Below are 57,671 nucleotides of genomic sequence, written 5' to 3'. Positions count from 1 at the left end.
CCTTCATTTTTATATTGAGGCTCTTACGGAATTGGGCGGCTAAAGTAACATCCTCTTTATGGTCAAAACTCAGCGTGATTACATTGTAGTCCTGACCTAAACGAAGGTTTGCTTTTGATAAGGCAGCACTTAATCCCTCATTTAACACCGGGCATGTCTGGTAGCAATTGTAATATATGATAGAGAGTATCAGAGGTTTACCTGAAAAATCCGACAGCTTAAACCGGTTTGAATTTTCATCAGTAAATGTTATATCAGGGACTATTTTCCCCAGAAAATCGTCTTCATTTATGCTGAGCGATTTAGGGTCAAAGGTCGAATCACCCGTGCCCGGCACAAAGCCCTCCGCCTGAGAGGCCGCTAAAAGCAGCAGAATAAAAAACAATATGTGCATACCAGCCTATTGACCGGTTTTAACGTAAGGAATTATATATATCAACGAAACAACCAGCAGCCAGACTATGTCAACAAAGTGCCAGTACAGGCCGGTTACGGTTGCAAAAACGTGTCTGTCTTTTGAAATCCTGCCGCGTTTTACCATTGTAAGAACAAACAATTGCATAATCAGGCCAACAATGACATGAGAGCCATGAAAGCCGGTTATAAGATAAAAAAACATACCATATTCATTTGTAGAAACTGAAAATCCCGTGGAAATCAAGTGGTGCCACTCATAAGCCATACAAGCTACAAATGCGAAACCTAAAATGAAAGTGAATATAAGCCCTGAAGATGCGCCGCCGGAATCACCCTTTTCAAGTTTTGATTCAGCACTGTGGATGGTGGCCGATGAAGATATAAGAAATATGGTCATGACAACAGCCAGTCCCATAGGGGGCACACCGGCTGGAGTGCTGGCAGGGGGCCAGAGCTCAGACGGGAGCAAAGTGTATAGATATCCACCAAAGAGCCCACCAAAAAGCGCTACCTCAGAACAGATAAATATAATTATCGCCGTCATGCTTATTTTGTTTTCACCTTTTTTAGCATGCACCTCGGAAAGCCACCCGAAAAGACCTGTTATAAGAACAACAAGTGCAACACCTGCCATAAGAAGACCCAAATGTGACATACCCCACGAAAACGTAAGCATAAACGAAATTGGAATAAGAAAACTACCCAAAGCAGTAACAAGAGGCCAGGGACTTAACTCTACCTCGTGATGAATATCACCGGAATCATGGTATCCACCATGTGCGATATTTTCCATATCTAAACCCTCCACTCAGTTCCAAATATTTACTAAAACTCCACCCTGGAGCACTATTCGTATATTATTGGACTTACATTCCACTTCTCAGGTCTCTTTAATAGGACCTTTTTATTTTTTCATATACTACTTTAGTCACAGTAAATTTACATAAGTCTGCTATGCTTTGTCAAGATATAAAAGTGCCGCTGAAATATTTTTTTATAAAACTCTAAAACAGCTCTTTTTTACCGCCGCAAACTTCTATTAAACGAGCCGCCGCCTTTGCCACTTTTTGCGCCATGGTTTCATTCTTACAGTGGAAGGTAGCACTGACTTCCTTAATTTCCTCTTTTCTGTACTTACCGTCAGAATCATAACTCTCTCTGACTACAGATATCTTACGTTCCTCATTTCTTGAATTAACCTGAACTCCGGAGTTAATAAATCCGGTGTACATGACACGTGCAGGATCAAAACCAAGTCTGATGACACCGGGGTCCATATCAGCCAACGGTACAGTCTTTTTCACTCTGGCACTATCCTTTTCCCCAAACTTACCTGTTGTTCCTAAAAGGATGAGATTACAGCCCTCAAGATACACTCTGTCAATAATTTTATCGTCATAGAACTTCATGTTATCGCATTTTTCCTGTATATAGGCAATTGTCTCCTCTTTTGAGGGCTTTGGGCCATCGGTGTCCTTTAGGTCCTTTGTGACGGATTCAGACGGCTGTATTGGATCAGGCGCAACAGTGCCCTTTTCTGCAAACACCTGGTCCGTAAAAGATAGGGCTATCAAAACAGCCAACAACCAGAAGAAAACTCTCAGTTTTTTTACCCTGTACATATCGTGCTGCTTTCTCATTAACTCTCCTCTGAACATTAAATTTTTACCTCCATTTTATGGTTTAAGCCTGTACATATGCTCAGGCTCTCGATTCAAAAACCTGTCTGTACTTTAATCACAGTGTATGTAAATGGCTTTTGTGCACTAATAATCACCGTTTGATAGTAGCATAAATACAAGTTTCTTTTCAATTTGCACCTGCTCAGTACAGTCTGATGATCTCAGTATCCAGTGTATCAGTATCTAAAAGAGCCACAGTGGCTGCACCATGTAACCAGCCGCATAACTCCCCGGGATTAAGTGCAAGGGTAGAACCTGTTCTTTGCTGTACCGCCACATGTGTGTGTCCGTATATGACAATATCGTAAAGCCCTGAGTGTGTGAGTGCTTTAACTAAAAAATGCTCATGAATCATGACAGCCTTTTTGCCGTCAAGAACTAATTCACATGGCTGTTTATAGATTCTGCCGTTTGAATGTCTGTTCAGCAGGTATATATCGCCGTCATTATTCCCAAAGATACCGGTAAACTCAGCTTCTAAATCTTTAAGTATTCTGAATGTGAAGCCGGAGGTAAAATCACCGGCGTGGAGCACCTTTGAAACCCCTCTTTTATTAAATAAATCTACGGCACGTTTCAAATTATCCATATTATCGTGTGAGTCGCTCATTACCCCAACAAGCATATCACCTTCCGCACTATATAATAATTCTAAATTATAACCTTATTTTTTTCAGCATCCTTGTCATCAATCTTTGGAAGAATAACGCTCAGCACACCATCAATCAGTGTGGCGTTAATATTGTTAAAGTCAACCGTATCTGGAAGTAGAAAAGAACGCATAAACTTTCCAAAGTTCCGTTCCATGCAGTGGTAGAATTCTTTACCGGTATCAGTGCCGGGCTTTCTCTGTCCCGTTATTATGAGCAGGTTATTTTCTGTTCTGATGGACAGCTCATCCTCACTAACTGCAGGGATATCGGCTTTTACCATGAAATCTCTTTCTGTTTCGTATATATCAAAAGGCGGACTCCACGCACATGGCTGTTGAGTTACGGCCTCATCCCCTGTGCTGTGAAATAGTTTCTTCACTCTCTCATGTATAGACATGAACTCTTCCATATCATCCCAATACTTACCGGACATCCCGTGCCCTCCTTCTAAAAAAAACTAACTAAAAAAGCATATTTTTTCTGCTTCAGACCATATCCGTATGGTATCATGTATAACCTTTAAAATTCAATGTGCTATAATTAATCTGGAGTAGCTTTAAAAGTATAAGATATACAGTTACAAAAAAATTAAGTAAGGGAGGATATAAATGGCTGAGTTAATGGAGGAGGTTTTTCAGCGGGCAAATCTGGCCACATCAAACCAGATGGAGATGCTCACTTTTTTTTTAACAGATAATCAACTCTACGGGATAAATGTGTTTAAGATAATCGAGGTGATTGAGTGTCCACCTAAAATTATAAAGATGCCTAACTCTCACCACTCTGTAAACGGATCAATTAATTTCAGGGGAAAAGCCATTACAATAATAGACCTCTCGGAAGCGCTTGGGATGGATAGTGTTGATTATAAAAACACAATAAGCTATATAATAATATGCGAATACAATAAAAGTGTGCATGGTTTTTTGATTAAAGAGCCCAACGCCCTGATAAACAAAAACTGGGCGGATATCAAGCGTCCTTCCTCGGTGATAGGTAAATCGGCATATCTTACAGCCCTTACCTATATAGAAGATGACAAGGCTGTGCAGATTCTTGATATAGAGAAAATCCTTTATGAGATAATCGGAATAGAAGGTAATATTTCAGAAAAGCTGAGAGAAGAGATTAAGACAGACAGTATAGAATTTAAGGAATATCACGTACTTGTGGTTGATGACTCAAAATCGGCAAGAACTATGATTCAGAATGTGTTAGACCAGTTGGGATTAACATATACACTTTTAGACAGCGCCGTAACGGCGTATCAACTGCTGGAGGATTTTTCAAAAGACACTGTAGCTATAACCGACAGGTTCCATCTGATAATTTCAGATATAGAAATGCCCGGAATGGACGGTTTTACATTTGTGCGGAAAATAAAAGAAAATCCAAAACTTTCCGGGCTTTGTGTGTTCTTACACAGTTCCATGACAGGGCAGTCGAATGTGGGAAAAGCAATGCAGGCGGGAGCCGATGATTTTCTCGGAAAATTTGATCCAAACATTATTGCCGTCAAAGTTCGTGAAAGGATTTTCTCATTGGCAAACAACAGAGCAGGCTCTCTTAACTGAGGCAAAAGGAGTGATGCAATGAATAGTGACAGGAAGTATAAGTTTTCATGGGAGCTGCTGGGTGATATTGCCACAGGGCGTCCGAATCTGGGCAATAAGACCCGCCTTGAGGTATATCGTCTGCTGTTGTTTACCTTTCGGGATGTCTTAGAGCAGCACCTTGGAACGGAAAAGACAGATCAGATTTTTTATGAAGCGGGCAATCTCTCAGGCAGAGAGTTTTATGCCAACATGCTGAGGCCCACCTCAGACCTGGGTGAGTTTGTCCGTGAGCTTCAACAGGTTTTGAAAGATATGGGAATCGGCATATTACGGCTTGAACAGGCGGATGTGGAAACCGGTGAGTTTGTTCTTACCGTCTCAGAGGACCTTGACTGCTCAGGGCTTCCGGAGCTTGACCACGAGGTCTGTGTTTATGACGAGGGATTTATTGCAGCACTTCTGGAGAGTTTCACAGGAATGAAGTTCAAAGTTAAGGAAATAGACTGCTGGTGTACCGGAGATCGTACCTGCCGGTTCTCGGCAAAGGCGGAAAACTCAGGGAGCAGGAAATAGGTGTCTGTGGATTTGTCATATACGCTTGATAAGGCAATCAGGTCTTTGAAGAATCTGCTTGACGGGCGAGTGGTAGCACAGGAGCCTCCAAAGGAGCTGTCAGAAGTAGAGGGTTTTGAGCATATTTACGAGTCGCTGCTGGAGGTGCGTAATGCCATAATGGCTGCATCTGTGGGTGATCTTGCCTATCCGGTACATAAAAAAGGCTATATTGCAGGAACAATAAAGGGATTACAGGCCTCACTGCGCCACCTTACATGGCAGACCAAAGCAATTGCAAAGGGGGACTTTACGCAGCGGGTTGATTTTATGGGGGAGTTCTCGGCAGCATTTAATGTGATGGTGGAGCAGTTGGATGAATCCATGCGCAAGCTCAAACTCAGGGAGCGGGAGCTCAGAAAAATAGCACACACCGATCCCCTGACCGGTGTGAATAACCGCGGCTATTTTATGGAACTCTTAACAACCGAGTTAGAACGGGCTCGCCGCTATAACCATATGTTCAGCGTGCTGATGATAGACCTTGACCATTTTAAATTAGTCAACGATACGCGGGGGCACGGGGCGGGGGATGAGGCACTGCGGACTTTGGCGGCCGTTGTGCAGACCTCGGGACTCAGAGCTAATGATTTTATAGGGAGAATCGGGGGAGAGGAGTTTGCCATAGTATTGCCTGAGACAGGGGAGTCCGATGCTGCGGCTGTGGCTGAGCGGATACGAACCACTCTGGCTGAAACACCGGTTATCTATGAAAACGAGGAATTTTTTATAACGGCCAGCGTCGGAGTCAGCCAGAACAAGACAGGTGATGTACAGGCAACCCTGCTTAGCCGCGCTGACGGTGCAATGTATGATGCCAAGCACAAAGGCCGCAACAGGGTCTGTATTGCCGGTTAATTTTATCTCTTATTCCAATTTTAATTCATTTGTCTAACTTTGTTGACTTTGTCACAAGCTCCGGGGCATACGCTCCCCTAAAGCGGCTCTCAACGGGTTTTTCTGTATTTCTTATGGCGGATAGTTCCGACTCAGCGCTTTTGAGAGTGTTTAGTATCAGAGTGGAGCCGGGCTCAAGACTTAAAGCCATGCTGAATTCAGCCACAGCCTCGGAAAGTCTGTGGATAGTTTTTAAGGCCAGACCTTTGTTAAAATGAAAACCGGCATTGCCCTGTTTAATCTCCAACCCCCTGTTGAAAACAGTGATTGCATCCTCGTTACGGTTTAACTTCATAAGCGTAATGCCAAGAACATTAATTGCCTCTATATCTCCTGGATGTTTTGATATAACAAGCGCAAGGTTTGCCGCAGCATCAGCATACCTCTCCTGTTTAAAGGAAATCATACCCATCATTTTATGTAAAACAGCTTCCCCATCCCCTGCCATAAAAGGGGGACATTTCTTTAAATACGGAATTGACTCCTCATACTTACCCATATCCTTTAAAGTCAACCCCATAGTACATATAAGCTCCATTGAGTCCGGTTTGACGGCAAAGCCCAACCTAAGCAGTTCAACCGCCCTCTGAGAATCCCCTGCCTCTTTGTATGCCGCAGCATAGTTGTTATAGCCGATATAGCTGTCTTTGACCACTTTAACAGTATGGCCGAAAAGGGTGATTGAATCTTTCCAAAGTGCCGTTTGATTCCATGTAATAGAAAGCAGATAAACTAACACGCTCAGGGATACGGCTAACACCACATTTCTGCCGGCTCTGTATCTGTCGGCTAAGTCTCTCACACCACAGACAATCACTACAAAGAGCCCAACAAGCGGCACGTAGAGGTATCTGTCCGCAATAGCCTCCCGGCCGCTTTGTATAAGACGCATCACGGGCAGAAGCGTTACAGTAAACCACAACCACCCTGCTGCAATATATGGCCGTGCTGTTCTGTATTTGTATGCTGTAGAGGTTATAACAAAAAGAACCGCCACAGAGACCGCAATCTTCCACAGTGGTACTACCTCAGGGTATGGATACGGCATGGCAAGGTTAAAAGGCCAAAATGTCATTATAAGATAATCGAGGTATGATGTGGCGGCAGTCACTAATCGCTTGGTGATAGGCAATGAACTCAGCGGACCTGGGGCATAATCGGTACGCTGAACATATACGGTAAAAACACTAAAGATAAGAGTTAACACAAATAGTGGAATTTTTTCTGCAAAAACCCTCTTACTAACCCTCTTCAAAGGATAGAAATCAAGAATTAACAGAGTAAGCGGAAAGGTTACAACCATAGGTTTAGACATGAGTCCCAAAACCATAAAACCAAAAACCGGTAAGTATCGTAACACTTGAGGTTGCTCCACATATTTTAAATAGGCCAAAATACCCATAAACCAGAAAAAAGTACTGAGGAGATTTTTTCTTTCAGAGACCCATGCCACGGACTCGACATTTACCGGGTGAAGTGCAAAAAGAGCCGCAGCAAAGGCGCTTTCATAAACACCCAGCTGCAAGCGGGTCAACAGATAAAACAGCACAACGGTGTTAATGGTGTGCCATATCAGGGATGTCAAATGGTGCCCTGCCGGGTTTAAACCGAAGAGCTCAACGTCAAGCATATGGGAAAGCCACGTAAGCGGATGCCAGTAGCCTGTAAAGGTGGTAAATAAGGCATACCGTATCTCATCCAGCCTGAGGCCCTTGTTTACATGTGAGTTATTGAGTACATACAGCGGATCGTCACAATTAATAAATCCATTACTTCTCAGCTGCCAGTGTGCCGCCACGGCAACAGCTGACAAAGACAGAGCTATGACAATCCTAGTGTCTAATTGCAGAAGTTTGCGATAGTTTTTCAGAGTTATATCCTTTTTATATTGGCTTGCAAAATTTCGTTGTCAATGAGTTTTACCTTTAAGGGCTGAGATTGCCACACCCCTTTGGGGTTCGCAATGACGGCGCTGGGCTGTGCGTTGACGTTTCTATCCGTCATTACGAGGAGCACAGCGACGTGGTAATCTCCTCTTTTAAAAAATTAATCAGAATTATTTGAAATATCTATTACTTTTGCAATTAGACACTAGCTGTACGCTTAGTCACAACGGTTTGATTGTCTTGCCCATTGCCATGTTATCAGAACCCTGACCTGTTATTGTCCTGGTTAATATTAAAAATAATGTTTCCACCGTTTGAGCTGGTTCTGACGGCACTTGCCACAAACCTGGTGGCCGTGGTGTTGGTGGTAATATTATAGCTGAAATATAACGCACTGGCATTGCCAGGCCTAAATCCCGGCAAACTGGTCTGAATAGTGTTTGAAGTCTGATTGAAGTACAAAGTTGCATCACTACAGGCACCGCCTGTTTTGTAGTAACAACCGTTTTCGTTATAATACTGTTCCAGAAGCTGTCTGAGTGCAAGGAGATTTTCCTGAGCCTCCACATTTATAGATTTTTCCCTCTGCCCTAAATATATGGGTACGGCAATCCCCGCAAGTATTCCCATTATTAACAAAGTTATCAGTAACTCCACCAGTGTAAAACCACCCTTATTCCCCTTTAGCGCCGGTTTGTTATCCGCTTTTTCCATTTATTTCACCCTCCTTCATATTCGTTGCCTCTGTGGAATAATAACATAACAATGGTGAGATTTACAAAAGGGGTGAAAAGTGGTATCTTATACCAAGCTGTAGTCAGAAGTACGCAACTTGGTTTTAGGTGGAAACGCAAGCGGCGAGACAATCTCAACATAAATAGCCAGTATAATAACCAACATAAATACATCCTTATAAAACAAGGAGTTGGATAGATTTTTCTGCAAAATTGATATGATTTCAAACAAGATAAAATTGAAAAGAATTTTTAAAAGTAAAGCCGCCTTATTATACGGGGTTTACTTGTTAGTTAATTTTTCGGGAATGTTTCTCTTTGTGCCGCATAATGATGAGATTAACTATGCCCAGTATGCGCAGCTGATGCACCGAGATTGGGAAAACTACAAGTATGTCTCCATGGATGGTTCATTTTTCGGCGACTACAAGGATCCCCTTCAGTACTGGATTACATCATTAACCGTGAGTGTTACTGATAACCCGGTCTGGGGTGTAAGATTATGTTCTGTAATTGTCGGTTTTTGTGGTTTTTATTTTGCTAAGAAGCTTATTGCAGAGATTTGGACAGAGGAGGCGGCTGTGTTTTTTGCATATCTCATGTTATTTTCAGCTTATTTTTTTTATTTTAATGCTATTGCTATTGCCGAGGTTTATATGTATGGATTCGGTATTGCTTTTCTGTATTTCCTTTGGCGCTATATGGTTGACGGCAGGTTTTATCATGGCATCCTGTCATTACTGTTTTGCCTTGCCATGACGGCAACAAAAGAGTCCGCCAAGGCATGGTTTGCTTTTGCTGTGTTTATCCCTCTGCTTATATGCGCTAAAGGTAAAACCTTCAGAGAGTTTTTGGACACACTAAAAAGTAAATTCATGATTTATTTTGGAAAGTTTTTTCTTATTACCACTTTATCGGTTTTATTGACTCCTTTGTGGATTCCCTCTAAATATGCTGCGGTTAAAGCCGCATCTAATTACCAGTCCCAGATAAGGACAAACACGGAAATCTTTGCATTTCCCTTCCATGATTGGTTTGGAAATCTGAAATTCTACTTTTCTGAAACCCTGTTTATTGATTACCCGTGGGCTGTGCTTTTTTACTTTCTTCTTGTAACTGCAGGATTTTGGTTTTTACGCAAAAAGCCGCTGTCTTTCTTACTTTTGGTTTCACTGTGGATATGTTCTTTTATGGCAGCCGTTATATACCTCAAGCCTAACTTCATGCGCCACTTTGGGATGTGTTTATATTTTTGGTACTTTCCGGTTGCCATATCCATGGCTTTGGTCAGTGAGAAATTGAAATTCACTAAGTATGCCGTTGTTTTTTGGGCGATTTTAATTTTAACAGGTCTCTGTCAGACATGGAATAATTATTCCAGCCTGTTAAAATACGGACAGAGCGATATATCTATGACCGAGACAAAGGCTCATTGGGCAAACGGGCTCGGAGTCTATCAAATGCTGGATAAATTAAAAAGTCTGGAAGCAGGGGTTTTAATTTATGATCCCAGATGGGGCCTTCCCGGGACGGTTGTCGAAATATACTCAAAAACCTTTCCACAACTCTCCATTGCTCCGCTTACCGTGGACATGCTTGGGTCACTACATGAGATTAAACATAAAATCAATAAAGAAAATAAAAATATGTACATACTTGTTGACAGAGGAAAACACGGAGAGAGACCATGGATTGATGCTATAGTCACAGATACCACGCTGTGTTCAAACAGTGATATGGTACAAAAAATTTATAGAGGAAAAGTGCTTGACGGGTCATCTTATGTTATTTGCAAAAACAAACATTTGTAATTATATATGCCATATTTTTGCTTTTTCTATCATATCAAGCATATAATCCACCCGCAGCATGGCTTGCCTGAGTCTTTGTGAAACAGCAATGCTGACGCCCTTATACAATCGCCTTCCGAAATCAGGCTCCTCGCTTATCCTGTTATCCAGAGATTCCCTTGAAATATTTAAGAGCACGGTAGTCTCAAGAGAAATGACAGTGGCGGATGTTTGTGTATCCTCGATGTAGGACATCTCCCCAAGTATCTCTCCCGGGCCCACAGTGTTTATCTGTTTCTCCCCTTTTGCAAGAAACACTCCCAACGATCCCTCCAACACTATATAGATGTATTCAATATACTCCCCTGCTTTGATGACCACAGTATCAGGTCCGATTGTCTCCTCCACACCGGTTGAAAGAAGCCACTGTATGTCTTCATCTGAAAGTACCTCAAGCAACGTAACAAGTTTAGCCATTATATTAACCTCGTTTTTAACAGCATTTTAATCACCAATGGTGTTTCTAAAGACCTCTTCCACAGAGGTAAGCCCCTGTTTAACCTTTTTTAAACCACTTTGCCGCAGTGTCAACATGCCCATCTTTACAGCCTCCCGCTTGATGCTCTCAGCAGTTCCCCCACTGAGAATAACCTCTTTTAACTCACTACGCATCGGCATGACCTCATGCAGGGCCAACCTGCCCTTATAGCCGGTATCACCGCACTCAGGGCAGCCGCTGCCGACAAAGCATTTAAAGTCTGCTATCTCATCCGGAGATACACCGGCTTTCAGCAGCAATTTTTCAGATACGTTTGTATCCTCTATTTTACATTTCTTGCAAATTCTTCTTGCTAATCTCTGTGCAACGATAAGTACAACGGATGATGACACAAGAAAAGGCTCTATTCCAATGTTTAAGAGCCTTGTGACTGTGGACGGTGCATCGTTTGTGTGAAGGGTGCTTAGAACCAGATGCCCTGTTAGTGCAGCCTTAACACCTATCTCGGCAGTCTCCTGGTCTCTAATCTCACCAACCAGTATTATGTCAGGGTCCTGCCGCAAAAAGGCCCTCAGGGCGTTTGCAAACGTTAACCCCACCTCAGGCTTTACCTGCACCTGATTAATACCTGCAAGATTATACTCAACCGGGTCCTCCGCAGTCATTATGTTCACCCCCGGTTTGTTCAGATGTGAAAGCCCTGAGTACAGGGTGGTTGTCTTGCCACTTCCGGTAGGTCCGGTTACCAGAACCATTCCAAATGGTTTTTCTATTGACTCAACGAAATCATTCAATTGTGTTTCGTCAAAACCCAGAATGCTTAAATCAAGGTTCAGGTTGGACTTATCCAGAAGCCTCATAACAACCTTCTCGCCAAACTGTAACGGCAAAGTTGACACACGGAAGTCAACCTCACCACCCTCATATTTCAGCTTTATTCTTCCATCCTGAGGGATACGCCTCTCAGATATATCAAGACGGGACATTATTTTTATTCTTGAGATAAGGGGATTCTTAATGGTATCGGGAAACGGGGGGAAAGCCTGCTTCAGCACACCGTCCACCCTGTATCTGATGCGAAGCTCCTTCTCCCACGGCTCTATATGGATATCACTTGCCCTGTCACTTATAGCATTCATCAAAATACCGTTTACCAACTGTATAATAGGAGCAGTGCCTGCCTCAGACAGTGAAATCTTCTCTTCCTTTTGGTCAACAATGGTGACATTTTGAGTAACTTTGCCAAGGAGCTTATTAATTTCCGACATATCCAGGGTTGTTTTAGCGCCTCCTCTGGCTCCCTCAGGCACCAGCTTCTGCTGGTCAGCCTTAGGATAATTCTGTTCAATGGCTTGCATAATAGCCGACTCGGTTGCCACATGCACCGCCACCTTCATTCTTGTAATAAATTTTACGTCTTCAATTGCAGGATTATTTGAGGGGTCGGCAATGGCAAGCCTCAGAGCTTCGCCTTCCATGGTAATAGGTATCATTACGTGTTTTCTGGCTTTTTCAAAAGGCACTTTTTTCAGAAGTGCAAGGTCTATCTGATATTTACTCATATCGATGAAAGGTACCTTGTACTGTTTACTGTAAAACCCTGCAAGGTCCTCTTCTTTTATATGTCCAAGTTTTGTCAGCATAGAGCCGAGACGCTTACCCTCTGATTTTTGAAGTTCAAATGCTTCCATTACCTGTTTTTCCGTGACCAACCCTGCCTGTACTAAAAGCTGGCCTTGTATTGGTATTGTAGGTGCTGCCATTGTATTGCTGTCTCCTAAATTATGCTGATACGGTTTCCACCGGAGGTAAGGCTTTGATTCATAGCTCTGTCAGCCCTTTTTATGATTGTGGTCACTGTATCCCCAATATTTGCCACAGTTGCCCCAACAGAAACAGTCGGTGTAAATGAAACTGAATTTACCGACACCTCTTTTACACAAACAACTTTAAAGAGACGCTCACCAATCATTCTGATGTTACTGTCCTCCACATTATTGGTAATAACCATCAATATATATGTTCCCCATAAACCAATCTTGTCATTTCCCCGTATTGCCTTTACAATCCTCTGTCTCAGCATCTCCAAAATTTCATCATTTCCAGCCTCAGAGTTTGCACCCAAAGTGTCTGTGTTACCCTCTATCTGGTCAATTGCAACTAGAAAAAGCCCAAAAGCTATCCCTGTTTTATTCAGTGTGTCCAGTTTTGCCTGAAGAATACTCTCACAGCACTCCCTTGTGCAAATGGAGACCGGCTCTGTGCCTCTGTGAAGGGGCCGTCTGTCGGTAAATACCTCGCCTATCCCTACAATACCCAAACGGTCTTTACTCCAAAGTGGAAATATGCGGGAGTGCACGTATATATGCCGCCCGTCCTTGTGCCGGATGTAAGCCTCCGATTCCCGCTCTGCTCCGTCATTGTAAGTTTTTGTCAGCAAACAAGTCTCATTTGCCAACAATACTCCGTCTGAAGTCACATGAGTAATAATGCTCTGCGTATTATGATTACCTGTAACCTCGGAACTACTGAATCCTGATATTGTCTCTGCAGCTCTGTTCCAAAATATTATCTTTCTTTCTGAATCCAGCAGACACAGGCCGTCGTTAAGGTGGTCTAAAACAGAATGTATGTTTATATCCGTCATTATATTCACAATGCCTCTCCTCAGTTACAAAGCACTCATTGCAGTTTAACAAAATAAGATTAAATAGTCAATACGGCTGATTTAAATCACAATCATCGCAATTGCCTCAATAAAGAAGACTATGTTACCTTATCAGGTAAATACATTTAGAAAAGGAACTTGTTTCACATGATAGGAAAATTCATATTGGATGCAGTTAAAGGCATGGGAGTTACTTTAGACTTTGCCGAGGTGGAGATGCCAAGGCGGCAGGGGCAGGGGGATATTTCAACTCCTGTAGCCATGAACTTATCCGGTAAGTTAAACTCACCGCCCAGAAAAATTGCCGAGGCTATTATTTCAAACCTCAACGCTCACACTGAGATAAACAGTATGTTTGAAAAAATAGAGATTCTCGGTCCCGGATTTATAAACTTTCACCTTAAGAGTGCCTTTCTCTACAATCGTTTAAAGCTGCTCTATAACGACAGTGAGAGCTTTTTGCGACTGGAGCAGGGGGCTGGGAAGAAAGTACAAATAGAGTTTGTAAGCGCTAACCCCACAGGACCACTGCATTTGGGACATGGCAGGGGAGCCGCCATCGGTGCAGCACTTGCCAATCTTCTGTCAGCCTCCGGTTTTGAGGTAGTAAAAGAGTTTTATATAAACGATGCAGGCAGGCAGGTCTCCCTTCTCGGCCAATCGGTTTTTTCTATTTATCACTCACTGTTTAACTCACAATATCCCTTTCCTGAGGATGGTTACAGGGGTGATTATGTAGAGGTCATAGCAAAGGAGATAGCAGAAAGCCATGGTGATTCTCTGTTAAAAAATGACTTTACGGATGTTTCAACTGTTTTTATTGATTACTCGTATAAAAAAATGCTTAAGTGGATTGAGGAAGACTTAAGCAGCTTTAGCGTAACCTTTGACAGATGGCAAAGCGAGCGGGAACTCTTTAACAGCGGTACAGTTACCGGCTCTATTGAGATGCTAAGGCAACGTGGGTATATCTATGAACAAGACGGTGCTGTTTGGTTTAAGGCAACCGCCCTTGGCGATGAAAAAGACAGAGTTATAATAAAAAGCGACGGCAGCTACACGTACTTTGCCTCTGATATTTCATATCATATACAGAAATTCCAACGAGGGTTTGACGAGTGTTTAAACATCTGGGGAGCAGACCACCACGGTTACATACCGCGCGTAAAGGCGGCAATCAAGGCGGCTGGATTTGACGACTCAAAACTTACCGTGCTGCTGGTTCAGATGGTGTCGCTGCTTAGGGGTGGTGCGCCGGTTCAGATGTCCAAACGTGCCGGTGAGTTTATCACTCTTAAGGATTTAATGGATGAAATAGGAGCTGATACCGCACGGTTTATATTTCTTACACGGAGACCTGACAGCCAACTGGAGTTTGACCTTGACGCAGCAAAGGCACAATCAGCCGAAAACCCTGTCTTTTATGTTCAATATGCATATGCAAGGATAAACAGCATATTTAATAAAGCAACAGAGAGAAACGTTCAAACGTCTTTCAGAGATATGGATATTGATCTTTCAGCTCTGGATAAACCGGAGGAGCTCCAAATCATAAAAAAACTCATTCTCTACCCTCTGATATTTGAAAACGCAGTCCGTGCACGTGAGCCCCACAGGATAACCTTCTACCTTCAGGAACTCTCCGGCATGTTTCATCCCTACTACAATAAGTACCGGATACTTAGCCCTGAAAGCACCGACAATGGACCGGAAGCACTCAGACTGACCCATGCACGACTTATACTATGTGAGTCTGTTAAGATAATAATTGAGGCAGGGCTAAAGATTCTCGGGATAACAGCCCCGGAAAAAATGTAAGAACTCAGCAGTTTCAAACGGTTTAAAATGGCATAAGCGATAAAATATGAAAAAACAACACCCGCTGCGATGGATTTTTGAGCCGTTAGAGGCAGAGCCAAGCTATATAGAGAAGCATATGTTTGGCTGCCTTGCCTGCTATCTCTATGGGAAAATCGCCTTAGTAATATCATCCGGTGAGGAGCCGTGGAACGGATTGCTGATCCCAACCGAAAAACAATACCACCAATCCATCATAAAGGAATTTGACACGGTAGTACAACATCCTGTTTTAAAAAAATGGCTGTATCTGCCGGAAGAAACCGAGGATTTTGAATCAGCGGCGACACTTATCGCTGAAATTGTACTCAGAAACGACCCTCGTTTCGGCGTGTACCCCAAAGAGCGCAAAAGCAAAGACGCTCATCGATTACGAAAGTGACATCTGATGTTATCTAACGAAAAGATAAGCCGGTTAGCAGCTTTAATTATGGTGTTTTTTTTATTTGTCACTTTTGTTGAAGCTTTCAGCGTACCACCAAGCCAACTCCTTTCCACAACACCTAAAAAAACTGACCCACATATAAAAACTCTTAATTACGATATAAAAATTCTTAGCTCTGAACTGCTGACAGTGCCGATTCCAACCGATAAGATAGGTATGTTGAAGTCTAAATCATCTAACGGCACTAAGCTGTACCAGGTTTCGACACATGTTGATATCCCTGAGGCAGGGAAATCCATGTTTACACCATACCTCAGAGATTTACAAACAAAAGACGGTTTAAGTTCAAAACGTGCAGCCATATACGCTAAAGATGCAGTCTTTATCAGAGCACACTTTAAGAAAATTCCTGCAAATGCCAACCTCTTTGTCTATGGTCTGCAAGGGCAATCATCTGCTTATGGGCCGGTAGAGGGCGACTCCAGCGATGCTTTCTGGGGGCCTGTTGTTGAAGGGGAGATTCTTTTTCTGGAAATTATGGGGGGTGAGGGTACAGACGCCGCAGATCTTATAGTTGATAAAATAAGTTATGGTTTTGCTAATCCGTTAAGTTCCGCAACAAAATCATCGGCACTATCGTGCAATGTTGACGTGAATTGCTCATCAGCGGCCGCCGCTACGTATAAAAACGCCGTAGCCTTAATGTACTTTGAAAAAAGCAGTGGGGGGTATGTTTGCTCCGGGGCTATGATAGCCGACTCAGCCGCTTCTAATACAAACTGGTTTCTCACCGCCAACCACTGTATATCTTCCAACAGTGAGGCATCCTCTCTTATTGCGTATTTCGGCTACAGAACCAGTAGCTGTAACGGCTCAGCGCCGAGTGTCTCCAGTACCACACAGGTTAGCGGTGCTGAATATGTTACAGGAAAATCTGCAAGTGACGGCACTGATTTTACACTGCTTAAGCTAAATAGCAGCCCACCTTCAGGCACTTATTATCTTGGCTGGACCACAGACGACATCAGTGACACAGTGGTAGGGATTCATTATCCTGCCGGCAGTTATGAAAGAATATCCGAGGGCAGTGTTTCCACAGGTTATACGTGGAGTGGTATAAATAATAATGATTTTGTAACAGTAAGCTGGAACTCAGGAATAACCGAGGATGGCTCATCCGGTTCCCCTCTTATGCTAAAATCCACCGGTGAGGTTGTAGGTCAGTTGTATGGCGGACAGCAAAATCAAACATGTAGCAGCTCCGCAAGGCTCGGCGTCTATGGTAAATTTGCCAAATCATACAACTATGGACTTTCCACATATCTTAGCTCATCTTCCACCTACGCCGGTTCAACGGTTACGTACAATATGCCTTATCTACATACAAATTCCGCTGCAATTTCCTACTGTTGGCTCTCAAACACTACGACGGATACCGCCACGGCAACATTTACAGTTATGTCAAACAACTCATCCTCGTCTCCCTCCCAGTCGGCAAAAACTAAAACCATATCGATAGCCGGCAAAAAAACAGCATTGTTAACTTTCACAGGCAAAAGTATTAAATCCGGCTCAACCTCCGTCGATATATCCGGTGATATAAGCGGAACCGACGTAGCATACGGACTAAAAATAGTACTGACAATAAGCGGCTCTAATGCTACATGTGAAACTATAGGGATGTCATGTTTTCAGGGCACTACCAGTCCTAAGCGAAATCTTAAGGGTTACACCTGCCGTGACGCCAACAACCATTACGATTTTTAACGCTAAACTACGAGGATTGCTTTGTTAAGACTTCTTATAACTATTATACAAACCTTAATAATTTCTGCATTTTGCTGCATTAATGTTCATGCAACCGTTACGTACAATATGCCTTTTTTACATACAAATACCGGCGTAGTAACCTACTGCTGGATAGCAAATACTACATCAGACAGCGCAACAGTTACCTTTACTGTGATGTCAAGCAGCTCATCCACATCACCGTCTCAGAGTCCAAACTCAACAACCATTTCTATAGCCGGTAAAAAATCCGCATTATTAACTTTCAGCGGCAAAAGTATTAAATCCGGCTCAACCTCCGTTGATATATCCGGTGACACAAGCGGAACAGATATCGCATATGGATTGAAGATGGAAATATCAACCGGAACTTGTGAATCGGTAGGAATGTCATGTTTTCAGGGCACTACTAATCCTAAACGCAATCTGACAGGATATACATGTAACGACGGCAACCATTATGGGTTTTAAGATTTTCTTTTCATTTTTACTTGCCTGCTCCTTACCTTATACCAAGTTGCATTCAGAAGTAAACGCAGGCGGCTGGGAACAGGCGACTCCTCTCCTCATAGGGGATTGTCCTTAGGGGAGACGTCAAGGAGCCATCGACGATGCCGACAAAGTTAATCGAATGAATGCAACCCGATATAAAGCCCCTGCCTGACATGTTTAGGAAATTTACGCATTGCTATAACCATGGCCAATAATTTAAAAGTAACAAATTCTCCGGATATAAGACATTTTAAAAACAAAGCGCTTTCAGCACTTTTGTTCATTATAATAGTAACAACCGGCCTCTATATTCAGATTACAGGTTTTGATTTTGTAAGCTACGACGACCTCAGGTATGTAAAGGAAAATCCCAATATAGCTGATGGCTTAACCGGCAGCGGCATACAGTGGGCACTGAATGCCGATTATGATTCAAACTGGTTTCCGCTGACATGGGTTTCCCACATGGCTGATGTCTCTGTGTTTGGTATGAGTGCCGGGGGGCACCATTTTACAAACCTGATTATTCACCTTATAAATATTTGTTTGTTGTTTAGGCTGTTTTGGCTCATATCGGAGGGTAATGTATTTGTAGCTACCGGTGCCGCCACCGTCTTTGCTGTGCATCCTTTGGGTGTGGAATCCGTTGCATGGATTTCTGAAAGAAAAAACCTTCTTTCTACACTCTTTTGGCTTTTAAGCATAATATGTTACTTAAAATACGCAGCAGAGCACAAAAGAAATCTTTATCTTTTATCCATCCTTTTTTTTATCTTTGCCTTAATGTCCAAACCAATGGCTGTAACTTTACCGTTTGTTCTATTATTAATAGATTTCTGGCCGCTTAAGAGGCTAAATAATACACGGTGGCAAGTAATTTTTACTGAAAAGTTGCCTTTTCTTGTCTTTACGCTGCTGTCATCAATTATAACCTTCAAACTACAACACGATGCCGGTGTGATCTCTGATTTCACGGTTTTCCCTGCCGGACTCAGGATTCTTAACTCCATAAACTCCTACATAGAGTATTTAATTAAGCTGGCCTATCCAACAGGTCTTGCAGTTATATATCCCTACATTGCCCTGACACCCGGGCCTGCCATAATCTTAAAAGCTGCGGCATTGCTGCTAATTACAGCTTTTGCTCTTTGGAAATCAAAACTGTATCCATACCTGATTACCGGATGGTTCTTTTATATTGGTACTCTTGTGCCGGTTATACAGATTGTTCAGATCGGGCTTGCCCCCATGTCCGATAGATACACATATATACCAATGATGGGAATATATATAATGTTGAGCTTTGGTATTAAAGACTTAATAAAAAGATTTCCAAAAACAAGGTACTTCTTTATTCCTGTTTTTATTCTTTTTGTTTCGGCTCTTTGCGTATTGACATATTTTCAAACGTCTTCATGGAGGGATTCCCAAAGCCTATATAAGCAGGCGATAAAGGTATCGCCCTATAATTTCGTAGCTTATAACAATTACGGATTAGCTCTTATGGAAGCAGGACGCACGGATGAGGCTATAGAGGCATTTTCGCGCGGACTTAGTATCGTACCTACAAGCAGAAAAATCAACTATTCCATGTACCTTGCACTTATGAAAAAGGGATTGCCGGATGAGGCTGCAGTACATATGCTCATCTCATCATATATGGGCAAAGACAAAGATAAACAGATTGCACTTTCACTGATAAAGATTAACCAACATGACAGGGCTGTTTATTTTCTTCAGGAGCATCTTAAAAAAGATCCAGCCGACACAGAGGCATTCAATGCGCTCTACAATTCCCTGATTAAATTAAAGCGCTATGATGAAGCTGAAAAATACTTATTCCAATTCTAATTCATTTGTCTAACTTTGTTGGCTTCGTCACAAGCTCCTCAACGTCTCCCCTAAAAGGGGAATCCCCTGTAAGGGGAGGCGTCGCTTGTTCCTTGCCGCCTCGTTATACTTTTGAATTAGAATTGGTATTATGATGTATTACCCTACTGTTGGGGAGCAATATCACCGTGGCTGTGCACCGGCTATTTTTTAGGAGTAAAAACCATAAATTCATAGTTTGCCAACTGCTCTGTTGAAAAATAATGGCCGCTCTTATCGTAACTGCTAAAGAGCGTAACGTCATGAATGTACCATGGGATGAAAAATATACGCTCAGCACCCTCCCCTTTAGAATATGTCAGTATAAGCAGGTCAAAATACTTTTCACTTATTTTATTATTAATGTCATTTACAAAATTTTTATTACGCTGTTGCAAATTAGCAGGAAAAAATTTTTTCAATAACCTGCTCTTAGGTATTGTACTGTCAAGATAGCTGTTGATACCTGTGTCATACACTCTGCCGCCTATGTTGAAAACTACAAAATTAAAGTGTTTTGATACGAGAACATTTCTATTTGCCTCAACCAGCTTGTTGATAAATTTCCAGTGATTTTTCAAGCCCGCCGATCTGAACCTCTTTGAGGGCAAATCCATTACAAATGTTAACGGTGTTATTAGTTTTGAGTATAAACAGAAAGAGTAACTACTGTATATGTTTAAGCTCAACAATGCGGCTAACAACGTTGCTGATTTAAGAAAATCAATTTTTATATTGAGCACGGTAAGAAGAAAAAAAGGTAAAAAAAGCTGAAAATAGTAAGTCATCCACGAGGCGTTACAGGCTAACCTGAGCTCCAGCATCAAAAAAGTTATAAGGGCTGCGTATGAAAATAAATCGATTTTATTTGCAAAAACAGGATCCCCCATGTTTAGAAAGTTCATATCTCTGAAATACTTAAACACATCGGCATAAGATCGATTATTGCTTAACGAAATCAATAAATACATAACAAGGCCGAAATTACATAGCATAAACCATGCTGATTGCTTTATCATCATATCTATGCGCAACGGATTATTATAGAGATGCAATATCAGCACATCGTAAAAATATGACTCATACATATAATTGATGATTAGTGCAGAGACAATAAATGAAACGCCAAAGTAAGCAGCATATATCAGTCCCGTTTTTTTAGAAATAAACAGGACTACATATGATATGACAATAACAGTGCCGATAACAAAATACATTTTTGTATAAAACCCTGAAATTCCCAAAATAATACTAATAATTACAGCGGCGGCGGAGAAATTAAACCGCCACGGGATAAAAACACTTAATAAATACAGAAAAGTTCCGGTAGCGTCAGGCTTGGAAAGCGGAGTGCTAAAGAGTAATAAAGAGACATATTGTACAATAACTGCTCCATAAACATATATAATTTTATGCCTCTGTGCATACATAACCAAAGCAAAAAGAGCAAGAGATAAAACAATAAAAAGAGCGGAAGTCATTCTGTGTGACAAAATGAGTGCGCCATTGACGGCAGGATAAATGATTTTTATTAACTTGTGTATAGGGATTACCATATAGTTGTACACGATGCCGTAGTGATTAAGATACATTGGCTGGTTTACAAAATCATATGGATTTTTGCCTTTAAGCAGAGAATCGGTAGATAGAACCATTCCTAACTCTTCAGGGTCCAATTGGTGCGGATAAAATACAATCCCTGCATGATAATTTATCACCTTTATAAATACAAAGGAATAGACAATTATAAGAATGACAAATAATGCCTTGTTTAAAGGCAATCTGTTGCTTTCAACCGTTATTATAGTATCCTGCTTCCGCCCTGAGGCGTGTGAAATTGAAATTTACACCTTAAATAAGATTGTAGATAAAGCACGTATAACTGTCAACACAAACAAAGAGGCTTAAGCTCACTTACAGCCACAGGATGAACAGGCGCATTTTCCTTTATTTTTAGCCTTATCAAATGCCTCTTTACCCTCTTTAATAGAAAACACTGCTATGGCTATAGCGCCGATACTGTCTATCCCTGCTATCTTAGTAATCTCATAACCGGCACTTGCCAAAAGCAGCACTACCGAGAGATAGAGACATGTGCGCGTACAGGCTGCATCTGCCAGTATCGGCTCCGAACCAAGAGCCCTTCCAACCTTATTTTTATAGTAAATAAGAGCCGACATAGAAACTATCGAAGCTACCGCCACTATTGCCCCAGCCACTGTGGTTACCGGCTTTTTGCCGGATATAAAGTTATAGATTGCGCTAACAGCAAGTCCGGTTGCTAAAATATAAAATGCCCAGCCGGTGACTTTTAAGGCTGTCTCTTCAAAAGCATCCTGAGTAACACCGCTTATATTTTCAGCGCCTTTCATCCGCCTGATCATATGCCATATGCCGATGCCGGAAACCACCTCGGCAAAGGAGTCCAGCCCAAATCCAAAGAGCGACATTGTATCATCATCCAGCCCAAAATACACTGAGACGATCCCCTCTGCAATGTTATAAAACACTGTTATCAAAGCAAGTAAATACGCCGCACCCAACAATCCTTCCCTGTCTTTAAAAGAAAATTTCATTCTTATTAAGATTAACACATCACCTTTCTTTATTAAAATGCTAAAATACCATAAACTAAACATAAAGCAAATAATGTGTATAAAAATTATTTAATAGTAGGAACAGGCGGATTCCTCGGCGCTATTGTCCGCTACATTATGAGTGTTTTTATTGGAAGGCGCCTGGGGATAAATTTTCCATGGGGAACTCTCATCATAAATGTAAGCGGAAGTTTTGCTGTTGCCCTGATAATGTCGCTTTTTACAGAGAAGTACATGGTTAATCCACAGTGGAGGTTGTTTCTTGTTGTTGGATTCCTTGGGGCATACACCACGTTTTCCACCTTTGAGTACGAAACGGGGCAGTTGATAGAGGGCGGGGAGTTCTTGTATGCCGCCCTGAATGTATTATTAAGCGTAATTGCCGGCTTTATTGCCCTTAAATCGGGAGAGTTCATTGCTAAACTCATGTAGGTGTTACGCAATGGCTATCGGTTTTGTTACAATACCTGTATTTAATATAGACGGTGACAATGTTTGACAAAGAACAGAGCGGCATTTTAAACGAGATGAGTGTTTTGTATGTGGAGGATGAGGCGGCGGTAAGACTCTCTGTCGGAGAGTCGTTAATGAGGTGCTGCCGCAGCGTTTACCTTGCATCAAACGGCAGGGAGGGGGTGTACATGTACGTTGCATACCGCCCTGATATTGTAATAACCGATATCCGTATGCCGAAAATGAATGGTTTGGATATGGCAAGGGAGATTAAAAAACATAATCCTAAAGCTCAGATAATTATAACCAGCGCTTTTAGTGACAAGGATATGTTTGTTGAGGCAATAGACCTTGGCGTAAGCCAATATGTTATAAAACCTATTAATATTGACAAACTCCTTAATACATTAAACCGCTGTTCAGAGGTAGTAGCGGCTGAGAAGACATTTAGAGAAAGCCACGATTTATTCAAAAAACTTGCTGAGAGTTCCGCCTTTGGAGTCGGTCTGCATAGAGAGAAATTCTTATATGTAAATCCTGCAATGCAGACTATAACCGGCTACAAGGTAGCGGAGCTTTTAAATATGCATTTATGGGATTTTATGGGACAGAGGTGGCGGCAGACAATAAGGGAGCAGGTGTTTTGGCAGCTTAAGGGCGTGAAGATGCCGCATGAGTATGAAGAGATGGAGTTAATCACAAAAGTAGGAAAGACCAAATGGGTGAGACTCCTTACGGATACGGTAGAGTACAAGGGCGTGTTTTGCGGCCTTGTAGATATGGTTGACATCACAAGTGAAAAGGAATATGAGATGGAAATCCTGCAGTTAAATAAAACCCTTGAGGAGCGGGTAATTGAGGAGACACGAAAACTCAGAGAACAGGATCACCTGTTAGTTCAACAATCTAAAATGGCTGCCATGGGTGAGATGATAGGGGCGATTGCCCACCAATGGAGACAGCCCCTTAATGCCATCTCGCTTATATTTTTTGACCTTCAGGACGCTCTTGCCGCAAACCAGCTTGACAGCGACTATATGAAAAACTCAGTAGAGGATTCTATGATTCAGATAGATTTTATGTCAAAAGCAATCGAGGCTTTCAGAAACTTCCTGAGGCCGTCAAAGAAAAAAGAAGCATTTAACCTTGTACAATCAATCAGGGAAACCCTCTTGTTGTTTGACGCTATGCTGAAAAGCCTCAGTATTAAGGTTAATTCAGACTTTAATGACAACGGCACATTAGAGGTAGTGGGTTATCAGAACGAGTTTAAGCAGGTAATTTTTAATATAATCAATAACGCGCGTGACGCCATAGAGGAAAACCGGGCAGTGACCGGCGCCCGCAAATCCGGCAGGATAGACATATCGGTAAGACGTTTAGGCAGCAAAGTTGAGGTAGAAATATGTGACGACGGCGGCGGAATTTCTCCTGAGGCAATGGGAAAACTCTTTAACGCCTGGTTTACAACAAAAGATGAAAAAAAGGGTACCGGCATTGGCATGTACATGTCAAGGACAATAATAGAAAAAAACATGGGTGGTAAACTCAGCGCATCAAATAAAGGTGACGGCGCCGCCTTTACGATACAATTAAATATATCAGAGGACGGGAGTGCCGGATAAGCCGTCCTTAGCCGCAGAGGTAAGTACCATTTCCTTGATCTTTGCCGTTGCTCCCCTGAGCCTTCTGCTAAAGACATGAGCCAGTTTCTTAAATAACTTAAGTGTGATTATATCGTCATAGCCTTCCATAATTCGTTTGTCAAATTCAAGCAAAACCACATCGTCAAAAGCTTTAGCCCTAGCGGAACGAGGTTGTCCATCCAGTATGGCCATTTCACCAAAGCAGCTACCCCTTTTGAGCCTTGCCAGAGTCTCTTCCCGTTTCTTCCCGATTCTTTTTGAAATGCTTATGACCCCGTCCACTATTACGTAAAACCTGTCACCAACCTGACCCTCGTCAAAAATCAAATCCCCCTCGGCATACTTTCTGCATTTGGAAATCCTCAGAAGTGACATCAACTCCTCATCCGTGAGGATGGAAAAAAAGTCCAGATCCCTGATTTTTCTGACAGTCTTGGTTATAGCCATAGGAACACTTCTTATTGCATCGTCTATCGCCTTTTTAACGTCATCAATCTGATACGGATACTGTAAAATTGCGCTGACTCCCTCTTTGTACATTTTTTTAAGCTCGGCGGCATCCATTTCAGAGTCTATAAGAAGAATAACTCTTATGGTGTGGCGTTCCCTGAGGTGTTTAAAAAAATTATCCTCATACGTGTTAACAGTGGGGTAATCAGCCATTAGTATCTCGTATGATTCGTTTTTAAGGATATTGAAAACGCTTGACGGCTTTGTTACACCGGAAGTATTAGGGTAGCCCATGTAACTAAGGGTTCCTTTGGCAAAGTCAAGACCCCTCTGGTCATGAATCAACACTAATATCCTAAGTTCGCCGCCCATACAATTGATTTTATATTATCTGTTGTTAAATGTCAATGATATGGGCAGGATTGCAGCAGTGTGCAAAGGCGGGCTAATCTTTAAGCAGTTTATACTCTATACTGTCAATAAGGGCTTGCCATGAGGCTTCAATAACATTTTCACTAACACCAACTGTGCCCCATTTTGCTGAGTCATCACCGGACTCTATTAAAACCCTCACTCCGGTGGCCGTACCGCTTCCACCCTGGAGTACCCTTACCTTATAGTCAAGCAATTTTACAGATTTAAGCTCGGGATAGTACCCGTTTAAGGCCTTTCTTATTGCATTGTCAAGTGCATTAACAGGGCCGTTTCCCTCCGAGGCCGTGTGAATCACCGTGCCGTCAGGGAGTTTTAGTTTGATGGTAGCCTCAATTAAGCACTCCTTATCGCGTCCCCACTTATCCACTATGACCCTGAATCCCAGCAGCTCAAAGGCCTCCTTGTACTTACCGGTGCTTTTTTTAATCATAAGTTCAAAGGATGCCTCAGCACCCTCAAACTGAAATCCTTGTTTTTCCAGCGCTTTCAGTTTATGTAAAAGCTCTGAGGTGCCTTGCGAGCTCTCAATGTCTATGCCAAACTCCTCTGCTTTTCTTAAAATCGTGCTTTTCCCTGCCAGATCCGATACCAGCACTCTCTGGGTATTACCCACAACCTCAGGATTAATATGCTCATAGGTGCCGGCACACGCCCTTATGGCGCTTACATGTATCCCACCCTTATGGGCAAAGGCACTGTCACCGACAAACGGCTGTCTCTTTATGTGGCTCTGGTTTGCTATCTCGGTAACAAAACGGGAAACATTCCTCAAATTTTTTAATTTCCCCTCGTCAATACAGTTGATTTTGCGCTTAAGCTGGAGGTTCGGAATTATGGAACACAGATTAGCATTTCCGCAGCGTTCACCGATACCGTTAATTGTACCCTGTACCTGCTGCACTTGCCCCAAAACCGCCTCAATTGAGTTTGCCACAGCACAGTCGGAGTCGTTATGGGCATGAATGCCGAGGCGTTGTGCGGTCTTGCTTCTGACCTCACGTGTAATGAGCCTTATATCATCAGGCAGGCACCCACCGTTTGTTTCGCAAAGCACCAAGCAGTCCGCCCCCGCTTCCTCGGCTGCTTTGAGACACCTGAGTGCGTACTCTGAGTTGCATAAATATCCCTGATAAAAGTGTTCGGCATCGAAAAATACCTTTTCAACATGCTTTTTAAGATACACAACTGAGTCGTGGATTAACTTTAGATTGTCGTCCAGTGTAATTTTCAGAGCCTCTTTTACATGTAGATCCCAGGTCTTCCCGAAAATTGTAATCACCGGCGTTTCAGCGGCAAGGAGATGCTTTATGTTTGTATCTTTAGAAACCGGATGCCCGAACCTGTGGGTGCTGCCAAAAGCAACAATTTGTGCTGTTTTTAGCTTTAACTTTTTGACTTCCTTAAAATATTCGATATCCCGGGGATTAGAGCCGGGCCAGCCCCCCTCTACAAAAGGAATGCCGAATTCATCCAGCACCTCGGTTATCCGTAACTTATCCTCAACCGAGAAAGATATATCCTCAGACTGCGCTCCATCCCGCAGTGTCGTATCGTAAATCTCCACCGTATCCACAGTGTTCTTTTATAGCATTTTACAGAGTCTTTGTCAATCTATCCGCCACCTCTGTCGCATTCCCGGGAAAGCTCTGTATAAATACCACTTAAAAAATCAATGCGGCAGTGAGAGCTGTCTGTCATGTTTAGAGCCCGCACCGGAGTCGGATGTTTTAAACTGAGACGCAATTTTTCTCAGATGCTGCGACACGGTGACAAGCTGGGCCGCTGCTGTTGAGACTACGTCTGAGCAAACGGATGTATCTCTTGAGTTTTTAGCAAGGGTGTCTATATCCTCGGTAATTTGCCCCGAGACGGTTGACATCTCCTCTGTTGCCGATGCAATACTCTGAACCATGGATTGAAGCTCTGTTACACTTGTTACTATTGACCTCAGTGACTCCCCTGCCTTTGTGGAGTAATCCACCCCCGCCTCCACCCGTTGCAGGCTTTCCTTCATTGATGAAATAGCCTTGCCGGTTTCACCCTGAATAGCACGGATCATTTCACTTATCTCGGTTGTTGCCTTACCGGTTTTTTCCGCCAGCTTTCTAACCTCATCGGCAACCACGGCAAACCCTCTTCCCTGCTCCCCGGCCCTTGCCGCCTCAATGGCTGCATTTAAAGCTAGAAGGTTTGTCTGGTCCGCTATATCATTTATAACATTTACAATTTCCCCTATCTGGCTTGAACGCTGTCCCAGAGACTCTATCATCGTGGCGGAGTCCTTAACCGTGACTTCTATTTTCTTTACTTCATCTCTGGTCTTATCCACCACCGATGAGCCGTCTTTTGCCACAGCCATGGTTGAGTTGGCTGATGAGGCTATTGTTGATGAATTCCTTGCTATGTCAATAATGGTTTGAGTCATTTCCTCCACCGCCGTTGCCACCTGAACCGTTTTTTCAGCCTGACTTGTCGTATCCACTGACATTTTCCCTGAACTGCTGCTTAGTTTCTCACTTGATGAGGCAACACCGTCGGCAAGGTTTTTCAGTTCGTTCACTATCTCCCGTAATTTGCCTGTCATCTTATTAAATCCATCTGAAAGTGTTCCTATTTCATCCTTTGAGTGGTACTCAAAATAGCATTCAAGATCGCCGTCGGCTATCCGCTCAAGAGATACTGATAAGTCTTTTAACGGTTTATGGGTTTTCTTAAAAATAACTGTAAATATCACAGATATACCTACTATTCCTAATAATCCTAAAAGAATAAATATGAGCTGAAGCCGCCTTAATTTCGCCATTTTTTCAGCAAGCGGCACCTTTATACTGATTGCTCCGATAACCTCTCCCTCGCTGGCACTGTGGCATTCAAGGCAGTTTTTGCCCATGAAATCCTTTTTTGCTGTGTAGGGATATACTCCCCTTAGGTAATCACCGGTTATTACTACAACCTCTTTCCCTGTGCTCACTACCTGCTTTTCTATTTCATCGGAAACATGATCATCGGTGGCGTTTGTTCCAAAATCTTTATCTATAGACTCCGTTCTTAACACTTTTAAATCTATTAAGTTTTTCATTTGATCTAAAAAGGGCTTTTTTGAAGCATTTATTGACCCTGTAAGCATCATTGTCGTCAAGCCGTTTAGCACAGTCTCCCTGTAGCCTTTTATCGCTCCGTCTTTAATCTCATCAATTATCATATCTTTGGATATTTTTACAGCAAAAAAAATGTTGCATATCATACCAAGAGTTGTAAAAACAAGTATCGGTACCAGGGTTTTAGTAGTTATAGACCAGTTCTTAAACATTGTTTGCATTCCTCCATATTATCAACAGTTTTTATTTATTAAAGCCCTAATCTGCCTACCCTTTTAAATTATGCGCTATTTTACAACAATTTCTTAATTTTACAACAATTTTTTTTATTAGCACGCAAAAATTATATATCATAATTGTATGTTTAGATAACCTTAAAAATACAGCTATCAGGTATTAAGTATTTATATTTTTAGGATATGCGGATGTTAGGGTTACTCAAAGATGATTTCAACCACCTCGTACTTAAAAGTCTTTCCCGGGGCCTGTATTGTTACCTCATCCCCGACCTCTTTACCCAAAAGCGCCTTGGCAACCGGCGATGTAATGGATATTTTGCCGTCTTTAACGTCTGTCTCATCCGGGCCGACCAGGAAGTACTCCTTTTCCTCATCAGTTTCAAGGTCAAAGAGTTTTACTTTTGCGCCGAAAGCGACCTTGTCATGCTTGACCTTTGATGGGTCTATGACCTGAGCTTTAGCGGTTTTTGCCTGGAGTTCCTGAATTCTGCCCTCTATAAATGATTGCTTCTCGCGTGCCGCATGATACTCTGCGTTTTCAGACAAATCCCCGTGTGCCCTTGCCGTGGCTATGTCCTTTATGTTTTGCGGTCTTTCTATCTTAAGCAGCCTGTCCAGTTCATCTTTCATCTTTTTGTAGCCCTCAGGCGTCATCGGTATTCTTTCCATAAGTTCCTCCAGTTGCCTCTGTCAAAGCATTCGGAGATATTGTATCATAAATGAAAAACAAAACACAGCCGCCTGAAGCCCAAACTATTGATTTTTTACATAAAATATAGCTTATACTAGTACACAATGGATAACGGACACAGCAACGGCATATACAGGTTTTTTATAACGGCAACTGTTTTTTTTGTGTTAGCTTTGTCTGCCGGATGCTCTCAAAAGGCCATACGGCAGCCTGAGCCTGCTACAGAGAAAGAAAAGACGCCATATGATATTCTGGAAAAAAATGTTTATGGCACATCCAGACTCTATATAGGAAAGCAGTACAAAACGGGCGCCAACCCTGACATAAGCTCTTACTCCGACTGCTCTAACCTCATATGCGCCGTAACAAGAAACTCACTAACAGGCAGCGGCTTTGAGTTTAGACCATATTATGTGTCCTCCGACAGAATATATGACTTGTCTTATGAAATTAAAAAAGCTGAGATTAAAGCCGGTGATTTGATGTTCTTTGTGGACGGTAAGAACAAGCAAAACCATGTAGGGGTAATAACGCGTACCTCCGGAGCAGTGGTGTACTTTGTGCAGGCCTCATCGCAGGCAGGCGTGGTGGAACGCTCCACTAAGTCTGAGGCATGGGAATTTTACTGGAAAAAACATTTTGATTCTTTCAGAAGATGGAAAGAGATAGTTTTCATGGAAACTCAGCCAAAATATTAATTAAAATTAAGTTGAAATAAATACAATTTAATGGTATAATCATACATGGTCACTGCAGATGAATTGAGATCACCGGAGATAATGGCGCTTTTAAAAAAAGTGGTCATTGAGGTTATGCTTGATGTTGCCGACACTTCTAAACCTGACGATAAGCAAGCCATCATACTGTACCAGTTAGTAGGTGATTTCAGAGAGTTTAGAAGTTACGCTGCTAAAAAAATTGAAGAAATTAATGGCTATATAGAAAAAATCGAAATAAACCTTAAAGCAAGCAATATCTCACATGAAAAAGATATTGGATGAAAAACTAAAATAGTATATGAAGAAGAAAACATTTATAATTGCAGGAGTGATTCTGTTGATTCCTTTGCTTCCTTTTCTGTTGCCGATAGGGCTTATATATTTGCTTGCCGCCATTAACTTGAGTAAGGGTTACAGCAGGCTCTATTGCGGTGGAGTTAAGCCCTCAACGAGAGATATCATTATTGAGAGCATGGAAGACAAGGGGATACCTGTGCCGGCATGGCTTAAAAGCAAACCCGCAGCTTGTTCCTGAGAAGTTAGTAATTTCTCAGAGAATTATCAGTTCATCCATGAAGCTGCTTTTAGTTGGCATACTGCGCAAGCCCTTCTTTGTCTGTAATTACGTGTAATCCTTTTTTGTCGGTTATCAAACCTTCTTTTTTAAATTTACTAAGGGTTCTGATTGAGGTCTCAACAGTTGTTCCAACCATGTCGGCAATGTCCTGCTTGGTTAATTTAATATCAATCTGTCCAGGCGTTGAGGATTTATCGGATAATTTCAAAAGCAGGGAGGCAATTCTTGATTCCACCCGTTCAAGCGCTATGTTTTTTAACATTTCGTGGGAGTTTTTCATACGCTCTCCCATTATTGAAGTAATCTGAAACATTATAATTGGGAATCTGTCGAGAATTCTGAATAAATTCTTACGCAAAATCCTGACAACTGTTGCATTTTCCATAACAATAGCATTTGCCGGATACGGAAAACCACGCAAAACGGCCAAAGCCCCAAAAAGCTCTCCACTTTGCACAATCTCAAGAATCAGCTCTTTTCCGTCCTGTGACAGTTTGGTAATTTTAACTTTACCCGTATCCACTATGTAAAACCAATCCGACTTGTCTCCCTCAGTAAAAACTGATTCCTTTTTCTTTAATGATACAAGCTGGATATATGGTTCTATTTCCTTTAATTCGCTATCCGACAGGCTTTCAAAAAAAGGTATCTCTTTTAACTTCATCCGTGCCGCTCTCCCTTTTACTTAGTAGTGTAGATTATAAACAAAGTTAAAACACTTATACAACTTCATTGAAGCGCTTGCAATATGCTCCGGCGGATATTGTAATGCAGCATTCATGCAGCCTCAGTCTAATACCAAGCTGCATTCAAAGTGGAACCGAAAAAAATAAAAAGTCCTCTTTTAGCGGGCTGCCGGTTTTTCTATACCGGTTCTATGGTACATGTGTGTTATTTACAAAAAAAACTAAAAAGTGTTAGATTATTAAGACTGTTAACTAAAATTAAGGAGAGGTAATGATGAAAAGACTCTTTTACTTGTCAATGGTGTTGGTGCTTCTTTTTGCATGTGGGAAGTCAGGCGACACAGGAATTAAGCAAACCGGCACAGCTGTAATTAAAATTGGGGATGTAACGATTACAGACGATCAACTTCAGGATGAATTAGCAAGCCTGCCGCCAAATGTCAAACAGATGTTTACAGGCAAAGAGGGTATAAGCAAGCTGGTTGATGAATTAAAGAAAAGAGAAATGTTATACCTTGAGGCTAAAAAAGCCGGACTTGACAAAGACCCTATTTACATAAAAAGGGTGGAAGATTTCAAAAAGGGTAATTTAATAAATTCTCTTGTTTCAAGGAACGTTGGAGCAGAAGGTATAAAGGTCAGCCCTGAGGAAGCCAAAGACTATTACGATAAAAATCCTAAAGACTTTGAGGTAACGGAACAGAGAAAGGCAAGCCACATTTTAGTTAAGACAGAGGATGAGGCCAAAGAGGTTTTAGCTAAAATCAAGAAAGGTGACGATTTTGGAAAGCTGGCAAAGGAAAAATCCCTTGATAAGATGTCAGCCGAGAAAGACGGCGACCTTGGACTCTTTGCGATGGGACAGATGGTCCCGGAATTTGACAAGGTTGTGTTCTCTATGAAAAAAGGTGAGATTAGCGACATAGTGAAAACCCAGTTCGGTTACCATATCATTAAACTAACAGAAGTTCAGCCACCAAAAAAACTTGAGTTTGAGGCTTCTAAAAACATGATAATGCAGTTTTTGACTCAGGATAAACAGAAAAAAGCTTTTGATGCCTATTTAGCTCAGGTGGAGAAGGGCTACACGGTGACAGTGGATCAGAAGGTACTGGATGATTTTATATCAAAGCATATTGGAGTTAAACCTGAAGCAGGTGGAGCGCTTCCGCCCGGACATGGTGCACCGCCGGCACAACAAGATAAAAAATAGTCTGTGTTAAAACTTAAAGACGGCATAGTTGAGCTTTTTAAAAAGGTGGTGACCTCGATTCCTCCTGATGTTGAAAACGCCATAAAAGAGGCGCACAGCAGGGAGAGTGAAGGCAGCAGCGGCAGGGAGTCTTTTAACGTTATCCTTGAACAGATAAAGGATTCAAGGGCTAACCGTAAACCGCTGTGTCCTGAGGCGGGAGTACCTGTGTTTTGGGTAAACATGCCGCGCTCCCTTAACAGAAGAGAAATTGCAGAAATAATTTTAGATGGAACCGGTGCAGCTTACAAAAAGATTCCAACACTTAGCAGTACTAAAGAGGGTGAGCAATCACCCTCTTTACCGGTTCCGGTTATTTTTTTTGAGGAGACGGATGGTGCCTCTCTTGTAGTGGATTTACTCCTAAATGGGGCTGATTGTGAAAATGCCGGAATGTTTTTTTCAATAAAGCAGACTTTTTCCGGAGATTTTACTTCTGTTAAAGAGACTTTGTTCGATGTGTTGACAGATAGTGCCTCTAAGCTCTGCCCTCCGTGTGTGTTAGGGGTAGGTATCGGCTCTGAACGGACGCAGGTAGCTGCCTTGTCAAAAAAGCAGTTGCTCCGCAAGTTATCGGATAAAAACCCGAAGCCGGAGCTTGCGCTGCTTGAACAGGAGTTATTTGAGGGGTTAAACCTGCGTGCAACAGGGCAATCAGCCTGCGGCGGCAGAACCCCATTTCTTGGTGTAAAAGCAGCTACGATTAATCTTCACAGTTTTTCTTTTTTGGTTGATGTTTCAGTCTCCTGTTGGGCATTAAGAAGAGGACGTCTCATCTGGAGCTAATCACAGCCGCTTATAACGATTGTTATACTTTGCATTTCGATTGAGCACCGGCATATATTTAATAGGTGTGTGAGTTAATCGAATGAATGCAGCTTGGTATAACAGATACTTTGTTTATTCAAATCTATTACGGCTGCCTGAAATAAGATAAGCGCCGCACGATGAAACCGGTAGTCAAAAATTACTCTGTTTTAGTTATTGGTGAACTTCTCTCAAGGGGGCTTTACTATATAGCTTTCATTTACATGGCACGGCTTATAAGTGTGGAGGGGCTGGGCATACTTTCTTTTACGCAGTCGCTGGTTTCATACTTTGCACTTTTGGCCACATTCGGCCTTGACATAACAGGGGCACGAGATGCAGCAAAGGGGGATGTTGCATCAGGAAAACTGTTGGCAAATATTTTGGTTTTAAAAGTGATTTTTTCTGTAGTCTCTTTTTTATTATTGCTTTTTACCGTGGTCTTAATTAATAAACCACTTGAGACAAAGTCTTTCATTATAATCTATGGCATTGTTTTGATGATAAACATCCTGCAACTGGACTGGTTTTTTCAGGGTCTTGAAAAAATGTATATAATATCAGCCTTGCAAAGCCTAAGAGCGCTTTTTATAGTTATTTTACTTTTTATATTTGTAAAAGGCGCTGAAAACTTTTTAACTGTTGCATGGATTTTTACAATTTCACCGCTTATAGTTACCCCACTGTCCTTGTACTTTGTTAAAAGGGATAATTTAGTAACAAGATTAGTTTTTGATTTTAATTTTTCAAAAAAACTGTTTAAAGAGTCTTATCCGGTGATTTTGATTCATCTTATGGCTTTGATTTATTACAATATAGATGCTGTAATGCTTGCCTTTTTGACAAACGACAGAAGCGTAGGTATTTACTCGGCAGCTTATAAAGTTATTCTTCTTGCTATATCTTTAAATGTGTTTTGGCAATATGCCTGTACTCCAAAGTTATCAAAACACCCTTTTGACAAAAAAGTGTTTTTGGAATATGCTTTAACCAACATCCTGATAGGTTTCTTTTTCTCTGTTGCAGTTTACATTTGGTCTAAGGAAATTATTTTATTTTTATACGGTGAGAGTTACATCCAATCCGTAGAGATATTAAGGGTCCTCAGTATAGTGCCGTTTTCATCGGCCCTTGCCGGCACATTTGCCAACACCCTGACACTGTGGAATCTCCAGAGGCTTCAGCTGATTGCCACCTCAGCCGGTGCTGTTTCAAATGTAGCTCTTAACTTTCTTCTTATACCGCAATACAGCCTAAACGGTGCAGCCATTGCCACTATAGCAGCCGAACTTCTGGTTTTCTTTTTATCTTTCTTGTTTCTGTATAATAGGTTATTTAAACTATGAATATAAAAATTAAAGGCAACTCAGGCTGTGATATTGAGGTCATTGGTCTTCAGGGCAGATACAAAGTTAAGAAAAGCACCTCTGAAGGTAATTATATCCCAAGGCTTAGAAAACAGAAGGAAAAACAGGAAATATTTTATCAGAAAAATAATTTAAATTATATAATAATTCCCAAAATACATGGAGATTACCGGAATGATACCACATACTGCTTCTACATGGACTACTACAATTGCAATGATTACGTTACGCATCTGCAAATTTCATCAAAATACGATATTGACTTGATTTTAAGCCGCATTATTGCCTTTATCGAGGGAAACATAAAAAGTTGTACCATTAAGGCTGTTAAAAAAGAAGTATTTTTAGAAAAATATTCGGATATCAGGCAAAAGATAATGTTAAATCCACTGCTGACAGATATCAAAACGGAGATTGCCGGTAAACTTGATAAGATAGTATTTTCTATTGATGATTATACCGGACTGCCCTTAGGCCCCTGTCACGGAGATTTAACTTTTTCTAATATACTTTTTGGTAAAGACTGTCTGGTGCTTATAGATTTTCTGGATAATTTTATAGAAACTCCGCTTCAAGACATTGTAAAAGTGAGGCAGGATACGTGCTTTAACTGGTCATTAAATTTCATTGAATCAGATTATGACAAAACAAGACTGTTACTAATTATGAAATATATAGATGAAAAAATTCATAACCATTTTAAAAAATATGATTTCTATTTAAAGCACTATAACCTTTTTCAATTATTTAATTTCCTTAGAATATTACCATATGCAAAGAGCCCTGAAATCTGCCGGTATCTGAAGATAACGCTGAGAAGACTCATAAATGACGGTTGGCTTGATTTTCGATAAAATGCTGTGCTAACATAGCGTTATCGTGGTAAATTTAATTGTACCTGCTGCCGGGCGTTCATCGAGATTTCCCGATATGAAGCCTAAATGGATGTTGACCCATCCAAACGGTAATCTCATGGTGGCAGAAGCAATCCGTGATTTAGATTTAACCAATGTTGCCGGAATTTACCTGGTCATATTAAAAGAGCATGTTGACAACTACAATTGCCTGTCTGGTTTGAGGGAAGCCTTCAGAGACGTCGGTTTAGATGAAAAACTGTCAATCGTGGTTCTTAACAGCCCTACAAAGAGCCAACCTGAGACGGTGGCAAGGGCAATAGAAAGTAACAATATAACCGGCCCTTTTTTTATTAAAGATTCCGATAATACATTCCGGTGTAACATTGCACCGCAAAATGCAGTGGCTGTTTATGATTTAACTAAAATGGCTTCCGTTAATGCGGCCAACAAAAGCTATATAATGCTGGATGACAATAAGCTGATTAAAAACATTGTGGAAAAACAGGTGATAAGTTCTTTTTTCTGTTCCGGGGGGTACTCATTTTTATCAGCGGATGATTTTTTAAAACATTTTTATAAATTACAGACCTACGAAAATCTCTATGTCTCTCACATAATATTTGACATGCTGTTAGAGAATGTGGTGTTTGAACCCTTGTTTGTAACAGATTATGAGGACTGGGGTACGCTTGAGGACTGGAACGCTTATAAGGCTACCTACTCCACACTTTTTGTTGACTTAGACGGGGTATTAATAAATAACTCCGGCCAGTACTTTGCTCCATTATGGGGAACCGCCTCAGCAATAAAGGAAAATGCTGGAATCATAAATAAACTATACAACACCGGCAAAGTAAAAATCATATTAACTACGGCAAGAAAAGAAACATACAGGGAACTCACAATTAAACAACTGCAGAAAGAGGGGATTTGCTATCACCAGATAATTTTTGATATTTTCCACTCAAAACGGATAATTATTAACGATTACTCCAAAACAAATCCTTTTAAAAGTTGTGATGCTATTAACATAAAAAGGGATTCATCCGATCTGAGGGAAATGCTGGAGGATTCCCTTGGATTTTCAATTTTATAAAGTTGGTAAAACAGTGGACCTGAGAAGATACATAAAATATGTGTTGCCCCACTTTGTGGTAAAGCTCTACAATGACAGCCACGATTTTCAGATTGCGCAGAAAAATAAATATTTTACCGATTTAACCGTGCGGGAGATTTATACTCTTTTGGCTGTGCTGCTGGATGTGGAGCGTGAGGTGAAAAATCCGTTATATCTGGAGATAGGAGTATTTAAAGGGGGCACTCTTAAATTTTTGAAGGAACACACCAGAGATGTCAACTTTTACGGCGTTGATTTTTTTGAGGACTTTATCCCGGAGGATGGAAACACCCATGTCTGCGAAACTTTCAAAACTGAAGCTGTTAAGGAATATATCGGCAATGGCCGTGTTACCCTTATAAAGGGGGATTCGGCTCTGGTGCTGCCTGAGTTAAAAAAAAGCCAAACATATTTTGATATGATTTTTATAGATGGCAATCACACGTATGAGGCTACAAGGAGAGACTTTGAGAATTCGCTTGTGATATTAAAAAAGGGCGGTTATATTGCCTTCCATAATGCATCTGAGAGCCTTGCCCCTGATTTTATGTATGTTGCCAATGACGGCGGGCCATGGAAAGTTACACAAGAGATAAAGCGAAACAGAGACTTTTTCTTTGAAGCAGAGGTTGACAGACTGAGAATTTTTAGTTATTTAAGGTGACCTCCCTACTGTGTTATTGACAATAGCAATACCCAACTTCAATGGCGCTGTATATATAGCGGATACCATAATTTCCTGCCGCAATATCCGCCTGCCTCTAGATGCTTTTGAGATACTGGTTATGGACAACGCCTCCACAGATAATTCCGTTGAGATTGCAGAGCAATTAAAAGCTCTTATTCCAAATATCAGAATAGTGAGAAATCAGGAAAATATCGGCAGACTGCCAAACTGGAAAAAATGTATAACAGAGGCACGCGGCACTTACCTGAATTACCTTTTTGTTACAGACCAAATAAACGAACATAACAACATACACGACCTGGTTGAAGTACTGAACAGAGACGATAAAATTTCCATGTGTGCTTCAAAATTTATAATCAAATATGACCGGATGTCTCAACATATCGGCAATGATTTTTTTAACTCAGACATTAAGATGGAATCAAAGGTATTTATCAGCTCACAGATTCTCAAAGGACTTCTTGTAAACGGATTTCTTCAGGCAAACTTAATGAGATGTGAGGATATCAGTGGTATTGATTTCAATGAAACCCTCCCCTTTACCTGTGACCATATTTTCAGCTCAGAGGCGGCTTTAAAGAGAGATTATATGTTTTTTTCAACAAATCCTCAAATTACATGGAGTATTTACAAAAATCCGGGACGTTTTCACTCAAAAACCACAATCGGGGAAATAGTGAGAAATAACCTTGAGGCTGCAAAAACTATTTCTCAAATGGTTGGCATTGGCATAAAAGACCTTTACAGGTTTTACGCTCTTGAGATTGACAGGATTTTATATCAAAAATTTCGTCAAAGCCATTTAATTTCCGGGAAATCCAGCTTTATACGTTCTTTTTTATATCTTTTTAGAGAAATCAACAAAAACCGTATAAGCAAACCGTTGGTTATAAACTCTTTTATCAACCAAATGTCTAAAACTCTCATACAAATAGTTAAAAAGAAACTCATCAACAACAAATGAGATTAATCGAAAAAACTAAATCAGCAATTATAGACTCAGTGGGAAGCGTTATGTCTCGATTTGACAGGCTGCCGATGTTTATATCTCCTGTGGGGCTTAGTCTTGAAATCACACGAGACTGTAATTTAAGCTGCCACATGTGCCCGCGGAATTTTTCCACTGATGAGAAAACTAATATGACGCACCGGCAGTTTATTCAGATAGCCGCCCAGATGCCGGCCCTTAGACATGTGACAATTCTTGGGCGTGGTGAGACCCTCATCAACCCTCATGTTTTCGATATGCTTATGACAAAAAAACTACTTTTTACAATTGTAACAAACGGTTTCCTACTGACTGAAAAAAACATCAACAAGCTTGGAAACGTAATTAATGTGGTAGTTTCAATTGACAGCCCCAACAGTGATACATACAAGAAGATTCGCGGTGCCAGTCTTGATGTTCTCATACGAAATCTACAAAATCTCAAGAAAATCAGGCCTGATATCAAACTTACGGTACAGAGTATTATTATGAAAGATAACATATCGGAGCTTGACGGATTTTTAACACTTTGCAAAACAGTTTCCGCCGGCAGTCTTAATCTTATTAACATTATAGCCTTTGAACAAAGCCTTCTGCAACAACACCAGATTAACGTTACGGATTCAATCGGCAAGCTTAAACGGTTTCAACAAAGGGCTGCTTCCGAGGGACTACATCTCAGTGCTACACCACTTCTACCGCAGCGGAAATGTTTCACACCATGGACCACTCCGAGGGTCTCAATCGAGGGTGACGTTTACCCCTGCTGCTTCATATTCAACAGCTCGGAGGACCACTGGCAGGAGTGGTGTCTGGGAGCAAAGATTGACGTTCCACAGCAAAACTATAAAATGGGCAACGTATTTAAGACACCCATGAAATCAATACTTAACAGTGACGACATGGTTGAGTTAAGAGCTGTAGTAAGAAGGGCAAACAAATCAATAATGCCGCTACAACAGATAAAACTCAAGGCTTGTGAGATTAACTCAACACGTTTTTTTTATTGCCATATCTGCTTTTTAAGGCACAACATTTCCTGTTAATACACAGCAAAATAAAACACATCTTGTGTTAGACTACTTTGTATGATAATGGCGGCAACATGCACAATATGCGCATTCCTTTCCTTTTATCTTTTCTTTACCGGCAGGGAAAGGGCGGCAATCAGCGAAAAAATTCTCTATAGCGGAGTGCTTCTTGCCTCTCAGATTATTTTTTCAGAGCTGGCATTGGGGCTGTTAAATATTCTCTATCCAACAACCTTGTGTTTTCTTAATATGCTTATTTCAGCTGTTGTTTTATATTTTAAAGGCCCTGATTTAATGGTAAACTTGAAAACTGAAATTATAAGTTTGCGGCTTTTTTTAAAAGGGCTTTTTTACGCTGAAAACATCTCACTGTTTTTTTTGTTTTTTATTGCTTCAGTTTGGATACTGCTTAGCGTATATTTTCTGCCCCCAAGGGGGGTTGATGATCTTAGTTACCATTTGCCACCCGTGTTTGAATTTGTACAAAAGCACAGAGTTTTTTTGCCTGCGGTGCAATTAAACCCATTTGTTGCATACCCCATGAGTGCAGAGCTGCTTTTTTTATGGCCGGTGATTTTTATGAAAAACCAGGTTTTTGTTGATTCCGTCCAGTTTATTGTTGCTCTTTACGGCATTGTTGTTACATATGCCTTGGCAAGAAATCTGAATCTTGGCATAAGAAATTCAATATTTTCGGCACTGCTGTGTTTTTTTGTTCCCGTTACGATGGCTCAGACGGGCTGCAATTATATAGATATTATCACAAGCGTGTTTTTTCTAACAGCTCTTGTTATTTTAATTAAATACAATTTGCATCAAAAGGCGTACCTTGCCTTTGCTCTGGGGGCCTCAGTCGGGTTAATAACTTCCATGAAGTACCATATGATAATACCGGCGCTGGGGCTTCAGGTTATGATAATGCAAAAGATGAAAAAAAAGCATCTGCTTATCTACATAGCGCCGGTATTTGCCCTGACGGCATACTGGTATATAAGAAATCTCATAGTTTTCCATAATCCGTTTTATCCGCTTGAGATACTTAAAGGCGGCATCGGGATATACGCAACGGAGCTATCGTCAAAGATTGGAATTTTTGAACAGTTAAAGGCAAAAGTATATTTTTTGCTTATTTCAGACATAGGGCTTGGCACATTTCACGGCGGTTATGGAATTGCCTTTTGGGGGCTTGCCTTTCCCTCGTGGTTGTATTGTTTGTATAAATCATTTTTGAAAAAAGAGCATCATTTGTTCATTTATCTTCAAGTGTTTTTAGGAATGATAATCGTATTGATTGTACCATATGATTCATTTAACGTGGCTCCGAGATATGCAGTTTTTATTACAGCCATATGTTTTATATCTCTGGGTAAGGTGCTGGAGGTGATGGCTGAAAACAAGTATTATCGGAACATTTTAAAAACAATGGCGGTACTGTCGTCCGTGTTGTCACTTTTTCTTTTTTCGATGGTAAAATTTCCGACATACAACATTATCAAACCAATAAATGACCTCAGAAATAACACCACCACAACAGAGGCCAAATACTACGCCCTTGGCTATTGGGATTTACCCGTCATGTCACCGGCATTTGAGGCGCTGGACTATTTAACCATCGGGGATGGCCGTGGATTAAGTGTTTATGTTGCAATGGCTCCTGATGTTTTTTGGGTCTCTCCCGTCTATGGCACTCAGTTGCAAAATACTATCTGGAATTTAAACAGCGTTACAAACAGACCCGATGCGTTTTTCTACTTTTTTGGGAAAAACGGAGAGATCGTCTATATCAGGGAGAAAGTGCCGTTTTACGACATAGCCTTAAATCCACAGTATCAGTTGATACACCAGAGCCTTCGTGGTGTTTTGTTTATAAAGGGGAATTTTTTTGATTCCGCCGATAAGCGGAAAAAACTTATGTCATTCTATGAAAAGTCCTGTAAGAATTCCCTTGATGAGGCTGCTAAAATAAAGAGTTCATTTCAAGAAGATATTCCAATAGTGGTTATTCCGCATTTTGGTTATGGTTTAAAATATTATGAGTTAAACGGAAATTTAAATAACAGGGTGCATTTAGTATCACATGGGTTTGAGGATGCTTATGTTAAAAATTTTAAGTGGGATAAGGTTTACACATTTATCAATAAATTAAGCGGCTACAGAGCTGACAAGATTTTAGAAATACCGGCTGATGATGGCATAGTCAGCGTATATTTAAATGAAAAGGAACCAATAACAAACAAAAAAGTAAATTAATAAGGGGAAGGACTCTGTCCTTCCCCGTTTCCATTTTTTTTATTGTGCTTGACCATCTGCATGAAAATCAGTGTTAGTAAAATTTTTTTGTAAAATAATACTTGACAAAAAAAGCTACAAATGTTAGTGTTAATCATAAGCGCCTCGTTCCTCCCCAAAAAACTGTCGCCCTATCCCAAGGGGGCGACAGTTTCCTTTTTTTGTAGTTAAATTTTCTTACTTAAGGTGGTTTTCATTGAGTTTAACTCATGTTAACTTGCAAAATGTAGAAAAATCAGCTATAATGACAATTAACCAATGTTTGAGTCTGCAAAAAAAAAGAGAAAACTGTGTATTGCAGTTACAGGTGCTTTATTCATACTCAGATGGAACTAGGTTTCAGGTTTAGCAATGAATTCAGCAGGTAATCCCCGCTTTTATATGTATTTTTTACCGCTTTGTTTAGCATTGTCAGCCTACGGCTATTTTCTTATAACCAACAAATTGGGAGAGGAGCTTATCTTATATTATAATTATACGAAATTTCCTTTTTACCACTGGTTTTATAACGCCTGGGGGCTTGGCAATGGTTTTTACAGACCTTTACAGATTGTTTTTAATTACCCTCTGATGCAATTTCTTGAAATTACAGGCTTCAGGTATGGATACTTATACAACTTTGTATATATACTTGTTATAGCTATAATATATGCTAAATTTCTGAAAGAAATAACACCGGAGGATAATTTATTAGTTGTACTTTTAACCGGTATTCTTATAACCGGAAAACCCTTTGTAACCTCATTTGTTTTTTTAACAGACAACGCCTCCTTACTATTGTCTCTATTTTTCATCTGCATTACTTACATCTCATATGTTAAAAACAACCCGTCTGCACTTGTCGTAAAACTACTGGTAATAGCATCACCTTTTTTAAAGGAAAGCGGTCTAGTCATTATACCATACTATATATTTTTGGTTATGCATCTAAAGTATGATTTTAATTTAAGGAAATTCCTGACAGATAAAACATTTTTATTTTTTATTTTTTATTTTTTTATTTTTCTGTTGATAAGAAAGTTTGCTGTAGAGCACTCCGGATTAAAAGCGGCAAGTGAAATAGGAATGTTTCCTTTAGTGCAATATGGTATCTCAAACGCAGCACTCAACGGATTTATCAACGTTGTTGTTGCAATTCTGAACATTCTGAATCTTGAAATTATCTACACCCCGTTTTTTTATTATGAGATGGAGGTAACAATCAATACATATTTGCGGCTTGCACTTATAGGGTCTTTGTGGATTTATATTTACATTATAATCATAAAACATATGACAAAGGATATTTTTCTTAAAATATTCCCCCTGTTAATATTGATATTATTTAACGGGATGATGTCTTACTCCGGTGTTTCAGACAGAATGTACGTGTCAGGTTTTAGTGGTTTGGTTGTTTTAATAGGTTTTTACTGCAGCCATATCGTAAGAAAAAACATATTTAAAGTTATCTTAATTTTAATATTGGTATATCAAACATACATATGCATAAGAAGCTCTCACAAGTATTATCATGATTCTATACATTATAATCCTGTATTTGAGTATTTTTTAACGGAAGAGGATATAAGGAAAGCGATATTGAGAGCAACAGGTGACCGTCAGACAGAGGCCTTTATGAAACACTTTAAAACGTTATATCCAGTGGCTGAATAGGTGAACTTATGAAATTATCTGTAGTTATTCCATGTTATAACGAGCAGGACAGCATTCCTTTGATGCTTGAGCGTTTTAAGGAAGTGATAAAAACAGACGATATAGAGGTAATATTAGTTAATAACGGCTCCACTGACAACACAGCAGAAGTCCTTGACACTTTGAGAGAGAAATACACCTTTGTGAGGACGGCAAACGTGGAAGTAAACCAGGGTTACGGTTTCGGCATTTTAAATGGGCTTAGTGTTGCAAGGGGCGAATTTTTAGGCTGGAGTCATGCAGATTTACAAACTGACCCTTACGATTGTATACGAGCTTATCAAATAATTAAGGAACACGGCGGCTCAGCCAATCTCTATGTGAAAGGACTAAGAGGAAACCGCCCACTGTTTGACCGCTTTTTTACTTCAGGCATGAGTATCTTTGAAACACTCTACTTAGGACAGGCACTTTGGGATATTAACGCCCAGCCGAATATTTTTCACAGAAATTTTTATGAGAGCTGGAACTCCCCGCCTCATGATTTTTCCCTTGACCTTTATGCCCTCTACCTTGCAAGGAAGAATAATCTGAAAGTTATACGATTCAGTGTGCAATTTCCCAAAAGAAAACATGGTAAATCCAGTTGGAACACAAGTTTAAGGGGAAAACTGAAATTTATAAAACGAACTCTTGATTTCAGCGTAAAATTAAAGCGAAATCTGTAAAGTAGATATAGCCCAACAACTGTTATGGAATATATAGCTCACAGAATAAACACTATCGGGGAGTTAATGAGTGTTCCGAAAGACTTTGGAGTCGAGATAGACCTAAGGGACAGAGGAGACAGGCTAATCCTTCAACACGACCCGTTTAAAGACGGCGAGGATTTTGAACAGTACCTTAAACATTACCGCTGTGGTACCATAATACTTAATATAAAGAGTGAGGGGATAGAGTACAGCGTGCTTGCTTTGCTGAAAAAGTATGGAATTAAGAAATATTTTTTTCTGGACTCCTCTTTTCCAATGATATATGCACTGACCAGGGCGGGGCACAAAGAGGTGGCACTGAGGTTTTCCGAGTATGAATCCATTGAAACAATAATGAGCATGAAAAACCTGGCACAGTGGGTATGGGTTGACTGTTTTACCACACTTCCTATAAATGCCGGTAATTTTAAGATTCTGAAAGACAACGGTTTTAATTTGTGTCTCGTATCGCCGGAACTTCAAAAGCAGGCTGAAAAGATACAACAGTACAAAGCCTGTCTGGAAAGTGAAAAAATTTATTTTGATGCAATTTGTACAAAGCTGTATAATGTTGATAAATGGGCTGAGAACAAATAGTGTTTATTACAAATTACTTAAAAGACAACAGCTGCAAAAGCATTTTTTTCTTTGTTTTACTCATGAAGTTTATTCTCATGGTGCTGTTTACCTCCGACTACCAGAGAGTGCTGTTTATGCCCTTTGTTGACCATTTTGTCACATATTTTGATAATCCGTGGCAGTTTTATTATAAGATACAGCAGGATAAATTTCCCTATCCGCCTCTTATGCTTTATATATTGTCTGCAGCTTACCTGCCATACAAGCTGATATTCGGCTCAGATATAAACATAGTTGTTCAGAATTTATTTTTCAAAATGCCGGTTTTGATTTCAGATTTAGCGATAACTTTTGTTTTGTTGAGGATTTTACCGGCAAAAACAAAAGGCGTGCTTTTTTTTTACTTCCTGTCCCCTGCCATAATTTATGCTGCATACATACACTCTCAGCTGGATATTATTTCAATAGCGTTTCTTATGCTTTCGCTGTACTTTTTGGCTGCCAACAAGCTGTTGCGATGTGCAATCTTGTTTGGATGTGCAATCAGCATTAAGTTTAGTATTGTAGTAACGCTCCCGCTGATAATTATTTACGTTTCAAAAAATCACAGATTTAAAGACACGGCTATCTTAGCGCTGATGCCTGCTGTTGTTTATTTGTTTTTTTCTTTTCCTTACCTTTTTACAGAAGGTTATTACTATATGGTTATAAAAAACCCAAAGCAGATGTCGCTCTTTGATCTATACCTGAGAAATGGAGACTTAAAGATATATCTCCCGATTTTTGCAATTTTGGTTTTGTATGGCAGATTTTGGGGTTACTCAAAAATCAACAGCGATTTACTTTACACTTTTTCAGGAATAATATTCACTTTGACTATTCTTTTGGTTTATCCGACGGTATCGTGGATTGTTTGGGTCATTCCGTTTCTGAGTATTTTTTTTATAGAAAACATTTCTCGGCACGCCAAGGTTCTTTATTTATATTTGAGTTTCAATACTACGTATTTGATTTATGTTTTATTTTTTCACAAAGGCGATTATAATGATCTGGTATTTTTGAATAAGATTTTAAACTTAAAAATACACATAGATAAACTGAAGGATATTTCTTATACAGCGTTTGAAGCCATATTGGTAGCCCTGATTTATTATTTATATAAGTTTGGAATAGAGAGCAATGAAATCTACAAAAAGGACCTTAATTTAGTTATAGGAATAGGCGGGGACAGTGCAGCGGGAAAAACAACTCTCCTTGAGGATTTAAAGCATCTGCTGTGTGAACAACTTCTTCAGGTTGAGGGAGATGCCGACCATAAATGGACCAGAGACAATATCAACTGGCAGTACTTTACCCACCTAAACCCAAAAGCCAACTATCTTCACAGACAGGTTCAAAACATCATTGATCTAAAAAACAATAAACCTGTTTACAGATGCGAATATGACCATATGACAGGCACCTTCACTGAAACACAATTGATAAGACCACAGAAATACATTGTACTGTCGGGACTTCACACTTTTTACTTACCCATTGCAAGAAAAATAATAGACCTTAAAATCTACCTTGATACAGATGAAAAGTTAAGGCAACATTGGAAAATCCTCCGTGACACTCAGCACAGAAGCTACTCTTGTGAAACTATATTAGAACAAATAGAAAAAAGAACTCAGGACTCAGTCAGATACATTCATCCTCAGAAGGGCTATGCAGACATTACTATTTCCTACTTTACCGAGGAGGATTTTCTGGTTGGAACCCACAGCGGCAATCTGAGCCTGATGCTTAAGGTCACACTAACTTCCAACGTTCACATAGAGAATCTTATAAGAGAATTAGAGATAGAAAATATAAATCTCCTTTGGGATTATTCAGACGATTTGAACACTCAGTATGTAATCTTAAAAGATGAACCCTCAGGGCAACTGATTAAAAAAATCGCCTTTACATACATACCTAACCTAAAGGAAATAATACCTGTTAATGCAACGTGGCTCAATGGCTACAGGGGGTTTGTACAGTTAATAATCCTGTTTCTTCTGAGCGTGAAGAAGAGGGAAATTTCAACAGAGGAGTTTTAATGTTTAAAGGCATATTGTTGGACTTTGACAATACTTTGTATGGCTATGAAAGCGTTCACATATCAGCGTTACTACAAGTGTATGTTTATGTAAGCAAAACGTATTCAGTGGAGTATAATTTGGTAACCGCCTCTTATGAAAGGGCACGTAAGGAGATACACATGGAGCTCTCCGGCACGGCGGCATCCCACAACAGGCTGCTGTATTTTCAGAGAATGCTTGAGATATTAAAATTAAACGCCCCGGCTTATGCCCTTGACGTCTATGAGCGGTACTGGAGTTTGTATCTTGACTTTATGGAAATATCATATGAGGTTTTTGATTTCCTTGACAGCGTAAGAGACCGTTTTCGTATTTGTTTAGTGACAGATTTAACTGCGGAGATACAGTACAGAAAAATGAACAAAGCCGGCCTTACAAAATACATAGATTACATAGTAACCAGTGAAGAGGCCGGAGTGGAAAAGCCCCATCCGTACATATTCCACCTGGCACTGAGAAAGCTTGGGATGACGGCACAGGAGGTGTGCATGATAGGGGACAGTTATGAGAGGGACATAGTGGGGGCACTGAATATGGATATACAGCCGTTTTGGCTATTTAAAAGACCCCCTGAGGGAACCCCTCAAAGGGTGGTGGTGTTTGAGTCGTTTGACGAACTGGAGGTATCGAAGTATTTTGCCAGATGATGAGGACATAGAGCGTTTTGTCAGGATGTCCAGGTATGCCGGTGAACGGTTTGATTTAATTCAAGGCAACGGCGGGAATTCCTCAGTTAAACTTAGCAGCGGGCAACTTCTTATAAAAGCCTCGGGGAGGCATCTCTCGGAAGTGCAAAAAAACACCGGCTACGTGACGTTGGAAACCCATAAGGCTCTTGATGTGTTTGAGCTGCTTGAAGCCGGTTTTTTTAAATGCGATAAGTCTGAGCGTGATGTAAAAATCTCAATAATGCTCAATGGATTAATAACGCAATCGCAGGGGGAGAGACCGTCAATTGAAACACTGCTTCACGCCCTTACTCAGAAATACACACTGCACACGCATCCGGTTGTTGTTAATGCCGCCCTTTGCAAAGGCAACTGGGCTGAGTTACTATCCGGTTTGTTTCCTGATGCAGGGTTTGTAACATATGAAACACCCGGGGCGGGGCTTGCCGTAAAGATGAAAAATGCGCTAAAGGGGCAACATAAAAAGATTATTTTCCTGCAAAACCACGGTCTCATTGTAACATCGGACATATACGGGGAAATAGAGACACTGACTGAGACGGTACTGGAAAAACTCGAAAGCTATTTTTCAGTAAACTATAGTAGATACAAACTGACGACTAAACTCTCAGCCTTAATAAACAAACTAAACGGGGATTACTTCATAAGCTCTCTGTCCGAGGACATTGGTCTAAACAGCGCATTAGCCCAAAACAGGGGTGTGTTTTTTAAGAAGCCGTTTTTCCCCGACATGGTGGTCTTTTGCGGGGCGGTAGCGGCTGAGATTAGCGATTTTGACGACCATAAATCAATAGAGAATCACTATCACATATATGGTGAAATTCCGAGGGTGGTAATATGCGGCGACAATATTTTCTTTACCGCCCCCAGTGTAAAAAAGACAAAAGAGATGGAGGAAGTCCTGAAGCTGCACGTTTTTGCCCACAACGCCGCCTCTGAGAACATTAACTATCTCGATACGGCTGAAATCGGTTATATCTTAAACTGGGAAGCCGAGAAGTACAGACAGAATAAGTAAGTAAATAAATAAGTAAGGGAAAGGCGCCGCCTTTCCCTTATACCCTATCCGCAAGGGAGCGAGGCCCCCTTGACCCCTTTTTTTCAATGCTTTGTCAGGTTTATACCGAGTTACGTTCATAGATGTAAATAACAAAATATCTGTTGTGTTTAATGTTACTAATTAAAACTGGATTCCCGTTTTCACGGGAATGACAAAAAAAGAAAACAGACCATTGCCCCCTCTGTCATTGCCGCCTACGAGCGGCAATCCAGTCTTTTCTTTTTATCATTATATTACTTTTTTGACGGCTACTTGGTATTAGTCATCTGATAAGAAACAATAATACCAAGCTGCACTCAGAAGTAAACATTTATCCCGGGCTGCAGCTTGGTATAAAATGTTACAATTCAGTTTTTATATTAAATAAGCAGAGGTAAGAAAATGCAAATAATAATACCGATGGCAGGGACAGGTGAGAGGTTCATGGACTTTGGGTACAAGGTGGTTAAGCCTCTGATAGAAATAGCTGGCAAACCAATGATTGAGCATGTAGTAGAGCTTTTCCCCGGAGAGAGTAATTTTACTTTTATTTGTAACAGTGTACATTTAAAAGAAACCGATATGAGAGCAGTAATTAAGCGAATCTGTCCGCAGGGTAAGATAGTGGAGATTCCACCTCATAAAAAAGGGCCGGTATATTCCGTGTTCTGCATGATGGACTCAGTAGATGACGATGATGAGGTAATTGTTAATTATTGCGACTTTTCTAAAACCTGGGATTATGCCGATTTTCTTGAAACAGTGCGTACAAACGGCGCATCTGGTGCAATATGCGCATACAGGGGGTTTCATCCGCACATGCTGGGCAGCACCAATTATGCTTTTATAAGAGATGAAAACCGTTGGATGATGGAAATTCAGGAAAAAAAACCATTTACATCCAACCGAATGGATGAGTTTGCCTCAGACGGCACATATTATTTTAAGAACGGCAAACTCTTAAAGCAATACTTTAAAGCGCTGATTGCACAGGATATAAACGTAAAGGGCGAGTACTACGTAAGCATGGTTTATAATCTGCTGAAAGCCTCCGCCCACAGCATATATATATATGAGATAAAACACATGCTTCAGTGGGGAACACCGGAGGATTTACTGGAGTTTACACGGTGGCTGAACTATTTTGGCAATCTCCAATGCCCCTGCGCCGCTATAGAGCCCGTGGGGGAAAGTATAAACCTGATACCGCTTGCCGGCAAGGGAATCCGCTTTGTAAATGAGGGCTACCGTGACCCTAAACCGTTAATTGACATAGAGGGAACACCGATGGTGATTGCCGCTGCAATGAGTTTACCGCCGGCTGAGAAATACATTTTTGTGTGCCTTGCCGGCCATCTTTCGAATTTTCCGCTTGCTGAAACCATTGAAAAATATTACCCTGGGGCCAAAGTTGTAAGCGTTGATAAGGTGACGGAGGGACAAGCCTGCACGTGTGAAATCGGCCTTAGCGGAGAGCCGCTCCAGCTGCCTCTTCTGGTTGGAGCTTGCGACAACGGGATGTTATGGGATTCTGAAAAATATAAAAAACTCATTGACGACCCCACGGTTGATGCCATTGTCTGGAGTTTCAGGCATCATCCGTCAAGTAAAAGAAACCCGCATATGTATAGCTGGATAGTGGCGGATAACGACGGAAACGTCCTTGAGGTATCTGAAAAAAGGGCGATATCAAATGATCCCTTTAATGACCATGCCGTGGTGGGCACCTTTTATTTCAGGAAAGCAGCATATTTTCTTGATTCGCTGGTTAGTTTGTATAAGGGCAACAAGAGAGTCAATAATGAATTTTATGTTGACAGCTGCATAAATGAATTATTGGCAAAGGGGCTTAAAGTAAAGGTTTTTGAAGTCAGCGACTATATCTGTTGGGGTACTCCTGATGATTTAAAAACATTCTTATATTGGTACGATTTTTTTGTTAAAACAGGATTTCACAGTGTGAAACATGCGTTAATACCAAGCTGCAGCCGGAAGTAAACATAGGCTTTAGGGGAGACGTCAAGGAGCTTTTGACAAAGCCAACAAAGTTAATCGAATGAATGCAACTTGGTAATAAGAAGATATACTTTTGCCAAACCCAGCCGTTATATAGTAATCTAAGTCTGTCATGGTGATAAGCGTAAGGAATGTGCACAAGAGTTTCGGCAAGCTTAAGGCGGTTGACGGGTTAAGTTTTGACGTGGATGAGTCAATCTGTTTTGCCCTGCTTGGGCCTAACGGAGCCGGTAAGACCACTATGATGAAAATGATTTACGGTAAAGCAGGCTGTGATGACTGCCCTGACACTGTACTAAAGGTTTTCGGCTTTGACCCCCGCACTAATCCCCTGCAGATAAAGTATCTCTGCGGTGTGGTTCCTCAGGATGACAATCTGGACGTTGAGATGAACGTGGTGGAAAATCTGCTTATATTTGCCGGCTTTTATGGTATCCGGCGGAAGGCGGCACGGCGGCGGATTGATGAGCTGCTTGAGCTCATGGAACTTTCCGAAAAGGGTAAATCACGGATACGTGAGCTTTCAGGAGGTATGAAAAGACGCCTTATGATTGCACGTGCTTTGATTAATAACCCTTGTCTTTTGATTTTAGATGAACCCACCACAGGGCTTGACCCGCAGGTACGACATTTGATATGGGATAAGCTCCGGCAGATGAAAAGAAGAAACATTACCATTGTGCTGACAACCCACTACATGGAAGAGGCGTTTCAGATTAGCGACAACCTGATAATTATGCACAGTGGACGGAAAATGCTTGAGGGAAACCCAAAAGAACTTCTTGAGGGGAGCATTGAAAAATATGTCATGGAAGTTCATGACACCGGTGTTATTAAAGAGGTTGAGAGCATACTCTGCGGGACGCCTTACAGGATGGATGCCTCCCGTGAAGTGATAAACCTCTACAGCAATGACCTGAAAGCTCTTGAGGCGGCCTCTGAACATATCACTGTAGGCAGGTACTTTATCAGAAACTCTAACCTTGAGGACCTGTTTTTAAAGATAACCGGTAGAAAATTAAACGATGAGCAATAATATACAATACCGGATTTTTATCGGCACTCACAGAGACCATGTAACTGCACGGAGTTTGACATTTGTAAGAAAATTGTGATAGAGTCTTTTACCTTGTATCTGTGAATGTCAGGACAATATTAAATCATGATAACGGTTGAAGATAATAAGTCTAATCTGATAAAGATAGTGTTTGTTTTTCTAATCGTGTTCTATTCGTTTGTGTTCATCAAGACGGCAAATTATCACGTTTCTCTTATTTATTATCCTCATCAGGTGGATGTTGCGGAATTAGAAATGGTCTTATCTACCGATTTGCTGCTCAAAGGCAAAAACCCATATGATTTTGTAAATCACCCGATGTATCTCAATTGTTATGGTATTGTGTATAACTATATGACATTGCCGGTTCATAAGATATTAAGTTTTATGTATCCAGGCCTCAGTGGAATATTTATTTTATCACACAGGATGACAGCCGGTATCTTTATTGTTCTGTCTGTGATGCTGACTGCTGCAATTATGTATAGCTTGAAATATAAACTCATATTTATTTATGGTGCTGCGGTTATACAATATGTTTCCCTGTTATTTCTTTGTACGCCTCTTACACGGCCTGACAGCCTTGGAACTTTTCTGTATTTATTAAGCATTGCTGTTCCATGGCGTTTAAACTATTCCAAAAACAGTGTTATCGCAAGTATCATACTGGGTTTGCTTGCTTTTTATACCAAGGGATATTTCGTTATTGGAGTACTAATTGTAATATCCTATATTTTCTTGTTTTTATCCAAAAAAACAGGCATAAAATATCTTGTTACATTTATAACTTGTTTCGTTGTATCTGCAGTGATTGTAAATGAATTCTATGAAGCCTATTTTTATGATACGTTGATTATGCAGTACAATACCAATGTATTTCAAGTTGATATGATGATAAAGCAATCTGTTTACTTTATTTTGTGTAATATCGGTCTGTTTCTGTATTTGTCAATATCGCTGTATTTTGCGCTTTCTGCCAACTATCAAGCGGTTGTTAAACAAATTAGGTCGTTTTTTGAAAACATTAATTTATTAAATGCAGACAAACCACTTTTTTATAGTAAAACAAGTATTTTTTCATATGCAGCTTTTGTGTCTCTGTGTCTGTTGGAATTAAAATTAGGTTGCACTACAGGGGCATGGATGACATATTACATGCAGTTGTTTCTGCCGTTTTTTCTTATTTATACGCTTAATATAAAACTTAGTTTTATCAGGACACCGGTAATTTTAATGCTCATGTCGGCCGTTAGTGCCTACAGCGTTTATTCTCTGTCCATGTATTCAAAAATAATAACGCCGTATTCATTTATTATGGATGACCCGTCTAAGAGATTTAGGCGGGAAGTTGTAGAGCAATTTTGGAGCACTATTAACGGATATGTTAAAACAAGCAAAAATATACTTGTATCAAAAGAATTTAACTTTGTTGTTTTCAACATGGGTAAAGGAGTGTATGATTCCGGCGTTAACAACTATTTTAATAAAGTAACACCTAAAAACAAGGTATTGAAATATTTTTTCCCAAAAGATTTTAGAGCCTTGCATGAAAGTTTTGAAAATGATATTGATACTAAAATAAAAAATAAGTTCTTTGACGTACTTATACTTACGTTTGCTGATGACAGGGGCTCTAATCATCTCTATATCACGCCGTGGTATATACGAAACGCTACAGTTTTTGATAATTATGCAATAGCAGGGCAATACCGCTTCAATGTGCCTGATTTACCGGTAAACTATAATTTTTTAGTTCTAAAACCTCAGTTATAATCGAGGGGGTCATGGCTTTATGAAAGTAAAAGAAGATAATAAGAAAAAACACACTGCACCCGTCGGCAGGCAGGGGATGCCTGCTGAAAAGAACAGGACTGAAGAGTACCGATGGTTGAATATCTTTAACTCATCCGACATAATAGCTTTTTTTGTGGCCACTTTGTCTTTTCTTGTTTTCTTTCAGAGCAGGAACTTTGATTTTGTCAATTTCGATGATACCAAATATATAACAGAAAACGCTTTTGTACAAAAAGGCCTGTCACTGGAAACGTTGAAGTGGGCGTTTTACACATCCGCCTCAGATTATTGGCAACCCCTTACCTGGGTATCACACCTTTTGGATTGTACTATTTACGGTATGAACCCGGGTGGACATCATGTCACCAATTTAACATTCCACGTGATAAATACAATATTGGTGTTTTTTTCTTTTGAGAAAATTACCGGAATGCGCAACAAGGCAGCAATAATCGCCGCCCTGTTTGCTGTTCATCCGGCCCATGTGGAGTCGGTGGCATGGGTGTCTGAGAGAAAGGATGTCCTGTATGCTTTTTTCTGGTTTTTGTCGATATATGCCTATTGTTACTATGTCAAGACGCTGTCGTTTAAGTGGTATTTTATAGTGTTATTTACTTTTGTATGTTCCTTAATGTCAAAACCCATGGCTATTACACTCCCAGTTATTCTGCTGTTGCTGGACGTATGGCCTTTTGGAAGGCTCAATAAAAATAATGTGTTGCGTTTGATTTCAGAGAAAATTCCTCTTTTGGCTTTCTCAGTTGCAACCTCCGTGTTTACTTTTATTGCACAGAGGGCGGTTGGTACTGTTGCACCGGTTGAAATGATATCTGTGTGGGTTCGCATCAAAAATGCCCTGATATCTTACATGAGCTACATATACATGGCCTTTGTACCGGTTAACCTTGCTGCAATATATCCGTTTTCATTTAATCTCTCTGCTGTAAGAGCTGTGTTGTCCTTTGTGGTGCTTTTGCTTATTTCTGTTTTTGCGATTTTTACAGTGTTTGGTTACAAGTCATTTAAGCCGAAACCTTTTGTTTTTACCGGCTGGTTCTGGTTTGTTATAACACTGCTTCCGGTTATCGGCCTTATACAGGTCGGCCCGCAGGCTATGGCCGACAGATATACATACGTGCCGTATATCGGAATTTTTATTATTGCCGTGATGGTAGTCCCTGAAAGTTTTTTTGAAAACAAGATTAAGAAATATACCGTTTACTTTTTATCCGTGCTCATTGTATTAATCTTGTCGGTTCTTTCATACGTGCAAACCGGACACTGGAAAAACACGATAACGCTCTTTGACCATGCCGTGAAAGTAACAAAGGATAATTTCATAGCCCACAACAGCCTTGGCGCCTCATTAGCGCAGGCCGGCAGGTTTGAAGAAAGCAAGGTACATTTAAACAGGGCTATTGCCATTAATCCTGATTTTTTTGAGGCCTATGTAAATATCGGCAACGTGCTCTTTACCGTAGGGAATATTAAAGATGCGGCAAAAGCCTACAAGAGAGCAATAGAGTTAAACCCAAAAAATGCACTTGCCTATAACGGCTACGGTGTTGCGGTTTTGAATGCCTCTGATGATGAAAACTCATTCAATGAAGCCATAGAGGCATTTAAAAAGGCTCTGTCTATTGAGCCTGACTTTAAACCGGCGCAGATGAATCTTGAGTTAGCCCTCAAGAAGAGGGTAACACCCTGAGGGCAGGCAGGTTTTTTTTAACAATATAAACATGCAATGAGTGGAGGTAAGGCAAATGGCTGATGAGTATTCCTTCGACGTGGGGTGTAAGGTGGACATGCAGGAGGTGTCAAACGCTATTAATCAGGCTTTAAAAGAAATATCCCAGCGCTTTGACTTTAAGGGCAGTAAAAGTACAATTGAGCTTGATAAGGGTAAGCAGGCAATAACGATTGCCTCAGATGATGAGTATAGGCTTACCAGTGTAAAGGATATTCTGGAGTCAAAACTTGTAAAGCGCAATGTTGCGCTGAAAGCCATAAGTTATGGCAAGGTGGAACAGGCCTCAGGGGGCAGTGCACGGCAGGTTGCAAGTTTTCAGCAGGGAATTCCAGTTGAAAAGGCCAAAGAAATGGTAAAGTTAGTTAAGGATATGAAACTCAAGGTCAGCGCAGAGATTGCAGGGGACACGGTCAGGGTAAGGAGTAAGAAAAAGGATGACCTTCAGGCTGTAATAGCGGCTATTAAGGCACATGACTTTGGAATATTCATAGAGGTTGGAAACTACAGATAAGCAATAAATTAAGGAGGTGTGTCTAAAATGGGGAAATTCAATGATTTAATTGATATGACAGTGTCTTTTGCAGAAAAATTTTCAAGAGGATGGCTTGACGCCACCTATCTTGATTTATTTCTCGAGATGGAGAAAAAGGGGTTTTTACTTTCCAGAGACCTTAAGGAGTATTCAACATCGGTGGCGGATGCGGTGATAGCTTTTCAAAAATCTCTGTTAAACACAAATGGGTTGGAAGGTAAAGCTGCTGAGATAAATGCCAAAGTGATTGAATATATGAAGAGCTCAAACGGGAAAATTGATTTAGCTGCATGGGAAAAGTTCTCTCTTGAAATGAAAAAGACATATGCGGGGCTTTCAAAGGAGAGCATGGATTACATGAAAAAGGCGATGGAAGCGGTAACAAGCATTTATTCGTTTGAAATTTGGTAAAGAGTTTTCTCTATAATGGAAATACAAGAACTTAGATATATAGGAAAGGCGCTTCTGGAGATGGTACCTGAGTACAGGTTTGCAGAGGGCTCTGAGGATGTGCTTAAAGTGGGGGCAGGCGGAGATAAGACCTTTAGGATGGATGCAAGAGCGGAGGAGATTATTATATCACATCTTGAGAGTTTGGGAGGGCCCTTTACGGTAATCTCAGAGGAAATCGGCAGAAAGGAAATCGGAGAGGGCAGCGGGGGCGGCTTACGGGTTTTGATTGACCCTATAGATGGAAGTAAAAATGCGGTGACGGGCCTTCCCATGTTTTGTACTTCAATTGCCGTGGTTGACGGCGACAGGGTGGGGGATGTATTGATGGGTTACGTGGTAAATCTCATAAGCGGTGATGAGTTTTGGGCGCTTAAGGGGCAGGGATGTTTTCTTAACGGCAAAAGAGTGGCGACCCACCCCGGAGATAACATAGCGGCTGTATTATATGAGTCTCAAAACCCGGGCAAAGACCTTGTACAATTATTACCGCTGTTTTCTTTGTGCTACAGAACGAGGTGTTTTGGTGCTACGGCGTTAAATCTGGCCTATCTTTCGATGGGGGCGGCCAGCGTATTTGTAACTCCATCTCTTTCGAGGACATTTGACTATGGCGCCGGATACTTGCTTGTTAAAGAGGCTGGAGGGATTGTGACCGATATAAGAAATGAATCCATCGATAATATAGAAATCGGGCTTAAAAGATCAAACACAATCCTTGCCTGCGCTAATGAGATTATCCATAAAAAAGCACTTAAAGCCCTTGGAGTGGTTTAAAACTTATAGCGATGTTATTTTAAAGGCCGAGATTCCCCTCCCTTGAAACATGGAATTAGTCTTTACTCTGATAGAAATAATCCCGACTTTTATGTTAGCCTAAGTATAATCAATAATATAAAGAGGCAAAATGCACCAACACTATGACTTGACACTAAAGAAATTATTGAAAGACATACCGGTTGAATTACTTAAAATTTTAACAGGGTTTGATACAGGGAAGTTTCTTGACATTGCACTTGTGAATATTCAGTACCGGTTTCCTGATTTAATTATTGAGTTACCCGATAGCAGCATCTTACATATAGAGATTCAAAGCGCATCAGATGGCACGATGTTAATGCGGATGTATCTTTATTCGGCTCTCATTTTCAGTCAATATAGGAAATTGCCGAGACAAATTGTTTTATATGTAGGCAATAAACCTCATAATATGGAAAATAAAATAGGGACATATTCATATGAGATAATAGATATTCGGGACATAAACTGCTCTGACTTATTACAAAGTGAAAAACCTGAAGATGTAGTATTGGCGCTTTTATGCAAATCAGAGAATATGGATGTCACAATATCCAAAATAGTAGAGAAATTATCTACATTGCCGGTAAAAACCAGAAATGATTATTTTGTAACGGAAGTTCAGCGTAAAAAATGGCGTGAAGTGGCTATAAGTGGCTAATAAATAAGAAAAAAACAATAATGG

54 protein-coding genes (1 of these 54 running past the window's edge) are annotated in these 57,671 nt (G+C 40.7%); 37 read left to right on the top strand and 17 right to left on the bottom strand.

All coding sequences use genetic code 11. From position 1 onward, the window contains the following. The 5 genes from H7844_10490 to H7844_10470 all read right to left on the bottom strand — a co-directional run. Positions 1-394 carry the 5' end (the start) of an SCO family protein gene (locus H7844_10490; protein ID MEO5357712.1) on the bottom strand. The gene continues 458 nt to the left of window position 1, outside the view, so 394 of the gene's 852 nt are visible here — the first part of the coding sequence; its start codon is at positions 392-394; its stop codon lies off the left edge, out of view. A gap of 6 nt (positions 395-400) precedes the next feature. After that, the gene (locus tag H7844_10485; protein MEO5357711.1) at positions 401-1,210 is read right to left on the bottom strand and encodes a heme-copper oxidase subunit III; all 810 of its coding nucleotides are present in this window, start codon (positions 1,208-1,210) and stop codon (positions 401-403) included. A 211-nt stretch (positions 1,211-1,421) separates the two neighbouring features. Beyond that, on the bottom strand, positions 1,422-2,057 hold the full coding sequence (locus tag H7844_10480) for a hypothetical protein (protein MEO5357710.1): 636 nt from the start codon (positions 2,055-2,057) through the stop codon (positions 1,422-1,424). Positions 2,058-2,241: 184 nt separating this feature from the next. After that, a complete protein-coding gene (locus tag H7844_10475; GenBank protein MEO5357709.1) occupies positions 2,242-2,724 on the bottom strand; it encodes a metallophosphoesterase in 483 nt (160 codons plus the stop codon). Between the two features lie 26 nt (positions 2,725-2,750). Then, entirely contained in the window at positions 2,751-3,185 is a 435-nt protein-coding gene (locus tag H7844_10470; protein ID MEO5357708.1) for an Hsp20/alpha crystallin family protein, read from the bottom strand. 175 nt (positions 3,186-3,360) lie between these two features. Here H7844_10470 and H7844_10465 point away from each other — a divergent pair, with 175 nt between their 5' ends. Genes H7844_10465 through H7844_10455 form a run of 3 tightly spaced genes read left to right on the top strand, consistent with a single transcriptional unit; the run spans position 3,361 to position 5,778 of the window. Then, positions 3,361-4,326 (top strand): chemotaxis protein, encoded by a 966-nt coding sequence (locus tag H7844_10465; GenBank protein MEO5357707.1) that lies wholly within the window; start codon positions 3,361-3,363, stop codon positions 4,324-4,326. 18 nt (positions 4,327-4,344) lie between these two features. Next, on the top strand, positions 4,345-4,881 hold the full coding sequence (locus H7844_10460) for a 4-vinyl reductase (GenBank protein MEO5357706.1): 537 nt from the start codon (positions 4,345-4,347) through the stop codon (positions 4,879-4,881). Then, complete coding sequence (locus H7844_10455) at positions 4,882-5,778, top strand: GGDEF domain-containing protein (protein MEO5357705.1); 897 nt, start codon at positions 4,882-4,884, stop codon at positions 5,776-5,778. Between the two features lie 25 nt (positions 5,779-5,803). On the opposite strand, the gene H7844_10450 is transcribed toward H7844_10455, so the two are convergent. Next, a complete protein-coding gene (locus tag H7844_10450) occupies positions 5,804-7,630 on the bottom strand; it encodes a glycosyltransferase family 39 protein (GenBank protein MEO5357704.1) in 1,827 nt (608 codons plus the stop codon). A gap of 331 nt (positions 7,631-7,961) precedes the next feature. Next, complete coding sequence (locus tag H7844_10445) at positions 7,962-8,417, bottom strand: prepilin-type N-terminal cleavage/methylation domain-containing protein (GenBank protein MEO5357703.1); 456 nt, start codon at positions 8,415-8,417, stop codon at positions 7,962-7,964. A 307-nt stretch (positions 8,418-8,724) separates the two neighbouring features. On the opposite strand from H7844_10445, the gene H7844_10440 reads away from it, so the two are divergent. Then, on the top strand, positions 8,725-10,248 hold the full coding sequence (locus tag H7844_10440) for a glycosyltransferase family 39 protein (GenBank protein MEO5357702.1): 1,524 nt from the start codon (positions 8,725-8,727) through the stop codon (positions 10,246-10,248). Here H7844_10440 and H7844_10435 read toward each other — a convergent pair whose 3' ends face one another. From H7844_10435 to H7844_10425, 3 genes are read right to left on the bottom strand one after another with little or no spacing between them, the layout of a single operon-like run. Next, positions 10,249-10,704: a cyclic nucleotide-binding domain-containing protein gene (locus H7844_10435; GenBank protein MEO5357701.1), complete on the bottom strand. Its 456-nt coding sequence runs from the start codon at positions 10,702-10,704 to the stop codon at positions 10,249-10,251. Between the two features lie 27 nt (positions 10,705-10,731). Continuing rightward, positions 10,732-12,489, bottom strand: coding sequence for a type IV-A pilus assembly ATPase PilB (gene pilB, locus H7844_10430; protein MEO5357700.1), 1,758 nt, complete (start codon positions 12,487-12,489; stop codon positions 10,732-10,734). A 14-nt stretch (positions 12,490-12,503) separates the two neighbouring features. Then, positions 12,504-13,373, bottom strand: coding sequence for a diguanylate cyclase (locus H7844_10425; protein MEO5357699.1), 870 nt, complete (start codon positions 13,371-13,373; stop codon positions 12,504-12,506). 168 nt (positions 13,374-13,541) lie between these two features. Between H7844_10425 and argS the strand changes: the two genes are divergently transcribed. From argS to H7844_10400, 5 genes are all read left to right on the top strand, one after another. Beyond that, complete coding sequence (argS, locus tag H7844_10420; protein MEO5357698.1) at positions 13,542-15,212, top strand: arginine--tRNA ligase; 1,671 nt, start codon at positions 13,542-13,544, stop codon at positions 15,210-15,212. 46 nt (positions 15,213-15,258) lie between these two features. Then, complete coding sequence (locus H7844_10415; protein MEO5357697.1) at positions 15,259-15,633, top strand: hypothetical protein; 375 nt, start codon at positions 15,259-15,261, stop codon at positions 15,631-15,633. A gap of 6 nt (positions 15,634-15,639) precedes the next feature. Continuing rightward, a complete protein-coding gene (locus H7844_10410) occupies positions 15,640-17,403 on the top strand; it encodes a serine protease (protein MEO5357696.1) in 1,764 nt (587 codons plus the stop codon). A gap of 108 nt (positions 17,404-17,511) precedes the next feature. Beyond that, positions 17,512-17,895: a hypothetical protein gene (locus H7844_10405; protein MEO5357695.1), complete on the top strand. Its 384-nt coding sequence runs from the start codon at positions 17,512-17,514 to the stop codon at positions 17,893-17,895. Positions 17,896-18,120: 225 nt separating this feature from the next. Next, a complete protein-coding gene (locus tag H7844_10400; GenBank protein ID MEO5357694.1) occupies positions 18,121-19,767 on the top strand; it encodes a tetratricopeptide repeat protein in 1,647 nt (548 codons plus the stop codon). A 182-nt stretch (positions 19,768-19,949) separates the two neighbouring features. Here H7844_10400 and H7844_10395 read toward each other — a convergent pair whose 3' ends face one another. Together H7844_10395 and H7844_10390 are read right to left on the bottom strand one after the other, a co-directional pair. Then, positions 19,950-21,440 carry a hypothetical protein gene (locus H7844_10395; GenBank protein MEO5357693.1) on the bottom strand — a complete coding sequence of 497 codons (1,491 nt, stop codon included), beginning with the start codon at positions 21,438-21,440 and terminating at the stop codon, positions 19,950-19,952. Between the two features lie 255 nt (positions 21,441-21,695). Then, positions 21,696-22,361, bottom strand: a complete 666-nt coding sequence (locus H7844_10390; protein MEO5357692.1) for a cation transporter — start codon at positions 22,359-22,361, stop codon at positions 21,696-21,698. A 75-nt stretch (positions 22,362-22,436) separates the two neighbouring features. On the opposite strand from H7844_10390, the gene crcB reads away from it, so the two are divergent. Further along, positions 22,437-22,814, top strand: coding sequence for a fluoride efflux transporter CrcB (gene crcB, locus H7844_10385; GenBank protein ID MEO5357691.1), 378 nt, complete (start codon positions 22,437-22,439; stop codon positions 22,812-22,814). A 59-nt stretch (positions 22,815-22,873) separates the two neighbouring features. Next, positions 22,874-24,460, top strand: a complete 1,587-nt coding sequence (locus H7844_10380; GenBank protein ID MEO5357690.1) for a response regulator — start codon at positions 22,874-22,876, stop codon at positions 24,458-24,460. On the opposite strand, the gene H7844_10375 is transcribed toward H7844_10380, so the two are convergent. The 4 genes from H7844_10375 to greA form a co-directional block, all read right to left on the bottom strand. Continuing rightward, positions 24,437-25,303 carry a cyclic nucleotide-binding domain-containing protein gene (locus tag H7844_10375; GenBank protein ID MEO5357689.1) on the bottom strand — a complete coding sequence of 289 codons (867 nt, stop codon included), beginning with the start codon at positions 25,301-25,303 and terminating at the stop codon, positions 24,437-24,439. The genes H7844_10380 and H7844_10375 overlap by 24 nt on opposite strands. A 73-nt stretch (positions 25,304-25,376) precedes the next feature. After that, a complete protein-coding gene (cimA, locus tag H7844_10370; protein MEO5357688.1) occupies positions 25,377-26,939 on the bottom strand; it encodes a citramalate synthase in 1,563 nt (520 codons plus the stop codon). A gap of 96 nt (positions 26,940-27,035) precedes the next feature. After that, on the bottom strand, positions 27,036-28,676 hold the full coding sequence (locus H7844_10365) for a methyl-accepting chemotaxis protein (protein MEO5357687.1): 1,641 nt from the start codon (positions 28,674-28,676) through the stop codon (positions 27,036-27,038). Between the two features lie 222 nt (positions 28,677-28,898). Then, the gene (gene greA / locus H7844_10360; GenBank protein ID MEO5357686.1) at positions 28,899-29,372 is read right to left on the bottom strand and encodes a transcription elongation factor GreA; all 474 of its coding nucleotides are present in this window, start codon (positions 29,370-29,372) and stop codon (positions 28,899-28,901) included. Between the two features lie 126 nt (positions 29,373-29,498). Here greA and H7844_10355 point away from each other — a divergent pair, with 126 nt between their 5' ends. The 3 genes from H7844_10355 to H7844_10345 all read left to right on the top strand — a co-directional run bounded on the left by H7844_10355 (position 29,499) and on the right by H7844_10345 (position 30,648). Continuing rightward, a complete protein-coding gene (locus H7844_10355; protein ID MEO5357685.1) occupies positions 29,499-30,092 on the top strand; it encodes an NlpC/P60 family protein in 594 nt (197 codons plus the stop codon). A gap of 81 nt (positions 30,093-30,173) precedes the next feature. Next, a complete protein-coding gene (locus H7844_10350) occupies positions 30,174-30,395 on the top strand; it encodes a hypothetical protein (GenBank protein MEO5357684.1) in 222 nt (73 codons plus the stop codon). 16 nt (positions 30,396-30,411) lie between these two features. Further along, the gene (locus H7844_10345; GenBank protein ID MEO5357683.1) at positions 30,412-30,648 is read left to right on the top strand and encodes a hypothetical protein; all 237 of its coding nucleotides are present in this window, start codon (positions 30,412-30,414) and stop codon (positions 30,646-30,648) included. A gap of 49 nt (positions 30,649-30,697) precedes the next feature. On the opposite strand, the gene H7844_10340 is transcribed toward H7844_10345, so the two are convergent. Continuing rightward, complete coding sequence (locus H7844_10340; protein ID MEO5357682.1) at positions 30,698-31,354, bottom strand: Crp/Fnr family transcriptional regulator; 657 nt, start codon at positions 31,352-31,354, stop codon at positions 30,698-30,700. 293 nt (positions 31,355-31,647) lie between these two features. Here H7844_10340 and H7844_10335 point away from each other — a divergent pair, with 293 nt between their 5' ends. The 23 genes from H7844_10335 (at position 31,648) to H7844_10225 (ending at position 57,647) form a co-directional block, all read left to right on the top strand. Continuing rightward, positions 31,648-32,589: a peptidylprolyl isomerase gene (locus tag H7844_10335; protein MEO5357681.1), complete on the top strand. Its 942-nt coding sequence runs from the start codon at positions 31,648-31,650 to the stop codon at positions 32,587-32,589. Positions 32,590-32,592: 3 nt separating this feature from the next. Next, a complete protein-coding gene (locus tag H7844_10330; protein ID MEO5357680.1) occupies positions 32,593-33,414 on the top strand; it encodes a fumarate hydratase in 822 nt (273 codons plus the stop codon). A gap of 161 nt (positions 33,415-33,575) precedes the next feature. Continuing rightward, complete coding sequence (locus tag H7844_10325) at positions 33,576-34,781, top strand: flippase (protein ID MEO5357679.1); 1,206 nt, start codon at positions 33,576-33,578, stop codon at positions 34,779-34,781. Beyond that, positions 34,778-35,656 carry a hypothetical protein gene (locus H7844_10320; GenBank protein ID MEO5357678.1) on the top strand — a complete coding sequence of 293 codons (879 nt, stop codon included), beginning with the start codon at positions 34,778-34,780 and terminating at the stop codon, positions 35,654-35,656. The genes H7844_10325 and H7844_10320 overlap by 4 nt, the downstream gene beginning before the upstream one ends. A gap of 25 nt (positions 35,657-35,681) precedes the next feature. Beyond that, positions 35,682-36,755, top strand: coding sequence for a hypothetical protein (locus H7844_10315; protein ID MEO5357677.1), 1,074 nt, complete (start codon positions 35,682-35,684; stop codon positions 36,753-36,755). Further along, positions 36,736-37,440 (top strand): class I SAM-dependent methyltransferase, encoded by a 705-nt coding sequence (locus H7844_10310; GenBank protein ID MEO5357676.1) that lies wholly within the window; start codon positions 36,736-36,738, stop codon positions 37,438-37,440. The genes H7844_10315 and H7844_10310 overlap by 20 nt, the downstream gene beginning before the upstream one ends. 10 nt (positions 37,441-37,450) lie before the next feature. Further along, positions 37,451-38,428, top strand: coding sequence for a glycosyltransferase family 2 protein (locus tag H7844_10305; GenBank protein MEO5357675.1), 978 nt, complete (start codon positions 37,451-37,453; stop codon positions 38,426-38,428). A gap of 50 nt (positions 38,429-38,478) precedes the next feature. Further along, a complete protein-coding gene (locus tag H7844_10300) occupies positions 38,479-39,498 on the top strand; it encodes a radical SAM protein (protein MEO5357674.1) in 1,020 nt (339 codons plus the stop codon). 42 nt (positions 39,499-39,540) lie between these two features. Beyond that, positions 39,541-41,733 (top strand): glycosyltransferase family 39 protein, encoded by a 2,193-nt coding sequence (locus H7844_10295; protein ID MEO5357673.1) that lies wholly within the window; start codon positions 39,541-39,543, stop codon positions 41,731-41,733. A gap of 390 nt (positions 41,734-42,123) precedes the next feature. Beyond that, a complete protein-coding gene (locus H7844_10290; protein MEO5357672.1) occupies positions 42,124-43,425 on the top strand; it encodes a hypothetical protein in 1,302 nt (433 codons plus the stop codon). Between the two features lie 8 nt (positions 43,426-43,433). Beyond that, entirely contained in the window at positions 43,434-44,132 is a 699-nt protein-coding gene (locus H7844_10285; protein ID MEO5357671.1) for a glycosyltransferase family 2 protein, read from the top strand. 66 nt (positions 44,133-44,198) lie between these two features. Then, on the top strand, positions 44,199-44,753 hold the full coding sequence (locus H7844_10280; GenBank protein ID MEO5357670.1) for a hypothetical protein: 555 nt from the start codon (positions 44,199-44,201) through the stop codon (positions 44,751-44,753). Further along, positions 44,753-46,819, top strand: coding sequence for a hypothetical protein (locus H7844_10275; GenBank protein ID MEO5357669.1), 2,067 nt, complete (start codon positions 44,753-44,755; stop codon positions 46,817-46,819). The genes H7844_10280 and H7844_10275 overlap by 1 nt, the downstream gene beginning before the upstream one ends. Next, positions 46,819-47,508: an HAD family hydrolase gene (locus tag H7844_10270; protein ID MEO5357668.1), complete on the top strand. Its 690-nt coding sequence runs from the start codon at positions 46,819-46,821 to the stop codon at positions 47,506-47,508. Before H7844_10275 ends, H7844_10270 begins: the two co-directional genes overlap by 1 nt. Beyond that, positions 47,498-48,568, top strand: coding sequence for a class II aldolase/adducin family protein (locus tag H7844_10265; GenBank protein ID MEO5357667.1), 1,071 nt, complete (start codon positions 47,498-47,500; stop codon positions 48,566-48,568). The genes H7844_10270 and H7844_10265 overlap by 11 nt, the downstream gene beginning before the upstream one ends. A gap of 423 nt (positions 48,569-48,991) precedes the next feature. Beyond that, complete coding sequence (locus H7844_10260; protein MEO5357666.1) at positions 48,992-50,587, top strand: NTP transferase domain-containing protein; 1,596 nt, start codon at positions 48,992-48,994, stop codon at positions 50,585-50,587. A gap of 130 nt (positions 50,588-50,717) precedes the next feature. Continuing rightward, positions 50,718-51,641: an ATP-binding cassette domain-containing protein gene (locus H7844_10255; GenBank protein MEO5357665.1), complete on the top strand. Its 924-nt coding sequence runs from the start codon at positions 50,718-50,720 to the stop codon at positions 51,639-51,641. Between the two features lie 126 nt (positions 51,642-51,767). After that, the gene (locus H7844_10250) at positions 51,768-53,435 is read left to right on the top strand and encodes a hypothetical protein (GenBank protein MEO5357664.1); all 1,668 of its coding nucleotides are present in this window, start codon (positions 51,768-51,770) and stop codon (positions 53,433-53,435) included. Between the two features lie 19 nt (positions 53,436-53,454). Beyond that, positions 53,455-55,164 (top strand): tetratricopeptide repeat protein, encoded by a 1,710-nt coding sequence (locus H7844_10245; protein ID MEO5357663.1) that lies wholly within the window; start codon positions 53,455-53,457, stop codon positions 55,162-55,164. Positions 55,165-55,219: 55 nt separating this feature from the next. After that, entirely contained in the window at positions 55,220-55,717 is a 498-nt protein-coding gene (locus tag H7844_10240) for a YajQ family cyclic di-GMP-binding protein (protein ID MEO5357662.1), read from the top strand. 27 nt (positions 55,718-55,744) lie between these two features. After that, positions 55,745-56,149, top strand: coding sequence for a hypothetical protein (locus H7844_10235; GenBank protein ID MEO5357661.1), 405 nt, complete (start codon positions 55,745-55,747; stop codon positions 56,147-56,149). A gap of 15 nt (positions 56,150-56,164) precedes the next feature. Beyond that, positions 56,165-56,965 (top strand): fructose 1,6-bisphosphatase, encoded by an 801-nt coding sequence (locus H7844_10230; GenBank protein MEO5357660.1) that lies wholly within the window; start codon positions 56,165-56,167, stop codon positions 56,963-56,965. A 130-nt stretch (positions 56,966-57,095) separates the two neighbouring features. Then, positions 57,096-57,647 (top strand): hypothetical protein, encoded by a 552-nt coding sequence (locus H7844_10225; GenBank protein ID MEO5357659.1) that lies wholly within the window; start codon positions 57,096-57,098, stop codon positions 57,645-57,647. Positions 57,648-57,671: the final 24 nt, after the last annotated feature.

Source organism: Nitrospirae bacterium YQR-1, assembly GCA_039908095.1.
GTDB lineage: Bacteria > Nitrospirota > Thermodesulfovibrionia > Thermodesulfovibrionales > Magnetobacteriaceae > Magnetomonas.
This window is presented reverse-complemented; position numbering and strand designations above follow the sequence as displayed.

Excerpts from the sequence above, each read along its gene's own strand:
- H7844_10485 (MEO5357711.1), bottom strand. The coding sequence starts at position 1,210 with ATGGAAAATATCGCACATGGTGGATACCATGATTCCGGTGATATTCAT.
- H7844_10480 (MEO5357710.1), bottom strand. The coding sequence starts at position 2,057 with ATGAGAAAGCAGCACGATATGTACAGGGTAAAAAAACTGAGAGTTTTC.
- H7844_10475 (MEO5357709.1), bottom strand. The coding sequence starts at position 2,724 with ATGCTTGTTGGGGTAATGAGCGACTCACACGATAATATGGATAATTTG.
- H7844_10470 (MEO5357708.1), bottom strand. The coding sequence starts at position 3,185 with ATGTCCGGTAAGTATTGGGATGATATGGAAGAGTTCATGTCTATACAT.
- H7844_10465 (MEO5357707.1), top strand. The coding sequence starts at position 3,361 with ATGGCTGAGTTAATGGAGGAGGTTTTTCAGCGGGCAAATCTGGCCACA.
- H7844_10460 (MEO5357706.1), top strand. The coding sequence starts at position 4,345 with ATGAATAGTGACAGGAAGTATAAGTTTTCATGGGAGCTGCTGGGTGAT.
- H7844_10445 (MEO5357703.1), bottom strand. The coding sequence starts at position 8,417 with ATGGAAAAAGCGGATAACAAACCGGCGCTAAAGGGGAATAAGGGTGGT.
- H7844_10435 (MEO5357701.1), bottom strand. The coding sequence starts at position 10,704 with ATGGCTAAACTTGTTACGTTGCTTGAGGTACTTTCAGATGAAGACATA.
- pilB (MEO5357700.1), bottom strand. The coding sequence starts at position 12,489 with ATGGCAGCACCTACAATACCAATACAAGGCCAGCTTTTAGTACAGGCA.
- H7844_10425 (MEO5357699.1), bottom strand. The coding sequence starts at position 13,373 with ATGACGGATATAAACATACATTCTGTTTTAGACCACCTTAACGACGGC.
- argS (MEO5357698.1), top strand. The coding sequence starts at position 13,542 with ATGATAGGAAAATTCATATTGGATGCAGTTAAAGGCATGGGAGTTACT.
- H7844_10415 (MEO5357697.1), top strand. The coding sequence starts at position 15,259 with ATGAAAAAACAACACCCGCTGCGATGGATTTTTGAGCCGTTAGAGGCA.
- H7844_10410 (MEO5357696.1), top strand. The coding sequence starts at position 15,640 with ATGTTATCTAACGAAAAGATAAGCCGGTTAGCAGCTTTAATTATGGTG.
- H7844_10405 (MEO5357695.1), top strand. The coding sequence starts at position 17,512 with ATGCCTTTTTTACATACAAATACCGGCGTAGTAACCTACTGCTGGATA.
- H7844_10400 (MEO5357694.1), top strand. The coding sequence starts at position 18,121 with ATGGCCAATAATTTAAAAGTAACAAATTCTCCGGATATAAGACATTTT.
- H7844_10395 (MEO5357693.1), bottom strand. The coding sequence starts at position 21,440 with ATGGTTCTATCTACCGATTCTCTGCTTAAAGGCAAAAATCCATATGAT.
- H7844_10390 (MEO5357692.1), bottom strand. The coding sequence starts at position 22,361 with ATGAAATTTTCTTTTAAAGACAGGGAAGGATTGTTGGGTGCGGCGTAT.
- H7844_10380 (MEO5357690.1), top strand. The coding sequence starts at position 22,874 with ATGTTTGACAAAGAACAGAGCGGCATTTTAAACGAGATGAGTGTTTTG.
- H7844_10375 (MEO5357689.1), bottom strand. The coding sequence starts at position 25,303 with ATGGGCGGCGAACTTAGGATATTAGTGTTGATTCATGACCAGAGGGGT.
- H7844_10365 (MEO5357687.1), bottom strand. The coding sequence starts at position 28,676 with ATGTTTAAGAACTGGTCTATAACTACTAAAACCCTGGTACCGATACTT.
- greA (MEO5357686.1), bottom strand. The coding sequence starts at position 29,372 with ATGGAAAGAATACCGATGACGCCTGAGGGCTACAAAAAGATGAAAGAT.
- H7844_10355 (MEO5357685.1), top strand. The coding sequence starts at position 29,499 with ATGGATAACGGACACAGCAACGGCATATACAGGTTTTTTATAACGGCA.
- H7844_10350 (MEO5357684.1), top strand. The coding sequence starts at position 30,174 with ATGGCGCTTTTAAAAAAAGTGGTCATTGAGGTTATGCTTGATGTTGCC.
- H7844_10345 (MEO5357683.1), top strand. The coding sequence starts at position 30,412 with ATGAAGAAGAAAACATTTATAATTGCAGGAGTGATTCTGTTGATTCCT.
- H7844_10340 (MEO5357682.1), bottom strand. The coding sequence starts at position 31,354 with ATGAAGTTAAAAGAGATACCTTTTTTTGAAAGCCTGTCGGATAGCGAA.
- H7844_10335 (MEO5357681.1), top strand. The coding sequence starts at position 31,648 with ATGATGAAAAGACTCTTTTACTTGTCAATGGTGTTGGTGCTTCTTTTT.
- H7844_10325 (MEO5357679.1), top strand. The coding sequence starts at position 33,576 with ATGAAACCGGTAGTCAAAAATTACTCTGTTTTAGTTATTGGTGAACTT.
- H7844_10320 (MEO5357678.1), top strand. The coding sequence starts at position 34,778 with ATGAATATAAAAATTAAAGGCAACTCAGGCTGTGATATTGAGGTCATT.
- H7844_10300 (MEO5357674.1), top strand. The coding sequence starts at position 38,479 with ATGTCTCGATTTGACAGGCTGCCGATGTTTATATCTCCTGTGGGGCTT.
- H7844_10295 (MEO5357673.1), top strand. The coding sequence starts at position 39,541 with ATGATAATGGCGGCAACATGCACAATATGCGCATTCCTTTCCTTTTAT.
- H7844_10290 (MEO5357672.1), top strand. The coding sequence starts at position 42,124 with ATGAATTCAGCAGGTAATCCCCGCTTTTATATGTATTTTTTACCGCTT.
- H7844_10285 (MEO5357671.1), top strand. The coding sequence starts at position 43,434 with ATGAAATTATCTGTAGTTATTCCATGTTATAACGAGCAGGACAGCATT.
- H7844_10280 (MEO5357670.1), top strand. The coding sequence starts at position 44,199 with ATGAGTGTTCCGAAAGACTTTGGAGTCGAGATAGACCTAAGGGACAGA.
- H7844_10270 (MEO5357668.1), top strand. The coding sequence starts at position 46,819 with ATGTTTAAAGGCATATTGTTGGACTTTGACAATACTTTGTATGGCTAT.
- H7844_10260 (MEO5357666.1), top strand. The coding sequence starts at position 48,992 with ATGCAAATAATAATACCGATGGCAGGGACAGGTGAGAGGTTCATGGAC.
- H7844_10255 (MEO5357665.1), top strand. The coding sequence starts at position 50,718 with ATGGTGATAAGCGTAAGGAATGTGCACAAGAGTTTCGGCAAGCTTAAG.
- H7844_10250 (MEO5357664.1), top strand. The coding sequence starts at position 51,768 with ATGATAACGGTTGAAGATAATAAGTCTAATCTGATAAAGATAGTGTTT.
- H7844_10245 (MEO5357663.1), top strand. The coding sequence starts at position 53,455 with ATGAAAGTAAAAGAAGATAATAAGAAAAAACACACTGCACCCGTCGGC.
- H7844_10240 (MEO5357662.1), top strand. The coding sequence starts at position 55,220 with ATGGCTGATGAGTATTCCTTCGACGTGGGGTGTAAGGTGGACATGCAG.
- H7844_10235 (MEO5357661.1), top strand. The coding sequence starts at position 55,745 with ATGGGGAAATTCAATGATTTAATTGATATGACAGTGTCTTTTGCAGAA.
- H7844_10230 (MEO5357660.1), top strand. The coding sequence starts at position 56,165 with ATGGAAATACAAGAACTTAGATATATAGGAAAGGCGCTTCTGGAGATG.
- H7844_10225 (MEO5357659.1), top strand. The coding sequence starts at position 57,096 with ATGCACCAACACTATGACTTGACACTAAAGAAATTATTGAAAGACATA.